The organism is Vibrio artabrorum, from assembly GCF_024347295.1.
GTDB classification, from domain to species: domain Bacteria; phylum Pseudomonadota; class Gammaproteobacteria; order Enterobacterales; family Vibrionaceae; genus Vibrio; species Vibrio artabrorum.
Map to the genome: position 1 here is coordinate 1,900,726 of NZ_AP025458.1, position 57,671 is coordinate 1,958,396.

A 57,671-nucleotide genomic window follows, 5' to 3' on the forward strand; every position below is an offset into this window, starting at 1 on the left:
AATGTTGGTCTAGTGGCGATCCTAGTAGGCTCAACAGTGGTGTTGATACCGGGTCTATTTGGTCAAACAACAGCATTCACTTTGATTGGCGGTGCCACCATTTACTTCTTGGGCGCTGGCATCTTATTCCCTGCGGCAACAACAGGAGCACTCTCACCGTTCCCATACCATGCCGGTACGGGGGGCGCAATCTTAGGGGGTATGCAGAACCTAGGGGCAGGTATCGCAACGCTATTGGCCTCGTTCTTCCCCGTTCAAGACCAACTGCCACTGGGTTGTTTGATGATTGTGATGTCTTTTATCGTTCTGCTTGGTTTGCGTTGGGTCAATCGTAAACATGACCACTCAAACGAAATGCCATTGGCTATCTAAAGTAAAACTCAAATCCTGCCTAAACAAAAAGAGGGACATGCTGAAAAGTGTGTCCCTCTTTTATTGTACGTTTTCTCTAGACTGACGTCTCACATCAATTTCATTAAACATTACTTTGATTTTTTGAAAACAATAACAGACACTTATGCTAAAAGTGCATGTCCGACATCTAACTATCAATACTGTCATTGGAACAACTCCAGCGTATCTAGGCTCTAATAAAAAAAGATACTGTAATCAAGGAATACCAACCATGAACCACTACGCTCAATCGCAACGCGTCGCTCAGCAAACCCAAGCTCCCGTTGCTAAGAAAGTCCCTCACGCAATGACGATTCATGGTGACACCCGAATCGATGATTACTACTGGATGCGCGATGACCAACGCCAAGATCCAGCGATCTTACAACACCTTGAACAAGAAAATCAGTACGCAGAAACCGTGCTAAAGCACACAGAAGCGTTGCAAGAACAGTTATTCGAAGAGATCAAAGGGCGAATCGCGAAAGATGACAATTCAGTACCCGTTCGTAAAGGTAACTACTACCATTCGAATAACGTCACAGGTGACAACGAATATCCCATTCACTTACGTGCAAAAGACTTTACAGGCACAGACAAGCAGATCATCTTGGATGTTAACGCGCTAGCAAAAGAACATGAATTTTTCAGTATTAGTGGCTTAGCGATCAGTCCAAACGAAAACTTGTTGGCTTATGGCGAAGATACGCTGAGCCGCCGTGTATACACCATCAAGATCAAAGACCTCACGACGGGGGAATACCTAAAAGATGAAATTGAAGGCGCTTCGAGTGCCATCGCGTGGCAAAACGACAATCAAGCCTTCTACTACATCAAAAAAGATCGACAAACATTACTGGGTTATCAAGTTTACCGCCACATTTTAGGCACAGATCAGGCAAGCGATGAATTAATTTACGAAGAAACCGACAGCGCTTACTACACCTCTTTGAGTAAGAGCAAAGATGGTGAGCTGGTCTACATTTGGCACTCGAGCACAGAAACCAGCGGTGTTTCAATCATCGACGCCAATAACCCAAAGGCGACTGCTGAGGCTTTCTACCCAAAAGAGACTGGCATAGAGTACGGCATCGCTAAGCTAGGTGATTGGTATTACATCTACACCAACTACCAAGCGGTCAACTTCCGTTTAATGAAAGTCACCACCGAAGAGATGCACGATCGCTCAAAATGGGTCGATGTCATCCCTGCGGACGATAATACTCAGCTTGTTGATTTCGAATTGTTTGCTGATCACCTTGTTTACGAGCAACGCGCGGATGGTTTGTCTACAGTGAAAGTTCGCCAACTCTCAACAGGCCACGAGTTCCCACTTGAATTTAACGACAGCGCTTTTGCCGCTTACCTAACGGGTAACTATGAATTAGATAACTCAAAAGTTCGTATCTATTACAGCAGCTTAACCACGCCAGGTACTTACTATGATTTTGACCTAAGTACCGGTAAATCTGAACTCATGAAGCAAACACCCGTATTAGGTGATTTCAAAGCGGATAACTACCAATCAGAGCGAATCATGGTTACGGCTCGCGATGGTCAGCAAGTTCCTGTGTCTTTAGTTTATCGCAAAAGTTTATTCAAGAAAGACGGCACTAACCCAATCTACCAATACGGCTACGGCTCTTACGGTTCCACCATTGAACCGACGTTTAGCTCAACTCGCCTTAGCCTACTGGATAGAGGTTTCGTTTATGCAATCGCACATATCCGCGGTTCAGAAATGCTTGGTCGCCCTTGGTATGAGGATGGTAAGAAACTGACTAAACAAAACACATTTAATGACTTTGTCGACGTCACTAAAGGTCTGGTTGAAGAAGGTTACGGCGCAAAAGATAAAGTGTTCGCCGTGGGTGGCTCTGCTGGCGGTCTATTGATGGGTGCAATCATCAACCAAGCACCAGAACAGTACCGTGGTATTGGTGCACATGTTCCGTTTGTCGACGTGGTAACCACCATGCTTGATGAATCGATTCCTCTCACTACCAACGAGTATGACGAATGGGGCAACCCAAACGATAAAGCCTACTACGATTACATGCTGGGCTACTCACCATACGACAACATTAAGTTACAAAACTACCCGAACATGTTGGTAACAACAGGTCTCCATGACTCACAAGTACAATACTTTGAGCCAATGAAATGGGTGGCGAAGTTGCGTGAGATGAAAACAGACAACAACGTGTTGCTGTTCAAAACCGATATGGAAGCCGGTCACGGTGGCGCTTCTGGCCGATTCAAGCGATTGAAAGAAGATGCACTTGAATACGCGTTCTTTTTAGATTTACTAAAGACTCAATAGATTCTGCGTAACTGTAACATTTAATGCCGCCATTTTGTCTCGACAAAGTGGCGACAGATATTATTAAGCATGGTTAAATACGATGAACCATGAAATCCACCCAATCAAAAACCTTTAAAGACAAGCAGTGACAAAGGTTTACGAGAGGTATAAAAACAAATGAAAGTAATTAGCTTCAACATCAACGGCCTTAGAGCTCGCCTTCATCAGCTGCAAGCGGTTATCGACAAACACCAACCCGACGTAATTGGTCTGCAAGAGATAAAAGTGCACGATGAAGCCTTCCCCATTGCTGATGTTGAAGCAATGGGCTACAAGGTTTACTTCCACGGCCAAAAAGCTCACTACGGTGTGGCAATGTTGTGTAAGCAAGCGCCGATCTCTGTGCAGAAGGGTTTCCCAACAGATAATGAAGACCATCAAAAGCGCATGATCATAGCGACGTTTGAAGATGAAAATGGTGAAAAGGTTACCGTGCTCAATGGCTACTTCCCTCAAGGGGATAACATCAAGCATGAAACAAAGTACCCGTACAAACGCCAGTTCTACAAAGACTTAATGACTTACCTAAACGACTATCACAACAAAGATGAGCAAGTGATTGTGATGGGCGACATTAATATCAGCCCTATCGACGCAGATATCGGTATCGGTGAACCTAACGCAAAGCGCTGGTTGAAAACGGGTAAGTGTTCATTCCAACCCGAAGAGCGTGAGTGGCTAAAAACATTGATGGATTGGGGCTTCGTAGACAGCTTCCGTTTGCTGCACCCTGAAGTGAACGATCAATACTCGTGGTTTGATTACCGATCAAAAGGTTTCGTGGACAACCGGGGCCTGCGTATTGATGTTGTCCTAGCAACTCAGAAACTTGCTGATAAGTGTACTGAAGCGGGCATCGATTACGAGCTACGCGGCATTGAAAAACCGTCAGATCACGCTCCGATCTGGTCGACGTTTAAGTAACGAGTTAAACGGCTTCTTTTAATAAAAACGGCGCTCAATGAGCGCCGTTTTTATTAACGAAGATTTGTCCAGATTGCGATTAGCTAAGGGGTCTTAGGTAAGCAAGGAAACGCTTCTCTGCGAATTTGAAAATCGCGATGATGATAAACGTCAACGCCATGTAGAACAGACCCGCCGTCAGGAAAGACTCGAATGGGGCATAGTAACGTGAGTTCACCAAACGAGCAGCTCCGGTTAGATCCATAATGGTTACGATACCTGCTACCGCAGAGCCGTGAAGCATGAAGATAACTTCGTTACTGTAAGCCGGTAATGCGCGACGTAGAGCACTTGGCAGAATGATGCGGCGGTAAGTCTTTGGTGTGCTCATACCGTACGCTTTTGCGGCTTCAACTTCACCTTTAGGTAAGCCGTTAATGGCACCGCGAATGATCTCTGCTGTATATGCTGATGTGTTAAGAATGAATGCCACCAGAGCACAGAACCATGCGTTTTCCCATAGTGTGTCTTTTACTGGGAAAAACTGGTCCATGCCGTAGTAAATCAAGTACAACTGTACCAACAAGGGTGTACCACGGAAGAAGTAGATGAACGACCAAGCCGGGACGTGAATCAAGATATTAGGACTGTTGCGAGCAATCGCGAGTGGTATCGCAACACATAAGCCAATGATCAAAGCGACGCAAACCATCCACGCCGTTGTCCATAGACCACTAAGGTAAATCGGCAGGCTTTCAATAATCAATGAAAAGTCCATAACTACCTCGTGTGGATACTGAATTTACGTTCAACCAACTTAAGCAAGCCTGTCGAAACACTGGTAAAGAATAGGAAGATAAGTGCCACTGTCATATAAAATGTGAACGGCATTTTAGTCGAACCCGCCGCCAATGTACTGACACGCACCATGTCTTCTAAGCCGATAATAGAAACCAACGCCGTGGTTTTCAGTAAAACTAACCAGTTGTTACCAAAACCAGGTAAGGCGTGACGGATCATTTGCGGTAATAAAATACGACGAAATGCTAAAACAGGCCCCATACCATAGGCCTTTGCCGCTTCCATTTCACCGCTATCAACCGCCATGATCGCACCACGGAAAGTTTCAGCCATATAAGCACCAAAGATGAAGCCGATGGTTAACACACCTGCAATAAATGGGCTGACATCAATATAATCAGGTAAGTAAGCGGTCCATTCATGGTTAGGATCACTTGAAGTGAACCACTCATTGAGCCACTCATTGATGGAATACAAACTGTTGTTTAAAAGGATTTGTCCACCAAAGAAAATTAACATCATCAAGACGAGATCTGGGATACCTCGAATGACGGTTGTGTAGAGAGTTGCAATAGCACGAGCCCAGCGATAAGGCGCGAGTTTTGCTAAGGCACCTAGCATACCTAGAACCATTGCTAAAATGAGCGACAGCAAGGCAACTTCGATTGTAAGTGCCGCCCCTTTCAGGATCGACGCTTCATATCCTAGTAAATCAAACATAATGAATTCCAACAGAACTGCGAAAAAGTTGGTAAGACAGGGAGAGGAGAGCCCCTCCCTTAACGAGTCGCACTAGAGATTACTCACCGTATACATCGTAGTTGAAGTACTTAGCCGCGATATCTTGGTAGATGCCTTTTTCACGTAGTGAAAGAATTGCAGCGTCTAATTGCTTGGTCAGATCTTTGTCTTGCTTACGTAGAGCAATACCAAAACCGTCACCGAACCACTTAGGATCAGTGAGTGATGGACCAACAAACTCGTAGTCTTCACCGCCGGCTTTGTTTAGTACGCCTTCTTCTAGAGCAGATGCATCGCCGAGTACAGCAGCAACACGACCGTTAGCGAGATCCAGATAAGCTTCGTCGAAAGAGCCGTAACGAACGATCTCTACGGTATCACCGTAGTTGTCTGTTAGGTACTTATCGTGAGTTGTAGCACGTTGAACGGCAATTTTTTGACCACTTAGATCATCAAAATTAAGACCAGCGCCTTTTTTTGCGATGAACTTGTTTGGGATAAGTGCGTATTTCCCCGTAAAGTCGATTTTTTTCTTACGTTCTTCCGTGATAGACATTGCCGCGATGATCGCATCATATTTACGAGCAAGTAGAGAAGGAATGATACCATCCCAATCTTGCGCAACGATCTTACACTTGACCTGCATTTCAGTACAAAGTGCGTTAGCCATATCAACATCGAAACCTTTCAGTGAACCGTCGGCTTCTGTCCAGCTAAATGGAGGATAAGCACCTTCAATACCGAAACGCACTGTTTTCCATTCCTTTGCTTGAGCTACGCCCATTGCTGCAGTTGCAGCAAGTGCCGCGACTAATAACCACTTTTTCATATCCCTACTCCTGTGATTTAGATTTTTATATTTTGCTATTGTGTTTGTTGTGACTAATTACATATTGGTTGTTTTTCATTGTTCACTGGCGCCATTTACCCTAGCAGCAGTATTTCAATTCTGTTTCGCCTTAAAAAGGTGTCCTTAAAGAGTGCGATTAATAGATCGATGAGATAAATTGTTGTAATCGTTCAGATTCAGGTTGTGTAAACAGTTTTGCTGGATCGCCCTGCTCTTCGACTAGACCTTGATGTAAAAACATCACATGATTTGATACATCACGAGCGAATGCCATTTCATGCGTGACCACCAGCATGGTTCTTCCTTCTTCCGCTAAGTCACGCATAACGCCAAGTACTTCCCCGACTAACTCTGGATCGAGTGCCGATGTGGGTTCATCAAACAACATCACTTCCGGGTCGACAGCTAAAGCACGAGCGATAGCAGCACGTTGTTGTTGCCCACCAGACAGATGTCCTGGGTAGTAATCTTTACGCTCATACAGGCCGACTTTCTTCAGGAGTAATTCTGCATTTTCAATCGCCTGTGCTTTAGGTACACCCAAAACATGAACAGGTGCTTCAATAACATTTTCGAGAACGGTGAGGTGAGACCATAGATTGAAACCCTGAAAAACCATCGCTAGACGAGAACGGATACGCTGTACTTGTTTTTCATTGGCAGGAACAGAAACACCTTGGCGGTTATTTTTCATTTGAATCAATTCGCCATTCACCCAAATTTCGCCAGCAGTAGGAGTCTCTAAAAGGTTGATACATCTAAGGAAAGTGCTTTTACCTGACCCCGAGGATCCGATAATCGATACTACATCGCCTTTATGCGCAGAAAGTGAAATTCCCTTTAAAACTTCATTTTGACCAAACGTTTTGTGTAAGTCCTTTATGTCCAGCGCCGGTACATCTGTCATGCGCTTTCTCTCCCAAGTCTGTGAAAATGCAAGGTACTCCGACCTTTTTCATGCAATACAAACTAGCACCACACCAACCAACATGCAACAAATTATTAACCTACCCAAACAGGAATAAGTAACACTTATCTTCGGTTTATTATGCGAAATATAGTATTTAAACCTCAACTTCGTGCATAATTTTCATTCTCAGGTCATAATTTTGACCATTACATTGTTTAAATAAAGTTAATTAAAATGAAATATTGGTCACTTGACACCTGATTAACAACACAAATTTGCTGAACAAATAAAGGACACGATCAAAGAATATGGCGTTCAAAAAACCACCCATACACGCAATTATTTTCCGTTTTTATCATGTAAGTGTTGTCTAAATTAAGGACGCAAGCGAGCAATCATCAAATCGCTCACTAAGATTGAGAAATTCACGCATAAATGGACGGTCAAAACTTAAATAACGTCAATTTGTGAAAACAAATTACACCTTTCATCAATAATACGTTAATGAATCGCTGCGTTTTGTAGCTTTCTTTCACATAAACTCATAAAATGATCAAGATCAATCACCCTAAAGGGTAAGCTTGTTACACTCCTGAACACAAAATAAGGCATAAAAATGCCAAATATTTCTTGTAGCTTTCTCGCATAAAGCACGCCAAATACGTGTAACATAATGTGGGTAAGTTATAACGAAGAAATAACGCAATTACGCGAACTTATAGAATTCAATTTTAGAATTACTAACATAAAAATATGAGGAATCTATGTCAGACGTTGTCAATAATGCGAACTCTGAAGTAGAAGAGAAAAGCTATAAAGAGCTACACCGCCCTGCTTCCGAATTTGAGAGCCGCTCAGATTATCTAGATCATGAGCTTCAAATTATGAAGCCACGCCGGTTTGGCCTAAATCTTCCAGGTCGAGATTTCCGATTCGAACTTGAAGATCTCGTTCCTGCTCTTGCTGGTACCATTGGTATTATCGCGATGTACTCTGCGGTAATGATGTCTTGGGCTGAAGGTCTGACTGCGGCATGGGACCACGTGCACTTGGGCAAAGATTTTGCTATCGAAGTTGCGCGTGTAGAAATGCTTATCCCTGCACTGCTTTTCTGTGTACTTGCTTCTGGTTTTATTAACCCTAAAGCCAACCTGGCCGGTAACCACGGTCCAATGATCCCTCTTATTGGTACCATCGCTCTTGCTGGTGCTCACCCTCTTGCGTTGGCCATTCTAATCGGTGTATTCGGTCTTCTGCTGAGTTTCCTAAAAGGTGGTTCCAAATTGGTGAACCTCACCTCGGAAGGTACAGCCGGGGGCTTGCTTATCTTCTTGGGTTTGACTGGTACCATGAGTCAGATTACTTCTATTCAAGAATGGGCAGTGGGTCTGCAATCTTCTTCGGTTGAAGCGGGCAGCATGGGTTATGTTGGTCTGATCGTACTGGCAGTCACTATCGCACTATATGCATTCCTTGCAAAAGTGAACAAGCGTTGGCTTGCTATTCCAGTATGTGCATTCACAGGTCTTGTCATCGCATTAGTACTAGGTGCCGGTTTCGATATTAAATTCGTCACTGAACCCGGTCTTCCTAACCTAAACCCAGTTTACTGGTGGGGTTCGACTTCTGAAGGTTGGATGCTAGGTCTTCCTAACATGGAACACTTCATCGCATCTCTACCATTTGCAATCCTTGCAGTAGCAATGTGGTCTCCTGACTTCCTAGGTCACCGTATCTTCCAAGAATTGAACTATCCTAAAAAGACTGAAAAAGTACTGATGGATGTAGATGACACAATGACGATGTGTTCTATCCGTCAGATGGTAGGTACAGCCGTGGGTGGTGGTAACATCACTTCATCTTGGGGTACTTACATGATTCCAGCAGCGATCGCAAAACGCCCTATCCCTGGCGGTGCTATCCTTCTAGGCCTTCTAGTGATGATCATCGCAATCCTTGGTTTCCCAATGGACATCGCGGTATGGCCACCAGTAATGCGTGTTGCTCTTCTTGTTGGTGTATCTCTACCTCTACTTGAAGCGGGTATGCAGATGGTTAAAGATTCGAAAGATTCTCAAGCGGCTGGTATCTGTATCTTCGGTTCAGCGGTTGTTAACCCTGTACTCGCATGGGCGATAACTATGCTACTTGACAACAATGGTCTGATTGGTGATAAAGAGCGTGCTAAGCGTCTATCATTTGTAGACAAGATTGTTATCCCAGTGGGTGTTTTAATTATCTGTCTAGTCGCAATGCTTGCTGTTGGTATGTTAGAAAGCCAATATGGTCTGAAAGCTTGGCTATAAGTGTCCTCACTATACAAAAGTAGTGTTGAAACTAAAAAAAAGTTTGGGTGGCAACCTTTGTCACTCAAATTTTTTCAATTTTATTCAACTTTTTTTGTATTTATTGATTTAGTTTAAGGTTTGCAGAAATTTTTTAGCGTAGTCTTGAATTCATAGAGTAAAGACCACATATAAAAAGTAGTGACAATATATATAACCATATGATGCGATTATGCTCATATATATTGTTATTAATAAGAGTGTACTACCCTTACGAGGGGCGCTGGTACAACAGTGTTAATGTACGTGTTTTTTCTACTAAAAAGGTAGGTATGTCATGGCAGAGCAATTTGCTAAAGCTTGGGAAGATTTTGCTGCAGGTGAGTGGCAAAACGAAGTAAACGTTCGTGATTTCATTCAAAAGAACTACACGCCGTATGAAGGCGACGAGTCTTTCCTAGTTTCTGAAGGTACTGAGGCTACTAATAAGCTTTGGGCTTCGGTAATGGAAGGTATCAAACAGGAAAACGCAACTAAAGCACCTGTAGATTTCGATACTTCTGTTATCTCTACCATCACTTCTCATGATGCGGGTTACATCGAAAAAGATCTTGAGACTATCGTTGGTCTTCAAACAGAGAAACCACTTAAACGTGCGATCATCCCTAACGGTGGTATTCGTATGGTTGAGGGTTCTTGTAAAGCATACGGTGAAACTCTTGATCCAACCGTTTCTAAAATTTACTCTGAGTACCGCAAAACACACAATGCTGGTGTTTTCGATATCTACACTCCTGATATCCTAAAATGTCGTAAGTCTGGTGTTCTAACGGGTCTTCCTGATGCTTACGGCCGTGGTCGTATCATCGGTGACTACCGTCGTGTTGCACTTTACGGTATCGACTTCCTAATGAAAGACAAGTACGCTCAGTTTACTTCTCTTCAAGAAAAATTCGAAAACGGCGAAGATCTTACAGCTACAATGCAATTGCGTGAAGAGATCTCTGAGCAACATCGTGCTCTAGGTCAAATCAAGCAAATGGCTGCGACATACGGTTTCGATATCTCTGAGCCTGCTCAAACAGCTCAAGAAGCTATCCAGTGGACTTACTTCGGCTACCTAGCTGCTGTTAAATCTCAAAACGGTGCTGCAATGTCTCTAGGTCGTACTTCGACTTTCCTAGACATCTACATCGAACGTGATATCGCTGCTGGCAAGATCACTGAAGTTGAAGCGCAAGAAATGATCGACCACTTCGTAATGAAGCTGCGTATGGTTCGTTTCCTACGTACTCCTGAGTACGATGAGCTGTTCTCTGGCGACCCAATCTGGGCAACAGAGTCTATGGGTGGTATGGGTGTTGACGGTCGTACACTAGTAACGCGTTCGAACTTCCGTTTCCTAAACTCTCTATACACAATGGGGCCTTCTCCAGAGCCAAACATTACTGTTCTTTGGTCTGAGCAACTGCCTGACGGCTTCAAACGTTTCTGTGCGAAGGTATCTATCGATACTTCTTCTATCCAGTACGAAAATGATGACCTAATGCGTCCTGATCTTAATTCAGATGATTACGCTATCGCTTGTTGTGTATCTCCAATGGTTGTTGGTAAGCAAATGCAGTTCTTCGGTGCTCGTGCTAACCTTGCGAAAACAATGCTTTACGCAATCAACGGCGGTGTAGACGAAAAACTTAAGTTGCAAGTTGGCCCTGTTGGCGACAAGATCACTGACGAAGTTCTTAACTACGACGACGTAATGGCTCGCCTAGACTCATTCATGGACTGGTTAGCGAAACAATACGTGACAGCTCTAAACAGCATTCACTACATGCACGACAAGTACAGCTACGAAGCGTCTCTAATGGCTCTTCATGACCGTGACGTTCGTCGTACAATGGCTTGTGGTATTGCTGGTCTATCTGTTGCTGCTGACTCACTGTCTGCAATTAAGTTCGCGACTGTTAAACCAATCCGCGACGAAGATGGCATCGCAACTGACTTCGAAATCGAAGGCGATTACCCTAAATACGGTAACAACGACCCTCGTGTAGATGACATTGCTTGTGAACTAGTTTCTACGTTCATGAACAAGATCCGTAAGCTTAAGACTTACCGCGACTCTATCCCTACACAGTCAGTTCTTACTATCACGTCTAACGTGGTATACGGTAAGAAAACAGGTAACACTCCAGACGGTCGTCGTGCTGGTGCTCCTTTCGCTCCTGGTGCTAACCCAATGCACGGTCGTGATGAGAAAGGCGCTGTAGCTTCACTAACGTCTGTAGGTAAACTACCGTTTGCTGACGCACAAGATGGTATCTCTTACACGTTCTCTATCGTACCTAACGCTCTTGGTAAAGATGTTGAAGGTCAGAAAGCGAACCTTGCAGGCCTAATGGATGGTTACTTCCACCACGAAGCTGGCATTGAAGGTGGTCAACACCTTAACGTTAACGTTCTTAACCGTGAAACTCTTGAAGACGCAGTTAAGCACCCTGAGAAATACCCTCAGCTAACAATCCGTGTATCGGGTTACGCTGTACGCTTTAACTCTCTAACAGCAGAGCAACAAGCTGACGTAATCGCACGTACATTTACTGAATCTCTATAAGCCTAGACGCTTAAACTGACCATTCAGTAATAATGAGCCTCGCCAATGTGCGAGGCTTTTTTTATATTTAAAACAAATAACGTTGATTTGACTTCTCTTTCAAAGGGTCAACTAAGTAAACACGTCTTCTATTGACTTTTTTTCACATATTCGAGCAAACTACGGTACTATCTACGTTCACATTTTTAGAGTAATTGAACCATGAAATACCTTCGTTGTTTACCCCTCATTCTTCTCTCTTTTGCATCAATGGCGTCTGAGCGGTCTACGTTTACTTTTGCACTAGACAACGATGGCATCTTTGGTGTCGATCAAGACTATACCAACGGCATATTTCTAAGCTACACATCATCAAGCATCACACCCTATAATTGGGTCAAACCATTAAGTCTTTCCTATTGGGGCGCAAGCTCTTTAGATAAATGGGAAGTCACCATCGGCCACAAAATGTATACCCCTTCAGATATAAAACTGGAAACGCCTTCAGCCAATGATCGTCCATATGCCGGTTATCTGCATACTGAATTCAACTACATCAGCCTGCACCCACAGCTAGTGCAACGTTTCAATATCACCTTGGGCACAACAGGTGAACGTGCACTTTCTGAAGACGCTCAAAAATTGGTTCACTCAATCACTAAATCGGGTGAGCCTATGGGTTGGGAATATCAGATAGATGATGAGTACGCGGGTAGCATTGGTTACTTAAGTCATTTCAACCTAATGCGTAACCAAGCTTTAGCGAATACTCATGTCGAGATCTCTAACGTATCTGAAGTCAATATTGGTAACTTTAGAAGCGATATTTCAACAGGCTTCATGTTCCGTTGGGGCACAGACTTAGGTGGTAACTTTGGCGCGGCCAATATCACCACAGAAAACCCTTTTAGACCAGGTATGATTGGCGCGTCAAACACGGGATGGTTTACCTATGCCGGCCTTGAAGGTCGTTACCGATTTAATGACTTAACTGTCGAAGGTGATCGTTCTGGTATTGATGAATACGCGAATAAAGTCGGTGATGATCCTGCATCCTACGATGTCACCTTAGAGAACCTTCAAGCAACAGCTGTGCTCGGTGTCGCTTGGTATAACCAATACGTTGGTGCCTCTTTCGCACTGACCGCTAAAACGCCTGATTACGAAGAAGCGCAAAAGTCGGCCTACACCACTGGTGGTATTACCCTGTTCGCTTTCTTCTAGTTCCGAGCAAAAACGCGCCTTTATTCTTAAATTGATTAAAGGCGCGACACTCATAGACGATTGCCTAATATTAAAAGGCTTCATTAACATTTGACCCTATTTTATGTACCGTTTTTGTAATAAAATAAGCGGCATAAATCCCTCTACGAGAATAGCTCATGTCTACAACTGGTCGTATTCATTCCTTCGAATCTTGTGGTACTGTCGATGGCCCTGGTATCCGCTTTATTGTGTTTCTTCAAGGCTGCTTAATGCGTTGTATGTACTGTCATAACCGTGATACATGGGATCTTCATGACGGAAAGGAAGTAACGGTCGAAGAGATCATCAACGAAGCAAAATCATACCGTCATTTCATGAAAGCATCAGGCGGTGGAATCACCTGCTCTGGTGGTGAAGCGATGCTACAACCTGAGTTTGTTCGTGACTTTTTCCGCGCCGCTCAAGCTGAAGGCATTCATACGTGTCTAGATACGAATGGCTACATTCGTAAGCACACCGAAGTAGTCGATGAAGTTCTCGAAGTCTCTGATCTAGTGATGCTCGATCTTAAGCACATGCGAGATGAGATTCACCACGATTTCATTGGTGTATCAAACCGACGTACTCTGGATTTTGCACGCTACCTGCACAAAATCGGTAAGACGACGTGGATTCGTTATGTGATTGTCCCTGGCTACACCGATACACCTGAAGATGCTCATCTTCTCGGTGAATTCATCAAAGATATGGATAACATCGAGAAAGTAGAACTGCTTCCATACCATAAGCTTGGTGCTCATAAGTGGGAAGCACTTGGTTTTGACTACCCTCTTGAAGGTACAAACCCACCAAGCAAAGAGAAAATGGACGAGATTGTTGCTGTACTAAGCCAGTATCATTCAAACGTAAAGTACTAAAACTGACTTTACCTTCAACCTAAACTTCAAACGCTTCAATTTCGATTGAGGCGTTTTTTCTTGCCCGAGTTTTATCCTTTCACTTCTCTTTACAACTTTTATTTATCAACAGCAAAATTTATATTAAATCCGTGTTGAGATCATGTTTCTACGCGTAGGAATGCTGTTACTCTTACTGCAACAAAAAAATATAATATTTCGTTTTTAGTGAGGCTCCTCCCATGGAAATGACCAATGCTCAGCGTCTGATTCTATCAAATCAATACTACCTTATGTCTCAAATGGATCCTGAGAATGCAACAAAATATCAACGTCTACAAACGATTGTAGAACGTGGTTATGAACTCCAAATGCGCGAACTTAATAAAGAATTTGGTTGTTTGACTGAAGTAGAATGTCGCGAAATTATCGACATCATGGAGATGTACCATGCCATGCAAGAGTCGAACAAAATGCTCGCAGAGCAAGAACAAGCGGAAGTAGATCAACGCCGCCTGCAGTTCTTAGGTTTTGATATCGCTTCTGAAGCTCAAATCGTACATTACGTGCGCTTCCTTGTTGATTCTGAAGGTCTGTACCCTCAATTCGATAAAGCGGATCACCACTTCAATAGCCAAATGCCAATGCTAGAAAAGTACCGTCGCATGCTCACAACATGGCGCAACTGCCCTCGTCAGTATCACCTATGTGCGACCGAGCTATCTCAAATCTTTAATGCTTAATGCTTAATGCTTAATGCTTAATGCTTAATGCTTAATGCTTAATGCTTAATGCTTAATGCTCTAGTAGAGCAAATTTAATTCCGTTTATACAAGGGCTATTCATGAAGAATCGCCCTTTTTTTATTTGCTTTTTCACAACTAAAAGTCGTCAATCTCCCTAAGGGACGACGTTCATATTCTGAGCGTACCTTTGTCATGATCACGATTTCAATATCAACGTCAAAAACGGCCGCTTTAACCTACGAATTCCCCCTGAATGTCTACCTATATATACATCGCTTTTTTATGGTGAAGCGCATAATAGGCGCTTTCATGGCCTCCCCCAACAAACGCAATCTTCATTCAATACGTATAAATCCAGCACGGGAATGAGAAAGCTTCTAAAAATCACAAAACAAACAGCTGTTCACCTCGAATACAAAATAATTTCCTCCTACTCACCTCAAGTTGCCTATTGCTTTCATAAGCTTATTCACACGCAAAATTGTAAATAAATACATAATTGTTAAGCAAAATTGTGGAAGCGGGTCTAATCTTAAAAGGTAGGGAGAGCCTATTTTCAATCGCTCGTCAGTTTTGACTGGTTAACAAGGGGAATGTGACTATGAGTATTTTTGACCACTATCAATCACGTTATGAAGCAGCCAAGGAAGAAGAGCTAACATTGCAAGAGTTCTTAGGGCTGTGTAAAGACGATAAAAGTGCTTACGCGAATGCTGCCGAGCGCTTATTACTTGCCATTGGCGAACCGGAGGTCATTGACACCGCTCAAGACCCTCAACTGAGTCGTATTTTCTCGAACCGTGTCATCTCACGCTATAGCGAATTTAAAGATTTCTACGGCATGGAAGATGCGATTGAACAGATTGTTTCTTACTTAAAACATGCTGCGCAAGGTTTAGAAGAACGTAAACAAATCCTTTACCTACTTGGCCCTGTGGGCGGTGGTAAATCTTCTCTCGCTGAAAAGCTCAAAGCCCTGATGCAGAAACTACCCATCTATGTATTGTCTGCTGACGGTGAACGAAGCCCAGTAAACGATCACCCATTCTGTCTATTCGATGTTAACGAAGACGGCGACTTATTGAAGAACGAATATGGCATTGAAAAACGCTATCTTCGCTCAATTATGTCTCCGTGGGCCGCGAAACGTCTGCACGATTTTGGCGGTGATATTTCCAAATTTAAAGTCATCAAACTGCGCCCTTCTATTCTCGATCAAGTTGCGATCGCGAAAACAGAGCCCGGTGATGAAAACAACCAAGATATCTCGTCTCTGGTTGGTAAAGTTGATATTCGTAAACTTGAACACTTCTCTCAAGATGATCCTGATGCCTACAGCTACTCTGGTGCGCTATGTAAAGCCAACCAAGGTGTGATGGAATTCGTGGAGATGTTCAAGGCTCCAATCAAAGTATTACACCCTCTACTAACGGCAACGCAAGAAGGTAACTTCAACGGTACCGAAGGACTTTCAGCACTGCCATTTGACGGTATGATTCTCGCTCACTCGAACGAATCCGAGTGGCAGACCTTCCGTAACAACAAAAACAACGAAGCCTTCCTCGACCGTGTGTACATTGTAAAAGTCCCTTACTGTCTGCGCGTCTCTGAAGAAGTTAAGATCTACAAGAAACTGCTTGAACACAGTGAGCTGTCCAAAGCCCCTTGTTCACCAAGCACACTCGATCTGCTATCGCAATTCAGCATCCTATCGAGACTGAAAGAGCCTGAAAACTCTTCTCTGTTCTCAAAAATGCGCGTTTACGATGGTGAGACACTAAAAGACACCGATCCAAAAGCGAAGAGCTACCAAGAGTACCGAGATTATGCTGGCGTTGACGAAGGCATGTCTGGGCTATCAACGCGTTTCGCCTTTAAGATCCTATCTCGTGTGTTTAACTTCGACCAAGCCGAAGTGGCCGCGAACCCAGTACACCTGTTCTACGTGATTGAACAACAAATCGAACGTGAGCAGTTCCCTCAAGAGACCGCCGAAAAGTATCTAGAGTTCTTGAAAGGATACCTAGTGCCACGTTACGTCGAGTTCATCGGTAAAGAGATTCAAACCGCTTACCTAGAGTCTTACTCTGAGTACGGTCAGAATATCTTCGACCGCTATGTCACCTATGCCGATTTCTGGATTCAAGACCAAGAGTACCGCGATCCAGAAACAGGCCAGCTATTTGACCGTGCTTCTCTGAACGGTGAACTAGAGAAAATCGAGAAAACGGCCGGGATCAGTAACCCTAAAGACTTCCGAAATGAGATTGTGAACTTTGTGCTTCGTGCCAAAGCCAACAATAACGGTCAAAATCCAGTTTGGACGAGCTACGAGAAACTGCGCACTGTGATTGAGAAGAAAATGTTCTCTAACACAGAAGAGCTACTTCCTGTTATTTCGTTCAATGCTAAGACCTCAACGGATGATCAGAAAAAACATGACGACTTCGTTGCTCGTATGATGGAAAAAGGCTACACCGAGAAACAAGTGAGACTTCTATCCGAGTGGTACCTAAGAGTTCGTAAATCTTCATAACTAAACGGTATTGAGCTGCTCAATTGGGCAGCTCGTACCAACCAATAACTTTATACCCTAACGAACGAATAGCTCTAATAAACCGAATACTCTTATACCCTAACAAAAAGTAGCATCGCGACATCAGCTGAGAGGGAGTTCTTATGGCACAATTTATCGATCGGAGGCTCAATGGCAAAAATAAGAGTGCTGTGAATAGACAGCGTTTCTTACGACGCCATAAAGAGCAAATCAAAGAATCTGTGGCCGATGCAGTTAACCGACGCTCAATCACCAATACTGAAACGGGTGAAGACGTTACGATTCCCCATAAAGACATCAAAGAGCCAAGCTTTCACCAAGGTCAAGGCGGCGTAAGAGAACGCGTTCACCCAGGTAATGACCAGTTCATCACGGGCGATAAAATTGAACGCCCTAAAGGTGGCGGTCAAGGTGGTGGAGCAGGCCAAGGCGACGCAAGTCCTGATGGCGAAGGCCAAGACGAGTTTACCTTCCAAATTTCAAAAGATGAGTATCTTGATATTCTCTTTGAAGATTTAGCGCTACCGAATCTGGAGAAAAATCAGGTCAACAAGATCACCGAATGGAAAACACACCGCTCTGGTTACCAAAGTGCAGGGATTCCATCCAACATTGCGATTGTTCGTTCACTCCAGCAATCTTTGGCTCGTAGAACGGCAATGACAGCAGGTAAAAAGCGCGAACTTAACCGACTGATGGAGCAGCTTGACCAAGTTAAAATGACGGAGCCGGCACAACCCTTTGAAGAAGGTCGCCTCAAAGAAGAGATTGCCGAGTTACGTAAAAAGATTGAAAGCGTGCCGTTTATTGACACCTTCGACTTACGTTTTAAAAACTACGAAAAGCGCCCTATTCCATCTAGCCAAGCCGTGATGTTCTGTTTAATGGATGTGTCGGGCTCAATGGATCAGGCCACAAAAGATATTGCGAAGCGCTTTTATGTCCTTCTATATCTGTTCTTAAACCGCACCTACGAAAACGTCGATGTGGTGTTTATTCGTCACCATACTCAGGCTAAAGAAGTCGATGAACATGAGTTTTTCTACTCACAAGAAACGGGTGGCACCATTGTTTCGAGTGCACTGAAACTGATGAAAGAAATTGTCGCAGACCGCTATCCTGCTAATGAGTGGAACATCTACGCAGCTCAAGCCTCTGATGGTGATAATTGGGCTGATGACTCTCCTCGTTGTAAAGAGCTACTGGTGAATACGCTTCTGCCGACTTGCCAATACTACTCTTACATCGAGATCACGCGCCGTTCACACCAAACACTTTGGCATGAATACGAGAAGTTAGAAGCGAGCTTCGACAACTTCGCTATGAAGAACATTAAAACCGTGGATGATATTTTTCCTGTGTTTAGAGAACTGTTCCAGAAAGAGACAGCGTAAGGGGGCTTGCTATGACAACAAAATCGAACGTTGCAAAGAAAAACAAAGCAGCACTGAAGAAAAACGACAAGATGCTGCCTGATGGTCCAGATTGGACATTCAATCTCTTAGAGCGATATCACGTAGAAATTAAACGTGTGGCGCAACATTATCGTTTAGATACGTACCCGAACCAGATTGAAGTGATTACCTCCGAGCAAATGATGGATGCTTACTCAAGTATTGGTATGCCGATCAATTACAACCACTGGTCTTTCGGTAAAAAATTCATCCAGACAGAGCAAAACTACAAACATGGTCAAATGGGCTTGGCGTACGAAATCGTGATCAATTCCAATCCTTGTATCGCTTACTTAATGGAAGAAAATACGGTCACCATGCAGGCGCTGGTCATGGCTCACGCTTGTTACGGCCATAACTCTTTCTTTAAAGGCAATTACCTGTTCCAAACTTGGACTGACGCCAGTTCCATCATCGATTACCTGTTGTTCGCGAAAAAGTATATCAGTGGTTGTGAAGAGAAATATGGCGTCGCTGAGGTCGAGCAACTGCTTGATTCTTGCCATGCATTAATGAATTACGGCGTAGACCGATACAAACGCCCAGAAAAGATTTCCATTGCAGAAGAAACAGCAAGACAAGAAGAACGTGAAGCTTATCTGCAATCGCAAGTGAATGAGCTTTGGCGAACCGTTCCTCAAAACAAAAGTAAGGAAGAAGCAACGAAAGTTCGTTTTCCAAGCGAACCTCAAGAGAACATTCTCTATTTTATCGAGAAGAACGCGCCACTGCTTGAACCTTGGCAACGTGAGTGTGTTCGCATTGTTCGCAAGGTAAGCCAATACTTCTACCCTCAGAAACAAACTCAAGTCATGAACGAAGGCTGGGCAACCTTCTGGCATTACACTATTCTGAACCACCTTTACGACGAAGGCTTAGTGAGTGATAAGTTCATCTTAGAATTCCTACACAGCCATACTAGCGTCGTCGCACAACCCGCCTACAACAGCCCTTATTTCAGTGGCATAAACCCTTATGCGCTTGGCTTTGCGATGTTTAAGGACATTCGACGTATCTGTGAAGAACCCACCGATGAAGACCGTGAGTGGTTCCCAGATCTGGCGGGAAGTGATTGGTTAGAAGCGGTGCACTTTGCGATGCACAACTTCAAAGATGAAAGCTTTATCAGCCAATACCTTTCTCCAAAGATCATTCGAGATTTTAAACTGTTCGCTGTGCTCGACGACGATCGCAAAAACACCATAGAGGTAAGTGCTATTCATGATGACCCGGGCTATCGCCTGATTCGTGAGAAGCTTGCCGCACAATACAATCTCAGTAATCTGGAACCGAATATTCAGGTGCTGAATGTCGATATTCGTGGTGATCGTTCAATGACGCTGCAATTTGTGCCTCATGACCGTATCCCGCTAGATAAAGGCTACGATGAAGTAATGAAACATCTCTATCGCTTATGGGGCTTTGATGTCATTTTAGAAGAGCTCAAAGATACGGGACATCGAGAAATTCTAACCACTTGCCCAAAACGTAATGACTATGGCTCTCAAATTTAAGACTAATTTCAGTAATATCAATCACCATAAGTGATTGGCAAAAGACTCCGCTCCCCCTACAACATAGTGGTCAACCCGCTCGGAAGTGGAGCAATAAAAAAGCGCATAAGTCTGATGACTTATGCGCTTTCTTTTTAAGGATCCAACGTCTTTAAATGAACGTGAGGCACTCAACCTAGAACTAGATACTAGAGCTAAAATTCAATAAGCTTAAACAATCGGCTTTTGGCCACGTTCAATCAGCTTCATCAGTACGCTGTCTGCCGATTTACCTGCCACGCCCGCGAGTTTGTCTGACAATTTTTTCTTCTGTACATAGTGAATCGCAAGAACCGTTTTGTCCTGACATGCCGCTACGACTAAATCATCCGAAGTGCTGATCTCATCCACCAGCCCAAGTTCCAGTGCTTGCGTACCAAACCAATGCTCACCCGTTGCTACTTTTTCAAGATCGAGTGCTGGACGATGGTCACGAATAAAATCTTTGAATAGACCATGCGTCTCTTCTAGCTCTTCTTTAAACTTCTCACGTGCTTTATCGCTGTTCTCACCAAACATAGTCAGTGTGCGCTTATACTCACCCGCCGTTAACTGTTCGAACTCAATATCATGCTTTTTAAGCAATTTATTGAAGTTTGGCAGTTGAGCGATAACACCAATAGAGCCAACAATAGCAAAAGGGGCAGAGACAATTTTGTCTGCGATACATGCCATCATGTAACCACCACTCGCGGCTACTTTGTCTACCGAGATAGTCAGAGGCAAACCTGCCGCTTTGATGCGATCAAGTTGAGAAGACGCTAAACCATAGCCGTGAACCATGCCACCGCCAGACTCCAGCTTAAGCAAGACTTCATCGCCTTCACGAGCCACAGCCAGAACCGCCGTTACCTCTTCACGTAGAGAGGCCACTTCTTTCGCATCAATACTGCCATTAAAGTCGAGAACGAATAAGTGTGGTTCACGCTTGCTATCAAGTTCCCCCTCTTTCACGGCTTTCTTCACTGCTTTACCGCGTGATTTTACTTTCTCTTTTTCCGCTTTCTTTTCTGCTTTATCACGGGCTTTGATGAAAGCATCATCATGTAGATGGTGCTCTAGTTGTTCAATCGTCTGTTTATGATGTTCAGATAGGTTCGTGATTTCTAGCTCACCTTTAATCGCGCTTGATTTCCCACCCACAGATTTAGCAATCACTAAAATTGCGATGATGGCGATTACAACGGTCGCAATCTTGGCTAAAAACAAGCCGTAGTCCAACAAAAATTCCAATGTCATATCCCCTATTGTATGAATTAGTGTATTGTAACCATCTTGTCACGATTACCAAGAATTTCTCATCATTCCTGCGGTTATCTGTGTGATTAAACATCAATGGAATGACGAACATAATAAAAGAAAGAAGGATAAGCACAGTGGATTACCCAATCTCTACAGATGCCCTCAAAGATAAAGTAATTTTGGTTACAGGTGCCGGTGCTGGCATTGGTCGCCAAGCAGCACTCAGCTTCGCTCAACATGGTGCAACTGTCATTCTGTTAGGCCGCAATGTTAAAAACCTTGAATTCATTTACGATGAAATCGAAAGCGCGGGTTACCCACAACCTGCGATTATCCCATTGGATTTAAAAGGTGCGACAAAGCAGAACTACGTTGATATGGCAGAAACCATTGAATCACAGTTCGGCCGTTTAGACGGTCTACTGCATAACGCCGGCGTTCTCGGTACTCTGAGTCCGTTTGAGCAGATCGATGAAGAAACCTTTGATGATGTTATGCAGATCAATGTGAAGTCTGAGTTCTTGATGACTCAAGCTCTGCTACCTGCACTTAAGAAAGCAGAAGCAGGTCGCATCGTATTTACCTCTTCAACGGTTGGTCACTCTGGCCGTGCATTCTGGGGCACTTACGCAATTTCTAAGTTTGCTACCGAAGGTATGATGCAAATCCTAGCGGACGAGCTTGAAGACACCAACATCCGTGTTAACGCAATCAATCCGGGCGGCACTCAAACACGCATGCGTGCAAAAGCGTACCCAGGGGAAGATGCGAATAAGCTAAAAACGCCACTCGACATCATCCCGCTGTACCTACACTTAATGAACCCAAGTGTGACTGACATTCATGGCCAATGTATCGATGCTCAACCTAAGTAACTGATATCATTAAATAACAGTAAAAAGTCGCTGCCATAGCGGCTTTTTTTGTATCTAAATCAATCAACTAACACTTACTTCCTCTGATTTTCATCATTTTGCTTTGCATCTTTTTTATTGTTAAATATACTGTATAAATAAACAGGTATTTAATTATGCATGAACTCATAAAAAACTTACAAGACCGCCAGCTAATCTGGAAAGGGTTACAATCGACAACTCAAGGAAATACCACTCCGACAGGCTATCCGCAACTGGATAAACAGCTTGATGGTGGCTTCCCGACGCACGGCGTTATTGAGGTTGAATCACAACAAGGGATCGGTGAACTTCGCCTACTTACGCCCTATTTAGCGCAACAAAACCCACAAAAATTGGCCATATTCATTAACCCACCAGGGAAAATCTGTGCCGAGTTTTTTAGCAGCCAGGGGGTTAAGTTAGAAAACATCCTCGTTATCCATCCTCAACGCGATCTCGATGCGTTGTGGGCAGCAGAGCAATGCCTTAAAAGCGGCGCTTGCCACTCTGTATTGCTATGGGGAGCCGATCTAGAAATACACCAAACCAAGCGCCTACAAGCAGCAAGTGACACTGGTAAATGCCTGCAGTTTCACTTTAAAGCCACCAGCCATAATCAGTTATCCCTACCCGTATCTTTAAGCATGAAACTGTCTTCTCACGCCCAAGGATTGAAGGTAGAGATAACAAAAAGAAAAGGCAGTTGGTCATATGGCAGTTTTATTCTAGACATGACACACAACTGGCCGTTACTCACAGAGAAAGTCGTTTATGAAGACAATTCAAACCGCACTTTGCCTGGTAACACTGTGCTGGCTTTTCCTATTGCGAAGCAAGGCTAGCGTATGTTATGGCTTTATCTGCACTTTCCATCTTTGCAGTTGGATACCTTGTTTAACTCTAATGAGTTGGGTTCGAACGAAGACTCACGCGAGCAATCTATTATCATCGTGGATGAAAAAGATCATCGTGTACTGCAAGCTAACCCAGCCGCGCTGCAATCGGGGATTTCGCTTGGTATGGGCTTAGGGTCTGCAGCGGCGCTGTGCCACAACTTACACGTTCACCCTTACAGTATTAAGCTGGAGAAAAGTAAGCTCAAAGAGATCGCTCAATGGGTGTATCTCGTCACTTCTGATATGGCGTTAGTGCCACCGAATGGTTTGTTGATTAAAGCCTCTAACATGCTGTCACTTTACGATGGGCTAGATAACTACTGGCATGCACTCAAAAGTCACTTAGAAACGCTCAATATCCAGTTCAGCTTCGCTACGGGTTATTCGCCGCTTGCTGCGATCTTGTTAGGTAGGCAAGCGATCAATCAAGTCACAAACAATGTTGAGCAGATGAAAGCTTGGGTCAATCAGCAAGCATTGAGCTCCAGTGAGCTACCGAGCAAACAAGTTGAACGCCTGAATCGTGTCGGTATCAATACCGTCGAAGACTTATTGAAACTGCCTTTGCAAGAGGTCGCACGCCGCTTTGATATCGACTTGGTGAATTATGTCGGTCGCCTTAACGGTCAGTTTAAGCACCCGATTGATTTCTATCACCCACCAGAGAATTTCCAGCAATATTTGGAGCTGTTGTTTGATATTGAAAACATCCTGTTCATCGAAAAGCCGTTACTGAAATTACTGAATCAACTCGAGTGTTTTTTGAAGCTACGCGACCGAGTGGCTTTCGAGTTAACGTTGACTTTACACCTAAGAGATAAAGACGATCACCCTATCTCTTTTTATTCGGCACAAGGGGATTACCTTGCTGGAAAATGGGCGAACCTGACCCATCTCACCTTAGAGTCACTCAAGCTCACAGCACCGGTTCAGGGCCTAACCCTCAGCTTGATTCGTCATGGAGAACCACAAATGGCCTACCATGATCTTTTTGATGGTCATACCGGAACACTTGCCGCATTAGATTTGCTTTCACTGTTGCAAGCAAAGCTTGGCCAAGCCTGTATTCAAACACCGAAAATACAGCACGACCCAAGGCCAGAAAAGGCCAATCAGTACTCGCTCCCAACACTGAGTAAATCTGTGGCAAAAAAGCAAGCGCCCCAACAAACCATAGCTCTCAGCGTCCATCAACAACGACTCAGGCCCAGTATTTTACTGCCAGAGCCCGAAGCCTTAGCCGAAAACGTCACTTTATCTCAAGGCCCTGAGCGCATTGTGTCTGGCTGGTGGGATGGAGAGAAGATCATTCGTGACTACTTTATTGCTCACAGTGAAAATGGTCGCTGGCTATGGATCTTTAGAACGCCAGATAAGCAGTGGTTTTTACACGGTTTATTTAGCTAAGCAATACCGGGACTTCGTGAAAGCATCCGCTTCATAGAGTCAAACTCAACACCCATGTTCAATCATCTTGACTCGTCATGGTTAAGTGAGATTATGTTATGTCTCAGCAATATTCAGAACTCTTCTGCCAAAGTAATTACTCCTTTCTTGAGGGAGCCTCACACGCAGAGGAGCTTGTTTTACAGGCCGACTTCTTACGTTACAAAGCACTCGCGGTGACTGATGAGTGTTCGGTGGCGGGCATCGTTAAGGTTCATTCGGCAATCAAGCAACATAAACTGTCGCTCAAGCAAATTGTTGGAAGCATGTTTTGGCTCAATGAAGAGTGCCAAGTAGTGTTGTTATGTCCGAATAGAACGGCCTATGCCGAGCTGTGCCGTATTATTACCAACGCGAGGCGTCGTAGCAGCAAAGGGCATTATCAGCTCTCTGAGTGGGATATCATGTCGGCTAAGCACTGCTTTATTCTTTGGCTTCCTCAACAGAAAAATGAAGACGCGCATTGGGGGCAATGGCTATCCCAGCATCACTCTGGTCGACTGTGGATCGGCTTACAACGACACCTAAAACAAACCGACCAGCAGTACACAGATTACTGCGTTAAGCTGTCACAACATCATCACCTGCCGATAACGGCTTGCGGCGGTGTATTGATGCACAACGCGAATCGCTTACCCTTGCAGCACTCACTCACCGCAATTAAATACCAAAAACCCATCACCGAAGTAGGCTGTCACTTACTCGCTAATGCAGAACGCTGTTTACGAAATATCAATAAGCTCTCTCATATCTTCAAAGCGGAGTGGCTAGAAGAGAGCAATCACATCGCTGAGCTGTGTGAATTTTATTTGGATAGTTTGCGCTACGAATACCCAAGCGAACTGATTCCTCAAGGTGAGACACCCATGAGTTATCTGCGCAGGTTAGTCGAAAAAGGAAAACGGGCTCGCTTTCCACAAGGTGTGCCTGGCGACATCCAACAAATCATAAATAAAGAATTGAGGCTAATTGGCGAGCTTGACTACCCTTTCTTTTTTCTCACCATTCACGACATCGTCATGTTTGCCAAAAGCCAAGGCATTCTTTACCAAGGACGAGGTTCCGCGGCTAATTCTGTGGTCTGTTACTGCCTAGAGATCACCTCTGTCGACCCAAGACAGATCTCAGTGCTGTTTGAGCGCTTCATCAGTAAAGAGCGTGATGAGCCGCCTGATATTGATGTCGATTTTGAACACGAACGCCGTGAAGAAGTTATTCAATACATCTACCAAAAATACGGTAGAGAGCGGGCTGCGCTTGCTGCAACGGTCATCTCTTATCGCTTTAAAAGTGCGGTTAGAGATGTCGGTAAAGCGTTGGGGCTACAAGAAACCCAGCTCGATTACTTCATCAAGAACACCAACCGCCGGGACAAAAGCTTAGGTTGGCAAGCTCAATTAACTCAATTAACTCAATTGGGGCTACAGCCTGATTCGTTGAAGGGACAACAATTTATCCACTTGGTTAATGAAATCATCGGCTTCCCACGTCACCTATCTCAACATATCGGCGGCTTTGTCATATCTTCAGGGCCTTTATATGAACTGGTTCCCGTCGAGAATGCCGCGATGCACGACCGAACCATTATTCAGTGGGATAAGGATGATCTAGAAACCTTAGGCTTACTGAAAGTCGATGTACTCGCATTGGGCATGCTCTCTGCGATTCGTAAATGTTTCGCTCTGATTAAACGCATTCATGGGCGTTCACTCACCATCGCGGAGATCACTCGCCTTAAGGACGATCCTCAGGTTTACGGCATGATTCAACAAGCGGACACAGTCGGAGTCTTCCAAATTGAGTCACGCGCGCAAATGAGCATGCTGCCAAGGCTTAAGCCGAAGACTTATTACGACTTGGTGATTCAAATCGCTATCGTCCGCCCAGGTCCTATTCAGGGTGATATGGTGCATCCATTTCTCAAGCGTCGAGATGGCATTGAGCCAATCAGTTATCCATCTAAAGATGTGGAATCGGTACTGTCGCGCACCTTGGGGGTTCCTATCTTCCAAGAGCAAGTGATTAAACTCGCGATGGTAGCCGCAGGGTTCACAGGTGGAGAAGCGGATCAGCTCAGACGCGCAATGGCCGCTTGGAAAAAAAATGGCAACGTCTTTAAGTTTAAAAACAAACTCATCGAGGGAATGCAAAAGCGCGGCTATGAGACTGAGTTTGCCGAACAGATCTTTAAACAGATATGTGGCTTTGGCGAGTACGGTTTTCCTGAAAGCCACTCGGCTTCGTTTGCGGTGTTAGCGTATTGTTCTGCTTGGTTGAAATGTTACTACCCAGAATGTTTCTACGCTTCTCTGTTAAATAGCCAACCTATGGGCTTTTATAGCCCCTCACAGTTGGTACAAGACGCACAACGGCACAATGTGGTGGTTCTTCCGGTATGTGTGAACGCTTCACAAGATAACCACGTCGTCGTTAAACATCAGAAGGGATTAGCGATTCGCTTAGGGCTGCGACAAATCAAAGGATTCAGCGAGCATGGTATCCAATGTGTGCTCGCCAATCGCCCACCATTCGGTTATCGCCACCCGAACCAAATAAAACAGTTATCGATGAATAAGAAAGATATCGAGCTACTGGCATCGGCCAATGCACTGCATAACGTCTCGGGAGACCGCTTCCAGACTCGCTGGGCGATCATGGACTCAGTGTCTGATTTACCGCTGTTTAGCCAAGCCTATGAGGATGTTGAGGATGATAAACAGGTGCTGAACAAGCCCAATGAGATGCAAGATTTACTCGAAGACTTCACCAGTATCGGCCTGTCATTGAACAAGCATCCAATCACTTTGCTAGAAGAAGCGAACCAACTTGGTCGATTCACCCATATGCAAGATTTAAAACAACAAAGGCATCAATCTATGGTCACCGTCGTGGGATTAGTCACCGGTAAACAATCACCCGGCACAGCGGCAGGTGTCACCTTTGTCACACTAGAGGATAACACGGGCAATATTAACGTTGTGGTATGGGGATCCACCGCACGCGCACAGCAGCAAGCTTATCTCACCGCCAAGGCATTAAAAGTACAAGGGATATTAGAAAAACAAGGCGAAGTCGTGCATGTTATTGCAGGGAAACTCATCGACATTACCGATAAAATTGTTGGCTTACACACCCAATCACGAGAGTTTCACTAGCTATTTGAATAACCGATGGCATGAACGTCTGAACAAAAATACAAGATATAAAAAAGGAGACCTAAGCCTCCTATTTATGGAATGGTTAAACTGGAAATCAGCGTCAGTTTCCGTATAGAAACATGAACTATAGAAGCTGACGCATTCGCTCTTGAGTCACTTCAACCAAGAGATCGGGTTGGAATTTAGAAATAAAGCGGTTACAGCCAACTTTCTCAACCATAGCTTCATTAAAACTGCCGCTCAATGAAGTATTGAGCGTGATGAATAGATCGTGCATTCTTGGGTCAGAACGCACTTCATGGGTCAATTTATAACCATCCATTTCAGGCATTTCAGCATCCGTGATCATCAGCAGTATTTCTTGATTGATATCTTTGCCTTCATCACACCAGCCTTTAAGCAAGTTCAGAGCTTCTAAACCGTCGTAACATTCAATAATGTTCAAACCGAGTTGTGACAAGGTGCCCTTAATCTGGTTGCGCGCTGTTGAGGAATCATCAACAATCAGAACGTTACGTCCAACCATTTGGTGGGCTAACTGTTCGTCTAAAACACCTTCTGAAATAGAAACATCGTAATCAATAATCTCAGCCAGCACTTTTTCAACGTCGATAATTTCAACAATTTTGTGCTGTTCTTCTTCTTGAATGTGTGTAATAGCGGTTAGGTAATTCGCACGCCCAGTCGTTTTAGGTGGCGGCTGAATTTCAGTCCAAGTGGTATTAACGATATTGCGAACTTGTCCAACCAAAAAGCCTTGTACGCTTCGATTGTATTCTGTAATGATCAAATTGCTCTCTTGAGAATCCATTCGAGATGGCGGAAAACCAATCGCACTACGCAAATCAATAACAGGAACAGATTCACCGCGTAAAGAAGCCACTCCGGTAATATGATGGTGAGAGCCCGGTAAGCGAGTGAGTACTGGTACTTTTAGAACTTCTTTGACTTTGAATACGTTAATCGCAAATAGTTGACGACTATTTAAGCTGAATAACAAGAGTTCTAGGCGGTTTTCACCTACCAGTTTGGTTCTCTGATCAACCGAATTTAAAACCCCAGACATACAACACCTTAGTGACAAATAATAACTGCTGCTACAATACCCCACTTCAATAGGTTAAAGCAAAGTACCAATGTACAGAATACGTAAGCTCAGTATCGAGAACAATGCTATAAACAGTCTAAATACATGGGAAATGTACGATAAAACTCAAGTACAAGTAAAAAATATTAACCTTCAATCACCTTCATCAATAGTTGACCATCAAACAAGGCCTGCTTGATAAGAGCAGCTCCTGGCATGGTTGCCTGCTTATAAAAGCGAGATTCCACCAGCTCTAAATCTTGATGGTAAACCGACAAACTCTGCTCTTCGATACACTGTTGAATCGCTGGGTATAACACACTCTTTGCTTGATTGATTACGCCGCCAACTAAGATTTTCTCTGGGTTGAAAAGGTTAATCACAATCGCAATCGCAGAGCCTAGGTAACGGCCTAGTTGTTCAATCACTTCGACAGCCAGCGGATCTCCATCAGCAGCGGCAGCGCAGATCTGTTCAATAGTGACATCTTCAAAGACCGCTAGTGTTGATTCTTCACCATTGTCCAGTCGCTCTTTGACTTGCTCACGGATTGCCTGAGAACTCGCGACCGTTTCTAAACAGCCTCGGTTACCACAGTGACAAAGTTTGCCCTGCCTATCGATCTGAATATGACCCAATTCACCGATGTTGCCGTGACGCCCTTGTAGAACACGACCATCAAGAATGATCCCGGCACCTAAACCATGGTGAATCGAGATAAGAACAGAGTTGTCGTTGTCTTGTGAGTTACCAAACAGCTTTTCTGCCAAGGCCCAAGCTCGGGTATCATTAGCAATAAAGACTGGCAAACCCGTTTCTTTGTAGATCTCCGGACCCAACGCTAAATTCTCCACGTTGTAATGCGGCATCTGCAACACAATCCCTTGCTCTGAATTGACAAGGCCAGGCAGTGTGATAGCGATGCTCGTCACCCGGTCAAGCTGCTCAGAATACGTTTGGAAAAACTCATCAATCTCATGAAGAAGACGCGCAAGCACATCATCTTGGTCACGTTCGTGAATGTCGATTTTGGTATCGATAAGCACATCGCCCCCCAATTCATGGAGTGCGATAGTCAAATATCCACGACCAAGACGCATAGAAAGAAACTGCCAACCTTCATTGTTAGTTTGTAAGCCGACAGCAGGACGCCCACGCGTCGTCACTTCTTGGACTGTCGTTTCGTGAATGAGGTGAGCTTCAATGAGTTCACGGGTAATTTTAGTAATACTCGCAGGAGCCAACTCACTTTGCTTGGACAAATCAATACGAGAAATAGGACCTTTAAGGTCAATTAGTTTATATACACGACCAGCATTGACCTGTTTGATATGATCAATATGGCCTGGTTGAGCCATGTACATTTTATGCTCCAGAAATCATCAACAGGGTAATTTTTTTACTTTGCGAAGTAATTGTGAAGTCACTTGGCATATCGCCGTGACCAGTATCACGTATATACATGAATCTTTGCGTATCTAGTCAAATAGTTAAAGGAAAATTAATAACCATATCGATAATTTGAGACTTAATTTTTATAAAAAAAGATCACATTTAATAAATAATGGCCGAAGATTCTCCCAAAAATAATCCTCATGGAGGTGCTGTAACGGCACGAGAGCTTGAGCAAAATGACAAACCATTTCCATTATAAATTTGACGCTAATATTCATCCACGAGTCACCCCATTTATTTCTATATTTACGGAATAAATGTAGGAATATCTTCCTAGCGCCCAATAAATGATTCATTAATGCATATACTTAATTCTGTCTAAACAAGATTTTCTACGTCTCAACTTCGGAGCATTCATGACAAAAGAGTTAAGAAAAACAAAAATCGTCGCCACTTTAGGACCCTCAACCGATAAAGGAAACGTGCTTGAAGAGATCATCAAAGCCGGGGTTAATATTGTCCGCATGAACTTCTCTCATGGCACCAGCGACGACCATATTCAACGCGCTAAAAAAGTTCGGGCAATCGCAAAAAAATTCGCTATTCAAATCGCAATACTTGGCGACTTACAAGGCCCTAAGATTCGTGTGTCGACATTCAAAGATGGCAAAATCCAACTTGCCGTCGGTGATCGGTTTACTCTCGACAGTAGCCTAGGTTTGGGCGAAGGCAACCAACAAGCCGTCGGCCTTGATTATAAAGAACTGCCTAACGACGTATCCGCCGGCGATATCCTGTTGCTGGATGATGGTCGTGTTCAACTGAAAGTAACCAAAGTGGAAGGCTGTCGCGTTCATACCGAAGTCATCATTGGAGGCCCGCTGTCGAATAACAAAGGGATTAACAAGAAAGGCGGTGGACTGTCTGCTGAGGCGCTCACAGACAAAGACAAGCAAGACATCATCACAGCCGCGCAAATTCAAGTCGACTATCTAGCTGTATCGTTCCCACGAAATAGTGAAGACATGCACTACGCTCGTCAGCTCGCACGAGATGCAGGTTTAGAAGCACATCTCGTGGCCAAAGTAGAGCGAGCAGAGACAGTCGCGACTGTTGAGAACATGGATGACATCATAATGGCCTCAGATGTGGTCATGGTGGCCCGTGGAGACCTCGGCGTGGAAATTGGCGACCCAGAGCTAGTCGGTGTACAAAAACAGCTTATACGCCGTGCTAGAGCACATAACCGAACGGTGATCACCGCGACTCAAATGATGGAATCGATGATTTCAGCACCCATGCCAACTCGTGCCGAAGTCATGGATGTGGCCAACGCTGTATTAGATGGCACCGATGCTGTGATGCTGTCAGGGGAAACTGCAGCAGGTGACTACCCAGTTGAAACCGTAAAATCAATGGCTGAAGTGTGTATTGGCGCAGAGAAAATGGCCGGTATTAACCATCAATCCAATTACCGTATTGACCGAACGTTTATTACCGCAGAAGAAACGGTCTCGATGGCGACGGTATACTCTGCGAACCATATGGAAGGCATCAAAGGTATTGTCGCCCTCACCGAGTCAGGGCGAACGGCACTAATGATGTCCCGCCTAAGCGCTGATATGCCTATCTACGCCTTGTCTCGTAACGAAGGGACTCTTAACCGTTGTACTCTGTACCGAGGCGTAACACCTATCTATTTTGAGACAGAGGCCAAAGATAGTTTTGATATAGCACTATCGACGCTCGCTTGTCTAAAAGAACAAGGGCACCTTAAATTTGGTGACCTCGTGATCATCACTCAAGGTGATATTATGGATGTTGCCGGTTCAACCAACTGCATGAGAATCTTACCTGTCACCTAATTTTTACCTTTAGACTCTCGCGACTAAATTCAGAGATGGCATAGAGAAAACAACAAAGGAGTATCGAACCCAGTTCCATACTCTTTTTTAATTTCAGAATATTGTTCGCGTTATCAACAATCAACAATCAACAATCAACAATCAACAACGAGTGTTATTTATCCGCTGCATTAGCCATCAACTGCGACATATATGAACTGCGAGCGTTCTCTGTTGAAGTGTAGGTTTCAACAAAGCGGTAACCCGCCTCTAACCCTAATTGGTAATCATGCAGCAAATCTTCTTTGTCACTCATTAATGAACTCGATTTAAGCGGTTGGCTAGGCGCAATCTGAACCACAAACGCATCATCGGGAGGAGAGTTCAGGAAATTCTGAGTGAGTGAGTAAGTTTGATAATGGACCATCAATATATCAGCCAAACCTGAGTCAAATTTATCACCAATCAAATGACTTAAGCGGTAAATATCATCGGCACCAAATAACCATCGTCCACCGTTTAACAGATCCAAATGCCCACGGTCACACTTCTGCTCTTTTGAGCGCATAATTTGTTGTTGAAAGAAAGAGGTCCAGTCGGTTTTCCACTGTTCCATTTTTTGTTGCCAATGACCTTGAACACTGTCGAAAGATTCGCGGAACCATTGCAGTTCTTCGGCAGATATCGGTTTAAGCGCTTTGACTGTAGATCCCTTGGTTGGTGCTTCAACCAAATGACCATTGCCTTCCTCAACCACAGGCTCAGTGCGAATCACCACAATAGAACGAGCTTGACGGCGCCACGCTTCTTGCACTGGAATAGCAGCCGAAACACCGCCGTCTACATAAGCACCATTACCAATCAAGATTTCGTCGTTATATAGACGAGGTATGGCGCACGTTGCAATCATCACCTTATACCAATCGTCACCGAGCAAAGGAAAATAATGATCTTGAAGATCTTTCGAGTCTGTTACCGCCGCAAAAAGTTGGCGATCCCCCAGCGTTTGCCTACCTAGGTCAAGATCAAGTTTGTATGGATACGCCATGATCTGTTCCAACGCCCATTCTAACCCTAAGTTCTTACGGTGTCGTATGTAAGAGAACAAGTTAAAGAATTCTGGGGCTGTGGTGAGGTCAAGCACAAAAGAACGACCTAAGCCTTTATCACGACACAGATAAGCGCACAAATTCAACGCGCCTGCGGAAGTACCAAAAAATTCGTCGAAGGGATCAAAATTAGAAAGAAGAAAGGCATCGAGCACTCCAGAAGTAAAAATACTTCTCTGTCCGCCACCTTGAGCGACCAGCGCTGTTTTTCCAGCAATAAACTTAGCGTAATAATCCAAGTCTATTGCTGTATCAATATTGGTTATAGTCCCACTATTCATGATTCCCTGAGTATAAAACCCAGCCTCGCAATAGATGATTGTTAACTACCAATCGCCATAAAGCCAAATGAAAGAATAATTACGTAGATAAACGCGGTTATTAGTAGGGCATTTTTCAGATTATGTTCCATAGACACCTCTGGCTTATTATTAATTCATCAAGTCTCTATTTAAGTACTATCAGGTGTGTGAAGTATCTTCAAGATTCGTCGAAATTAGTCGCACAATATTGATGTAACCATCACACTTAATAAGTGTATGGATAAGGATATACTCATGAATAACAAAGTAAATATGATGGCGCTAATGACACTTTTCTCTGTTTCAAGCGCAGATGCGGCACCGGAAATCATCATAACCCCTATGGTGGGTTACACTGGCGGTGGCAGTGTTGAAGACCAGGATGGTAAAACCTATCACATGAAAGCGTCGGAAAACTTCACCTTCTCGATTGAAACACCACTACAAAAAGGACGAGTTGGTCTTTTCTATTCCAATCAAAGCTCAGAGTTAAAAACGTTGAATCTTAGCTCTTCAATCCAATACCTGCACTTTCAAAGCAGCATCGCCTACCCCGCTTCGTCCGCATTGTCTGGTTATTTTGGATTAGGTATTGGAGCGTCTTACGTCGATGTGGATTGGGCAAAAGATAAATATGGCTTTTCAACGTCGATCTTTGGAGGGTTAGAATATAAGTTTAGCGACCGCTTAGCGATCAATACCCAAGTGCGTTGGTTAGGCACGGTGGTGGATAACGATACAACGGGGGTGTGTAACCTCCCCAGTAATGGTCAAGACTGTATTATTCGTTTTGATACCGACTGGATGAACCAATTCCAGGCGAATATCGGATTAAGTTTTACTTTCTAAATAAAGATACGCGCTGAAAACATAAAAAAGCCAACGGATTTGAACTGACCCCCAATTGCTGGCTTTTCTCTATGCCCTGTTTTTCAGTTCAACCTTAGAACTTATAGGTCACGCCTAGAGCACCACCTAGCTGTAGCTCAACACCTCTGTACATGTCGAGTTCAGGGTGGAACTGTGCGTAAGCATTCCACCCTTCATAGAAATTCACTTTCACACCTAACGGAACTCTTAGACCAAAATCATCATTCCACTCTGCCCATGCACCTGCGCCAACATACCAGCTCAAAGGCGCTTCTGTCTCAAACTGGCCACGCTTCCAGATGTAATCAAACGCAGCACCGTCATTACCAACGGTGACACGGTATTGTTGATCCAACTCAACAACGACACTCAGGTCTTGATCAACGGCGAGACCAACTTCTAACGCTGGAGCTTCAGAAGCATGAGCGAACGAGGTAAGGCCGCAGCACATAAGGCCAATCATGTAACGATGTTTCATAGTATTCTCAAACAGTTTCAAAAAGCGCTAGGTTAATTAAAAACCAACACTATTTGTCATCACAAAGTTAAAGATAATCGGCATCAGAATTTCATTGAACAACCATCAATATTTGAGCGAACGATAACAGATTAGGTTAGAAGGGAACAAACTTAAAAAACTTTCATCGTACAAAAACAAAAAAGGAGGCCTTTCGGCCTCCTTGGTATTCATTGAATCAGTGAATTAACCGTTATTACGGATCCACTCATCCATGTCTGTCTTAAGGTTGTCAGACTTAGTACCGAAGATAGCTTGCACACCACCAGCTACTGTTACGACACCAGCAGCACCGAGTTTCTTCAGCTTATCTTGGTCAACAATCGCGGTGTCAGCAACGGCGACACGTAGACGAGTGATACAAGCGTCAAGGCCTGTAATGTTCGCTTTGCCACCGAATGCAGCCACTAGCTCACCAGCCAGTTCTGTACCCGTTGCAACCATGTCATCTTCAGACTCATCTTCGCGACCAGGAGTTTTAAGGTCCATCGCTTTGATCACAGTGCGGAATACAATGTAGTAAATAGCAGCGTAACCAATACCACATACAATCATCAGACCCATTTTCTGAGCGTTGCCAGAAAGAACTAGGAAGTCGATAAGACCGTGTGAGAACGAAGTACCGTGAACAAAACCTAAAGTGTTCGCAAGAACGTATGCTGAACCCGCTAATAGAGCGTGGATTGCGTACAGTACTGGAGCAACGAATAGGAATGAGAACTCGATTGGTTCAGTAATACCCGTTAGGAATGAAGTCAACGCAGCAGAAGCCATGATGCCCATTACTTTAACGCGGTTTTCAGGCTTAGCTGAATGTGCAATTGCGATTGCAGCAGCAGGTAGACCGAACATCTTGAACATGTAACCGCCCGCTAGCTGACCGAAGCCATTACCCGCAGCACGAGATGCGTCATCAGCAACAAGGTAACAAGTCAAAACACCGTGTTGAGTTTCACCAGCAGCGTTAACACAAGTACCAGCTTCGAAGAAGAAAGGTACGTTCCAAACGTGATGAAGACCAAATGGAATCAGTGAACGTTCAACGACACCGTAGATACCAAATGCCACTTGTGGGTTTTGGTGAGCAGCCCAATCAGAGAACGCAGAAATAGCGCCGCCAATAGGTGGCCATACAACAGAAAGTAAGATAGCTAAACCAATCGCAGCAAAACCTGTGATGATTGGCACAGCACGCTTACCAGCGAAGAAGCCAAGGTATTCTGGTAGTTGAATACGGAAGAAACGGTTGAATGCCCAAGCAGCAACACCACCGACTAGGATACCACCTAGTACACCAGTATCGATTTTATCAACGCCCATGATACCTGCCATTACGCCAAGTGTCGCAGTCATGATGCCGTAACCAACGATAGCAGCTAGACCCGCTACACCGTCGTTGTTAGTAAAGCCAAGCGCTACACCTACTGCAAACAGTAGTGCCATTTGGCTGAATACTGAACCACCCGCTTGTTCCATTAGGTTCGAAACAATCTCTGGAATGAAACTTAGGTGGGCAGCACCAACACCTAGCAAAATACCCGCAACTGGTAAAACTGATACTGGTAGCATCAGTGATTTACCAACTTTTTGCAGGTTAGCAAAAAGGTTCTTAAACATGTTTATGCTCCTGATAAAGAAAAATAATTATATGGGTTCTAACGGCACACCCCCGTAGCCTATATGTTAGCACCCTGTGAAAATGTAACCATGTGTTGCATTATATTTTCTGCCGCTAAATATATATTGATGAGGAACTAACTTTCTAGTCACTTACGAAATTTTGTTTCAAAACACGTCTTGGATCACATGTCAAATATAGAAATGCAATGGTTTACACTATTTTAAGCCATTGATATATAAGTATAATTTAATGAATTCATATTATTTTACTGAGTAAATAAAATAGGCACCAATGTTATTTTTAGTAACAAAATTACAAATGTTGCAATTAGTGCTCTCAAGTTCAACATATTTGGTAAACATCAAAAAAAAATGCGATTTTGATGATCAAAAACACAAAAAGGGAGCGCAAGCCCCCTTTTAACTGTTTCATTAGTTTTTTATCGCAAAAAAAGTTTTTGATAGTTTTTGGTCGTTTGTTCAGCAACCTCTTTCATCGACAGACCTTTCAATTGCGCAATGTAGGCCGCCACTTCTACGACATATGCAGGTTGATTCTGTTTTCCGCGATATGGAATGGGAGCTAAGTATGGAGAATCCGTCTCGATCAATAACCGTTCTAACGGTAAAGTCTTAACAACCTCTTTAAGCTCTATGGCTTGTTTGAAGGTTACAATCCCCGATATTGAGATATAAAAACCTAATTCCATTGCAGCTTCAGCGAATGCTTGATCTTCGGTAAAGCAGTGAATCACACCACCACACTTCTCTGCTCCGCCATCACGTAAAATCGCTAATGTGTCTTCACGCGCGTTACGAGTATGGATGATCAAAGGCTTATTAAGATCGACAGCTAATGCGACATGCTGCGTAAATCGCAGTTGCTGCAACTCAGCCGTCTCCGGTTGGTAGTGATAATCTAAACCTGTTTCACCAATCGCCACTACTTTAGGGTGGCTCGCGTATTCACGCATTCTGTCTAAACAGAAATCACTTTCTACGTCGAGAGGGTGAACACCACAAGAAGCGTTAACGTTATCGAACGGCGAGATCATCTCAAGCATATTTTCGAATGAATCGAGTGTCACACCAACAGACAGCAATTGGTCTACGTTGGCTGCCTTGGCCTTATTAACCACGTCTTCTACGTTGGTGTGTAAACCTTGATAATCCAGTTTGTCTAAATGACAGTGGGAATCTACGAACATGTTTCCTCGCAAGCAGCAATCAGCCAATTTATTATGAGTAGCTCCGTATTGAGCCCTGGGTGTTGTTTTAACTGCTCAATCAATATCAGCAATTTTTTCGAGGCTACATAAGCACTTTGATAAGACATTACTTCAGAGAGCGCTTCCGCACTTGGTGTGATAGCACGATTAACCAAACCAAAATGCAACTTCTGCACATCAGAGAGCAAATGCCACAACCAACCAAGTTGAGTCAAAGGGTCTTTACTCAGCTCAGTAGAGAATTGCATCATATCCAGTTGAGTGCCTTTGATAACATTCAAAAAGCCATCGAGCACTTTAGTTGAGCCATCAACACCGCCTTGTTCAAACATAACTTTGGCTTTCAAAGGCGCGTTGTCATTGAGAGCTAAAATAAACGGCGGAATCGCTTTACCCACTTCTTTATCTAACCATGCAGAACCCAAATCTAACTGCGGACTGACCACTTTAAATTGCTGACAGCGGCTAAGGATCGTGGGCATTAAGCGATGGCTATTACGCGTCGAAAGAATAAAGATACAGTGACTCGCCGGCTCTTCCAGTGTTTTCAAAAGCGCATTCGATGCCGATTCATTCATCGCTTCAGCAGGATCAAGCAAAATAACACGTAAGCCACCTAACTGAGACGACTGTTGAGCCCAGCGGTTGCTAGCACGCACTTGATCGACCGTAATCGACTTACCTTCTTTCTCGGGTGAAAGTACATGAAAATCAGGATGACTGCCTGATTTCATCAATTCGCAACTGTGACAAAATCCACATGATTCACTTTCATAGTTCGTGCACATTAATGCAGCGGTAAGTTGACTAATCAGTGCATCAACACCAAGCCCTTCCGGCGCATTAACAATCACAGAATTAGGAAAACGCCCAGCATCAAGACTTTTTTTCCACTCACTCCATATCGGCGTGAGCCAAGAATACACTTCAGCCATACTACCTACTGTTTGTTGAGCCAAGTCGTCAGCGCTTGTTTAATATCAGCAGCCACTTGCTCTATCTCTTGTTGTGCGTTAATCACAAGAACCGTTGAATCTTGTCCTGCAATTTCAAGATAACGCTCACGTGTACGATCGAAGAATGAGATATCCATCCTTTCTATTCTATCGAGCTCACCACGACCTCGAGCACGCTCTAATCCAACTCTAGGGTCTAAGTCCAAGTATAGAGTGAGATCGGGCTTAAAATCGCCTAGTGTCGTCGCTTTAAGAGATTCCATTGTAGAGCGATCGATCTGACGGCCGCCGCCTTGATACGCCTGAGAAGACATATCGTGGCGGTCACCTAAGACCCACTGACCACTCTCTAAAGCCGGCTTAATGACATTCTCTACCAATTGAACTCGTGCTGCATACATCAGCAGTAGCTCAGTCATGTCTTGAAGCTTTTCGCCTTCGTGCTCTTCTTTGACCAATGAACGCATTTTTTCCGCCAAGACAGTACCACCGGGCTCACGAGTATTAACGATATCTTCAACACCCGCTGCTTTTAATGTCTCAACAATGGCATTGATTGCTGTGCTTTTCCCTGCACCTTCAAGGCCTTCAACAACGATAAATTTCGACTGATTCATAATGTGTTCTTTATTTGTTTTTTCTTAATTGTTTTAAATAAGCCCGTACTGCACGATTGTGCTCTGCCAAACTCTTTGAAAATACGTGACCACCGGTCCCACTCGCAACGAAATACAAGTAGTTACTCTTTTCCGGATTCAACGCCGCATGAATAGAGGCTCTACCAGCCATAGCAATAGGCGTGGGTGGTAAACCACGTATCGTGTATGTGTTATAAGGCGTTGGTGTGCGTAGATCTTGCTTTCGAATATTGCCTTTGTAACTGTCGCCCATACCATAAATAACCGTCGGGTCAGTTTGCAGACGCATCCGCTTATTCAAACGATTAACGAAGACTGATGAAACCCGCTCACGCTCTGAAGCCACTGCCGTTTCTTTTTCGATGATAGACGCAAGAATAAGAGCTTCATAAGGTGTTTTAAGTGTGTGCTTATCCGCTCTATTTTCCCACGTTTTATTGACCACATTCATGAGGTCTCGATGTGCGCGTTTCAGTAAATCTAAATCCGTTGTGCCGTAGGTATAGTGATACGTTTCAGCTAAGAAAAGACCTTCTAGCTTTTCATTTTCAATACCAAGTTTTTGAGCAATCTCTTTTTCCGAGACACCGTTTAGCGTTTGTTTGATGAATTCGTTATCTTTCATCTGCGCGAGCCACTCTTTGAATCGACTGCCTTCAACAAACGTAATAGTAAATTGATGTTCTTTTCCTTTCACGAGCACACGTAATGCTTGTTCTAAGGTTATACCCGGTTCAAGCAGAAATGTACCCGCTTTTACGTCTACAAGCTCTGGGTGCAATTTGCGAATAAGTTTCTCGTAAGGAGAAGCCTCAAACAGGCCCTCATGAATTAACTGCGCGAGAACACGATTAAAGCTACTACCGGAAGCAACCGTCACGACTTGTGGCTCTTCTAATTGAATAATTTGTTTCAGATTATCTTGTGCTTGATTGTAAACATAATAACCAGCAGCACCGGCTGCGATTAGGCACAAGAAAATGAAAATGAATAACTTTTTGATCACGAGTTTAATTGTCCTTGAAGGCTTCGAGTAACGGATCCAATGGTAAATTGGGTGTTACTAATACGGGTAACTGGGGCAACCCCTAAAATCGAGTTGGTAATGAAAACTTCATCAGCTTGCATGAGTTGAGATAAGCTGTAATCACCAATAGTAACGGAAAGTTCAGCTTGATTCAGTGCGGTTAACACTTGCTTACGCATCACCCCAGCAACGCCACTTTGTGTCAGTTGTGGGGTGTGAATAGTCTGCCCCTTTCGCCAAAACAAATTAGCCATAGTGGTTTCAATCACGTTACCTGAAATATCAAGCACAACACCATCCGTTTCACCAGCTTGGTCCATTTCATCTTTCATCAAGATCTGCTCAAGGCGATTATTATGCTTATGGCCAGCAAGCAACGGACTCAAGCCCAGCGCTTGTTGGCAGATGCCGAGTTCGATACCAGAGTCATGCCACTCTGAATAATGGTTAGGGAATTCAAACGTGCTAATGGTTATCGTAGGCTTAGCGATATTCTTCGTACTATAACCCCGACCACCAGCACCTCGGCTAACGTGAAGCTTTATCCCTGCTTTTTCATTTTGAGTCGTGTTTGGATGATGGGAATGATTGTGTTGGATATATTGAAGTGCACTATCGAGCCAGACATTAATCGTATCCCAATCAAGACCAGAAATACGCAATGCTATTAGAGCTTCATCGACGCGATGCTGATGATCGCGAAAATACTGAATTTGACCACCTCGAACAAGCATTGTCGTAAAACAGCCGTCTCCGTACTGAAACGAACGATCCAATATGTCGACTGTTTGCTGGCTTTCACCATTAACCCAAAACATGTTTTGCCCCATAAAAAGAAACGGCTCAATGCTAAAGCATCAAGCCGTTTAAAAACAAGTCTAATTGTGACTATCTACGAGTGTTTACGTCTTTAATAAGATAATTAAATCTTTTTGAAGATCAAACAGCCGTTTGTACCACCGAAACCGAATGAGTTACATGCAGCATATTCCATGTTGCTCACTTCACGCGCAGTGTGAGGTACTAAGTCAATATCTAAGCCTTCTTCTGGGTCATCGAGGTTGATTGTTGGTGGAACAATTTGGTCAACCAGAGACATTGCCGTAATGATAGCTTCAGCAGAACCTGCAGCACCTAGAAGGTGACCAGTCATAGATTTCGTAGAAGAAACCAATACTTGCTTGCTGCCGGCTTCGCCAAGAGCACGCTTAATGCCCTTAATTTCCGCGACATCACCCGCAGGAGTCGAAGTACCGTGTGCATTTACATAACCGATTTGTTCACCAGTAATGCCTGCATCACGCATCGCCGCTTCCATGGCTAGCGCACCACCAGAACCATCTTCACTTGGAGAAGTCATGTGGTAAGCGTCACCCGACATACCGAAGCCAACAAGCTCACAGTAAATCTTAGCGCCACGAGCTTTCGCATGTTCATACTCTTCAAGAACCATCATGCCAGCGCCATCACCAAGAACAAAGCCATCACGACCTTTGTCCCATGGACGAGAAGCTTTTTGAGGCTCATCGTTACGAGTAGACAGAGCTTTAGCTGCACCAAAACCGCCCATACCTAGTGGTGTGGAGGCTTTTTCAGCACCACCTGCTAGCATTGCGTCAGCATCGCCATACGCAATCATACGAGCCGCGTGACCAATGTTATGCAGGCCAGTCGTACATGCCGTAGAAATAGCGATGTTTGGACCGCGCAGACCACGCATAATCGACATGTGACCCGCAATCATATTCACGATCGTTGACGGTACAAAGAACGGGCTGATCTTACGAGGACCTTTTTCAGTTAGAGCTTGGTGACCGGCTTCGATCAAACCAAGACCACCGATACCAGAACCGATAGCAACACCCACACGTGGAGCGTTTTCTTCAGTAATAGTTAGGGATGAATCATCTAAAGCTTGAATACCTGCTGCGACGCCGTACTGGATGAATAAATCCATCTTACGAGCATCTTTTTTAGTCATATACTCTTCGCAGTTAAAGTTTTTAACTAAACCTGCAAAACGAGTTGAGAAATTGGTTGTATCAAAATGGTCGATATTCACGATACCACTTTGACCAGCTAGCAGGGCTTTCCAAGAAGATTCTACAGTGTTGCCTACCGGTGACAACAAACCCATGCCAGTGACAACTACACGACGCTTGGACACGATTTTACACTCCGGGAATTGAGGTGATTTAAGATGAGGAAGATGAGTTAGATAAAACACAGGCGGTCGAGGTGACCGCCTGGGAGAGATTATTACTGAGCGCTAGTTACGTAATCGATAGCTGCTTGAACAGTAGTAATTTTCTCAGCTTCGTCGTCTGGGATTTCAGTGTCGAATTCTTCTTCCAGAGCCATTACTAGCTCAACAGTGTCTAGAGAATCTGCACCTAGGTCATCAACGAAAGAAGCTTCGTTTTTAACTTCAGCTTCATCTACACCTAGCTGTTCAACAATGATTTTCTTTACGCGTTCTTCGAGGTTGCTCATTTTTTATTTTCCTTTACAGAGTTCGCTTTATGCGATGTTTTCCGTAGTTTATTCAATCTATTGAAAGTTGCAAGGTCAACTTTTCTGGTCAAACCACAATTTTCACGATTTTAACCGAAATTACGTATGATCTTAACTTAAATCATGCACAAATATTGCACATAATTTACACCATGTACATACCGCCATTGACGTGAAGTGTTTCACCTGTGATATAAGCTGCCGCAGGTGACGCCAAAAATACCACAGCTTCAGCGATTTCGCGAGGGTCACCTAGTCGACCTGCTGGTACATTCGCCAAAGTTGCTGCACGTTGCTCATCATTTAACGCTTTCGTCATGTCTGTTTCAATGAAACCAGGTGCCACAGTATTAACTGTAATGCCACGAGAAGCAACTTCACGAGCCATCGATTTCGTAAAGCCAATTACACCAGCTTTTGCCGCTGCATAGTTAGCTTGACCCGCATTACCCATGGTACCAACAACAGAACCAACGTTGACGATACGACCTTGACGTTTCTTCATCATGCCACGCAATACCGCTTTAGACATGCGGTAAATAGGCGTTAGGTTAGTATCGATGATGTCATTCCACTCGTCGTCTTTCATACGCATAAGTAGGTTATCACGAGTGATGCCTGCATTGTTAACTAGAATGTCAATCGCACCAAATTCATCGTTGATGGTTTTCAGTGTAGCAGCAATCGAGTCAACATCAGTGACATTTAGAGCAAGACCTTTACCATTCTCGCCAAGATACTCGCTGATTGCAGCAGCGCCGCCTTCAGAAGTAGCCGTACCGATAACTTTAGCACCACGCTCAACTAAAAGTTCAGCGATTGCACGACCGATACCACGGCTTGCGCCTGTAACTAGTGCAACTTTACCTTCTAAATTCATCATAACTTCTCTATGTAAGTGGTTATTTACTTAGCAGCGTCTAGTGATGCAGTATCATTAACTGCAGCAGCTGTCATCGTTTTTACAATTCGTTTTGTTAGACCAGTAAGCACTTTACCTGGACCTAATTCTAGTAACTTCTCAACGCCTTGCTCATTCATTGCGAGGACACCTTCAGTCCAACGAACCGGGCTGTACAGCTGACGAACCAGAGCATCTTTGATTTTTGCAGGGTCTGTTTCAGCAATAACATCAACGTTATTAATAACAGGCAGTGCTGGCGTGTTGAACTCTAGCGCTTCTAGAGCAACCGCTAGCTTGTCTGCTGCAGGCTTCATCAAGGCACAGTGAGATGGCACAGATACAGGTAAAGGAAGCGCACGCTTAGCCCCCGCTTCTTTACATAGTGCACCAGCACGCTCTACTGCCGCTTTGTTACCGGCGATAACAACTTGGCCAGGAGAGTTAAAGTTCACGGGAGACACCACTTCGTCTTGCGCTGCTTCTTCACACGCTTTAGCGATCGCTTCATCATCGAGACCGATGATTGCGTACATGGCACCAACGCCAGCCGGAACGGCTTCTTGCATCAATTGACCACGTAGCTCAACCAGCTTGATCGCTTCTTTAAAGTCGATAACACCCGCACACACGAGGGCAGAATATTCGCCTAGGCTGTGGCCAGCTAGGTTTGCCGGTTGCTCTAGACCAAGCTCTTGCCATACTCGCCAGATTGCGACAGACGCTGTTAATAGAGCCGGTTGTGTACGGAAAGTTTCATTTAGATTTTCTACTGGACCATCTTGAACCAATGCCCATAGATCGTAACCTAGAGCTTCTGAAGCTTCAGCAAATGTCTGTTTCACAACATCATACTGTTCGCCTAGGTCAGCAAGCATACCAATAGCTTGAGAGCCTTGGCCTGGGAATACGATAGCAAATTTGCTCATTGTAATTTTCCTTTAAGCAAAGCAAAAAATTGAATAAGGCACATAACTTATGTGCCTTGTTTGTTGATTATCGCTCGGGGTTAGAATTTAACTAACGCAGAACCCCAAGTGAAGCCGCCGCCAAAGGCTTCCAGTAGAAGCGTTTGACCACGTTGAATTCGCCCATCGCGGACTGCCTCATCAAGTGCAGTAGGTACGGTAGCTGCCGATGTATTACCGTGTTTATCCAGGGTAATGACCACTTGATCAAGCGACATTGCCAGCTTTTTAGCCGTTGCAGAGATAATACGGTAGTTCGCTTGGTGTGGCACTAACCAATCAAGCTCAGACTTATCCATATTATTCGCTGCCAATGTGTCTTTAACGAGTTTAGAAAGCTGAGTCACCGCCACTTTAAATACTTCGTTGCCCGCCATGTGCAACCATTTATCTGCATCTCCGCCACGCTCTGGAACTTCTAAGCTTAGAAGCTCACCGTATTTACCGTCAGAGTATATATGAGTAGACAAAATACCTGGCTCTTCGCTTGCGCCTACAACCACCGCGCCTGCTGCATCACCAAATAGGATGATAGTAGAGCGGTCAGTCGGATCACAGGTTTTTGACAGTGCATCAGCACCAATTACCAAAACGTTCTTACACATGCCAGTCTTAATGTGTTGATCAGCAACAGACAATGCATAGACAAAGCCTGAGCAAGCTGCCGCCAGATCAAACGCAGGGCAACCTTTTATACCGAGTTTACCTTGCACCTGACAGGCTGAAGACGGGAATGTATGGCTACTGCTGGTTGTTGCAACAATGATCAGATCAATATCTTCTTTGTCGATACCGGCCATTTCAATGGCATTTTCAGCCGCGTAAAACGCCATATCAGCAACCGTTTCATTTTCTGCTGAAATACGACGTTCTTTAATACCCGTTCTAGCAACGATCCACTCATCGCTAGTCTCTACCATTTTCTCTAAGTCTGCGTTAGTACGCACCTGAGATGGCAAGTAGCTGCCAGTACCTAAAATTTTGCTATACATGAAGACTAATAATGCCTCTCGAGTAAAACCGCTTCCAAACGATCGCTAATGCGGATAGGGACTTGTCGTTTGACCTCGTGTACTGCTTCACCAATCGCGTTGACAACTGCAGACACATCAGCACTTCCATGACTTTTAATGACAATGCCGCGCAATCCTAACAAACTTGCGCCGTTATACTGGTCGGGGTTCAAGGTTTTTAATTCAATAAATAGCTCAGAAAACAACTTTCTGGCAATCCAACCCTTTATTGTTGAAGCCATCATGCGCGTTTTTAACTTATCAATAAAGAGCTGAGCCGTACCTTCGCACGTTTTTAAGCAGATATTGCCCACAAAACCATCACATACAACCACATCAGCAGCATCTTGAAGTAATTGATTACCTTCAATATAGCCGATGAAGTTTACGGATTGAGTATTAGACAACATTTCAGCACAGCGTTTTACAAGGTCATTGCCTTTAATTTCTTCCGCACCAATGTTCAAAATAGCAACGCGTGGTACGCGGCTTAAATGCTGCTCTGCCAATGCACTACCCATCACAGCAAACTGAAACAATGAATCCGCATCACTAGAAACGTTCGCTCCTAAGTCAAGCATCCAAGTCCGATTACCGGAGGCCGTCGGTAGCGCAGAAACCAATGCTGGCCTATCAATACCGGGAAGGAGTTTAAGTCGGAAGCGAGATAAAGCCATCAGTGCACCGGTATTACCACCACTCACGCAAGCATCAGCCTGTGACTCGGCAACCAGATCGATCGCGACACGCATAGAGCTTCCTTGACTATTACGTAGTGCTAATGATGGTTTTTCAGAATTGGCAATAATTCGGTCACAATGCTGGATACTCAAACGAGAATCAGGCATTCGGCCTAATGAAGATAATTGAGATGTGATCGCATTTCGATCACCTATGAGAATGACTTTTAGCTCTGGGAAATACGACAGTGCCTGCACGGCGGCAGGCACTGTTACACGAGGACCGAAGTCCCCGCCCATTGCATCAAGCGCAACGGTTATATTTTGCAAAGGTCAACCTTACTTGTTGATAACCTTTTTGCCGCGGTAGAAACCTTCGGCAGTCACGTTGTGACGTAGGTGAGTTTCACCTGAAGTTGCGTCTACAGAAAGTGCAGCTGTAGTTAGCGCATCGTGTGAACGACGCATGCCACGCATTGAACGTGATTTCTTGCTCTTTTGTACGGCCATTGACCCTACTCCTATGTAAATTCTTAAAGAAGCAATTACTTCTTTAAGCTTTTTAAAACATCAAATGGATTCGGCTTTTTGTCTTCCTCAATTTCTTCAGGAAGTTCACCAAACACCAAGTTATTTGAGTTAACGCTACATGTCGCATCGTCGTGCATTGCTATTTGTGGCAATCCAAGGATGAACTCGTCTTCAACTAGTTGAATTAGGTCTAACTCACCGTACTCGTTAAGATCTACCAAATCGTACTCTTCCGGTGCTTCTTCTTCACTTTTCTCGCTGTAAACAGGAGTATAAGTAAATTGGACATCGCACTCATGTGCGAAAACCTCATTACAACGTTGACACTCTAAATCGACTTCGACGTTAGCTTTACCAGAGATAACGACTAATCGTTGTTCATCAAGCCCAAATGACATTGAAACTTGCGCATCACGTTTTACGCCTTCAGTTGCTTCGTTTAAACGCTTTAAAAGACTGACCTGAATGATACCATCCATATCAAGTCGTTTTTGAGCGGTTCTTGCCGGATCAACTGTACGCGGTATTTTTTCCTTTTGCATAGGGCGCGAATCTTATCTTCCAAATCATATTTAGTCAAAGGAAAAGGCAAAAAAAATAGACTTTCTTGCCTTTCCTATTCAGAGCATTATGAATAGCAGGACAAGTTACGTTATCCTGAGATCAATGCTTCCTTGAATTGTAAATTAAAATGAGAAATTACCAACTAGTTTTAGCCTCAACATCACCATTTAGGCAAGAGATCCTCAAAAAACTACAGTTAAGCTTCATTACAGCCAAGCCAGACTGCGATGAAACGCCACTTCCAGAAGAGACTCCTCAACAGTTAGTGATGCGCCTTGCCGAAACCAAAGCCAAGTCTTGTGCTCTAGAGCACCCTAGCTTAGTCATTGGTTCAGATCAGGTTTGCGTGGTTGACGGAGAGATCATAGGTAAGCCTCATACTCAAGAAAACGCAATCGAACAGTTATCTCGTCAAAGCGGTAAGAGCATTACTTTTTATACTGGGCTTTCGGTTTGGAACAACGAAACCAATGAAGCTGACACGCGTCTCGACACCTTTGTCGTGCATTTTCGCGATTTAACCAAGCAACAGATCATGAGTTATGTTGAGAAAGAACAACCTTATTACTGCGCGGGTAGCTTTATGTGTGAAGGGTTAGGCATCGCGTTGTTTAAACAGATGGAAGGCAAAGACCCGAATACTTTGATCGGCTTACCGCTGATCGATCTCGTCGATATGTTAGAAGCGCAAGGAATGAGAGTGCTGTAACAGATACGATCTCTTTGTTAGAGATTCCCTACCCCTTCCTTCGTCAGTCTAGGGAATGACGGAACACGCAATTTTATCTAACCAGCTAATGATATAGAACGTGATTTTAAAAAGTCGTCATCCTCAAGAGCGAGGAACGAGCGAGTTGGGGATCTTCTACAACCGATAAAACAAAAAAGGTTGACGATATTCGTCAACCTTTTCCATGTGATGCGTCTGCTACTCAATGCACGAAAAATCTCGTATCTCGTATCTCGTATCTCGTATCTCGTATCTCGTATCTTCTTAAAGCTTACGTAAACCCATGAGGGCTTTCTCGAGTCTTCTTTCCATTGGCGCAGAAATGTCCATCTTTTCTTCACTGCCCGGGTGCGTAAACTTAATGTTGGCGGCATGTAGGAACAGACGATCAAGCCCAACCTTGCCGGTGTAAGCATCAAAACGACGATCTCCATAGCGATCATCCCAAGCAATTGGGTGTCCTGTATACTGAGCATGCACACGAATTTGATGTGTACGGCCTGTAATTGGGCTAGCTTGAATCAACGTCGCCTCTCGGAATTTCTCTAGAACTTTAAAACGAGTTTCAGAGGCTTTACCATTTGGGTTCACGCGAACAATGCTATTCACTTCGTTTTTCAACAAAGGCGCATTCACAACTTTGCAGCTGTTTTTCCATTCGCCCATAACTAATGCAAAGTAGTATTTTTGAACCGTTTTTTCACGGAACTGTGCTTGAAGATGTCTTAGCGCTGAGCGCTTCTTAGCCACAAGCAAAATGCCAGACGTATCTCTGTCAATACGGTGCACTAATTCAAGAAAACGAGCATCAGGGCGCAGGGCGCGCAATGCTTCAATCGCACCAAACTTTAATCCACTACCACCATGGACAGCCGTTCCCGATGGTTTGTTGAGAATTAGCATGTGATCATCCTCATAGATAATGCACTGTTCTAATTCTGAAACCTTGTTGAGTTTCGTGCTTGGCACGTTCTCTTCCGTTTTCTCTTCAATGGTTACGGGAGGAATACGAACTAAATCGCCAGCTTTTAGTTTGTATTCAGCCTTGATGCGTTTTTTATTTACGCGGACTTCGCCTTTACGCACGATTCGGTAAATCATGCTTTTCGGGATGTTTTTTAATTGGTTGCGTAAGAAGTTATCAATACGCTGACCAGCCATATCTTCGTCAATGTCGACGAATTGGACTTGGGTTCTAATTTCACTCATACCGTTATTGTATCACTGTCACTTTTGATAATTGAGATTTTCTTAGCACTATTCCGCAGTAATTTTCGCTAAAGGCTGGTGCGCCCATCATAAAACAGACGTTTTTGTCCTATACTTCCTTAATTCTTCGAACAAAAAAGCATCTAGATTCCTGAAAATTAGACTATCAATTGATAAATTATTTATAGACAGTGAGTTAGAGCTATCAAAACACAAACAAAAACTGTTTTTTTTATCGCATTACAACAAAGCAGATTGCCGAGTTTCACGACCACTGCTATAGTTCACAGCTGCTATAAGTGGTTTGATTATTATTTAAACAGCTAACCATTTACCAGCAAGCAAATGAGTAGATAACTCAGATTCGACCGTGCTGCAATCGGCGTAAGACATAGTCAACTGAGCCCCTTATCGCCCTACTCACGTACACTCATGTTGAGTATTAACCGCCACATCGCGGATCATAGGTCAACTCCCTATGATGACTGACGTGCCCCAGAGCATCCCTCTCCAGCCGGGAGGCTGCACCGATAAAGCCATGGGATCTGGCACCATGAGAAACGAAATAAAGCGATAAGAAATGATGAAAATAAGAAAAGACAATGAGAATTTCTAAATGAAAAGAATGCTAATCAACGCAACTCAAAAAGAAGAGCTGCGTGTCGCTTTGGTTGATGGCCAGCGACTGTTCGATCTCGATATCGAAAGTCCAGGTCACGAGTCAAAAAAAGCGAATATCTACAAAGGACGTATTACCCGTATTGAACCAAGCCTAGAAGCGGCATTTGTCGATTACGGCGCAGAACGTCACGGTTTCCTCCCTCTTAAAGAAATTGCCCGCGAATACTTCCCTCAAGGTTATACTTACCAAGGCCGCCCTAGCATTAAAGAAGTGCTAAAAGAAGGCCAAGAAGTCATCGTACAAGTTGAGAAAGAAGAGCGAGGCAGCAAAGGCGCTGCCCTGACCACTTTCATCTCTTTGGCTGGTAGTTACTTAGTTCTTATGCCTAATAACCCTCGTGCTGGCGGTATTTCTCGTCGTATCGAAGGTGATGAACGCACACAACTGAAAGCCGCATTAAGCACTCTTGAGCTTCCTCAAGGTATGGGTTTAATCGTGCGTACAGCAGGTGTTGGCAAAAGTGCAGAAGAGCTAGAGTGGGACTTGAACGTTCTATTGAATCACTGGAGTGCTATCAAGCAAGCTTCTGATTCAAATGCAGCACCTTTCCTAATTCACCAAGAAAGTAACGTTATCGTTCGTGCGATTCGTGACTACCTACGTCGTGACATTGGCGAGATTCTAATTGACAGCAATACTATTTTTGAACGTGCACAAGCGCACATTCAATTAATACGCCCAGATTTCATGAATCGCGTTAAGAAATATGACGGTGAAGTACCACTATTCAGTCATTACCAGATTGAAAGCCAGATCGAATCTGCTTTCCAACGTGAAGTTCGTCTTCCATCTGGTGGTTCTATCGTAATCGACCCAACAGAAGCGCTGACTTCTATCGATATCAACTCTGCTCGTGCAACAAAGGGCGGTGATATTGAAGAAACAGCACTGAATACTAACCTAGAAGCTGCCGATGAAATTGCACGTCAATTACGTCTGCGTGACCTGGGTGGTCTTGTTGTTATCGACTTCATCGATATGACTCCGGTTCGTCACCAACGCGAAGTTGAAAGCCGTCTACGTGATGCCGTTCGTCTAGACCGTGCTCGTGTACAAATTGGCCGTATTTCTCGCTTTGGTCTTCTAGAGATGTCTCGTCAACGTTTGAGCCCATCACTCGCAGAAGCTAGCCACCACATTTGTCCTCGTTGTACAGGTACTGGTGTTGTTCGTGATAATGAATCGCTAGCACTGTCTGTGCTACGTTTGATTGAAGAAGAAGCTCTGAAAGACAACACAGCGCAAGTACTTGCTGTTGTGCCTGTTCCTATCGCTTCTTACCTTCTGAACGAAAAACGTCGCTCAGTAAACCACATCGAGAAGAACCAAGAAGTTAAGATCACGGTTGTTCCAAACTCAGACATGGAAACGCCCCATTTTGAGGTTATCCGAGTTCGTGAAGGTGAAGAATTCGATCTACTCTCTTACTTACTGCCTAGCAAGCTAGAAGCGCTAAAAGAAGCAGAAAGCAAAGAGCCCGCTGAACAGACTATTCGTCCTAAGAAGATCGAAGAACCTGCTCTTAAAGGCTTCGCTGCTCCTGCTCAATCAGCACCGACTCCGGCTCCAGCACCTAAAGCTGTAGAAGAGAAGAACGCTGCACCAGCAGCAACTCAAGAACCAGGCGTTATGGGTCGTTTCTTCAAAGCTATCGGTAGCTTCTTATTTGGCTCTTCAACTCAAGAAGAGAAAAAAGAAGAAGAGAAGAAAGAAGAAGAGACACCTAAAAACAATCGCAACCACGGCAACCGCCAACGCCGTGACCGCAATGACAACCGCCGTCGTAACCAACGTGGCGAGCGTGGCGAACAACGTAACGAACGTGGCGACAATCGTAACGAAAACCGTGACAACAAACGCCGTCGTAAACCTGTGCGTGATGAGAAGCCTGAAGAGCAAAAAGAAGCAGCTCCACAGCAAACTCGTCAGCCTCGTAAGCCTAAGCAAGATCGTCGCAATAAGCCACGTGATGAGCAGAAGCAACAAGAAGAGCAAGTACCATCTAAATTAGCAGAAGAAGGTCTACAGCTAGCGGCAGAAGCTCAAGCTGATAAACCAGAAGCGCCAAAGGCGAAGCCTGAAGCAAAAGCTGTGAAAATTAAAGAGCGTCGTCAACGTCGTAAGCTGAACAAACGAGTTCGAGTTAAAGACCAGCAAGCTCAAGCAGAAGCAGAAAACAATGCCGATAACGCTTCAAAAGAACTCTCTGTTTCGAAAGAACAATCAGTAGCTCAAGCGCAAAAAGTTGCAGAACAAGTAGAAGCAACTCAAGTAAATGCTGAGCAAACAGAACAGGAAGAGCCGAAGCAACGTCGTAACCGTCGTTCACCACGTCACTTACGTGCAAGTGGTCAACGTCGTCGTCGCGGTCGTGATCGTCGTCCTAACCCATTCCGCTTACGTAAAGGTGGTGTAGCCTCTCCTGAGATGGCTATGGGTAAAGTGATGCCTCGCTTCATTCCAAAACCTCACCATAAGCAGGCAAAACCTGAAGTGGCTGAAGTTCAAGTAGCAGCTGAAACATCTGTTCAAGAGCAGAATGTCACTCTAGAGACGACTCAACAAAACAACACAGCGATGGCTGGCGGCTTTGCTTGTCCAGAGCTTGCGATGGGTAAAGTTATCATCCGTCGTGAAGACGTGGTTATTGCTGAAGACGTGGCGACGGAACCTAAGGTTGAAGCTCCAGTAACTGAAGCTCCTACAGTCTTAGAAGAAGCACCAGTGGTCGTTGAAACTGCGAAAGCTGAAGCTTCAGCAATTGTTGAAGCGACGAAAGTTGAAGCGACGAAAGTTGAAGCGACGAAAGTTGAAGCGCCTGTTGTAGCGGAAGCTGTGCAAGTAGAAGCAACACCTGTTGTTGAAGCTGAAGTACCTAAAGCTGAAAGTGCAAAAGTTGAAGAAGCGCCTGTTGTAAAAGCAGAAGAAGCTCCTAAAGCGGCACCAAAGGCAGCCGTTGCCAAAAAGCAAGCCGGCTCACCAATGACGAAAGCTCCTGGTCCTCAAGAGATCAAAGAGATTCAAGTTGTTGCAGCTCCGTTCCGCACTGAGCGTTTTGTCTCGAAAGGTGCAGGCAGTCAGGCAGCGTCGAACAAAGCTGGTGCAGGAATGACTAAGCCAAACTTCTCGTGATTGCTAACAGATAATCACGCGTAAATAGAATCAAAGGCTGCTTATTAAAGCAGCCTTTTTCATGCCTACTAATCGAATAAAAATGAACGGATATATTACTCAAAGTTATGTTCAACCTTGAACTTCGTCACATTTTTGGGTAGCATTCGCGCACTTATCTTTTCGACACTTCGCTATTGCCGCTCTTTTCCATCACTGTTTGGCTACGCAATACCCCCGTGTCGGTAAATCCACTTTTAGCATAGCTGAGCAAATATGTTCGAATTCCCACAATTTTCAAAGCACTCTGTAAAGAATGAGGTGCTTTCAGGTCTTACAGTAGCCCTAGCATTAGTACCTGAAGCCGTAGCATTCGCCTTTGTTGCTGGCGTTGACCCAATGGTTGGTCTTTACGCAGCATTCATCGTAGGTTTAATCACTTCTGTATTCGGTGGTCGTCCAGGCATGATATCTGGTGCAACTGGCGCAATGGCCGTTGTAATGGTGAGCCTAGTCGCAACCCATGGCGTTCAATACCTATTTGCAGCCGTTATGCTGGCCGGCCTTCTGCAAATTGCAGCGGGTGTATTCAAGTTAGGTAAATTTATCCGTATCGTTCCACACCCAGTAATGATTGGTTTTGTGAACGGTCTGGCCATTGTTATCTTCCTGGCTCAGCTTGGTCAATTTAAAGCACCAGACGTAACAGGTGCATTAACTTGGTTACCAAGCGACCAAGTGACACTGATGTTAGGCCTCGTCGCCCTTACAATGGCAATCATCCACTTCCTACCTAAACTTACTACAGCAGTACCTTCTTCATTGGTTGCTATTGTAACGGTAACGGCTTTGGTTGTAGGCCTTGATCTCGAAACTCGTACTGTTGTCGACTTCCTACGTACTATGTCTGGTGACGAAGCCGCAACTCTGGCTGGCTCTCTACCAACCTTCTCTATTCCTGCTGTTCCGTTTTCTTTCGAGACACTTCAAATCGTCCTGCCATACGCGATTATACTTGCGGCTATCGGTTTGATTGAGTCTCTACTGACACTAACTGTACTTGATGAAATGACGAATACTCGTGGTCAATCTAATCGTGAATGTGTTGGTCAAGGTATGGCTAATATAACGTGCTCGGTATTCGGTGCGATGGGTGGTTGTGCGATGATCGGTCAATCTATGATCAACGTAAACTCAGGCGGTCGTGGTCGTCTTTCAGGTATCGCTGCGGCAGTGGCGCTACTTATGTTCATCCTGTTTGGTTCTTCGCTGATCGAAATGATTCCTCTTGCGGCACTTGTGGGCGTCATGTTCATGGTTGTTATCGGTACGTTTGAATGGGCAACCTTCAAACTTGCTCGTCGTGTTCCTAAGCAAGATTTCTTCGTTATCGTTCTTGTTACCGTGGTAACAGTACTGACTGACCTTGCTGTAGCAGTGGGCGTTGGTGTTGTAGCTTCTGCGCTGATGTTTGCTTGGCAACATGCTAAACACATCTACGCCGACACGTCTGTAAACGCTGAAGGCTCTAAAGAGTACAAAGTTAACGGTCCAATCTTCTTTGGTTCAACCGCTAACTTCCTTGAGTTGTTTGACGCATACAATGATCCACAAGATGTAATCATTGATTTTGTAAACTCACGCGTTACCGATCACTCTGCTATTGAAGCGATCGACACCATTGCTGACCGTTATGCTGCACTCGGAAAAACACTGCACCTTCGCCACCTAAGCCAAGACTGTGTTGCGATGCTGCACAAAGCGGGTAGCTTAGTGGAAGCGAACGTTGCAGAAGACCCGATTTACAAAGTGATGTCTAAGTAATCTTAGCGGTAACTTTAAGTTAAATTGAGAAAGGCCGACATTCGATGTCGGCCTTTTTTATACCTGTAGATAAGCGGCAAAGATTCCCCATACAAACGACGAGTATCGACTTCATCCCTAATCACCTGTTCTTCCGATGGTTTTTGCTATCGTAAAGTTAGGCTATGATAGGTGCGATCACCACTTAAAAGGATTTGTTATGTCGACTGAAGACAACAAAGAACAACGCCACAAAGCCAGACAACAGAAAGTAAAAGAGCAAGTCGATGCTCGCGTTGCTGCGGCACAGGAAGTAAAAGGCCTATTGCTGGTCATCACTGGTAACGGTAAAGGTAAATCAACATCAGGTTTTGGTACGATTACACGTGCAGTCGGTCATGGTAAGAAGTGTGCCGTTGCTCAGTTTGTAAAGGGGACTTGGGATAACGGCGAAAAGAACGTTCTTCAAAAGCTCAATGTCGAGTTTCAAGTGATGGGGACAGGCTTTACTTGGGAAACTCAAAACAAGGCTCAGGATATCGAAGCTGCACAGCGCGTTTGGAAAGAGTGTCAGCGCATGCTAGCCGATGAGTCGATTGATGTGGTTCTGTTTGATGAACTGACTTACATGGTGAGTTACGGCTACATTGAACTGGATGAAGTGGTAGAGGCTCTAAATAATCGTCCGAAAATGCAATCCGTGATCATTACGGGTCGGGGTGCACACCGCACTTTAACGGACATGGCCGATACCGTGTCTGAAGTTCGTAACGTAAAACACGCTTTCGAATCTGGTGTAAAGGCTCTGCAAGGCGTGGATTGGTAGTACCCTTCAATCAGAGATCCCCGACTCGGTCATTCTTCCCTCTCGAGGATAACGACTCTTCAGTGTTACTCCCTTAAATAAAGGACGAGCACCGAGCGTCATTCCCTAGAACGAGGAACAAGTCTCATAGGGAATCTCTTTGCTTACTATGCCCGGATAATAATCAGCACCCAAACAAAAGCGCCATTCCTAGAGTAGGAATGGCGCTTCTTTTATATACGAGTTAAAAACGTTTAGTTAAAGAAACCTTTCAACAAACTATCCACCGCTTCTTTGGTTTTCTCGTCTTTAATCTTATCCGTTAGCTTATTCACACCACGATCGATCTCTTTCTGCGCTTTTTGTTTCAACACATCATCAAAAACAAGCCCAAATTTTGGATCCGCCCACTGACCGGTTACTTTAATTGGGATCGTCACATCTTTCAGTTCATCGATACTCTTACCACCCTGACCTTCAAGCGAACCCACAATTGATGTGCGTACAAGGAAATCGACCGTTTCATTGATGAAGTTTGCTTTGCCTTGGCCTGTCACGCGCAGCAGTGGCGACTGTGCTGATAAGTCGTTGGTCGAAACCCAACCCTTATTCACTTTCAGTGTCGCTTTCATTGCACTGAAGTCCGTCTTTTGGGCCTCATCTTTACTCTCGACTTTCTCGCCTTTGATCTTAGCGTAGTTTTCTCGAATCAATTGAGCGACGTTGATACCATTCACCGCACCATCTTCAAAATTTATCGCGATAGTACCGACCAAGTTCTTCTTAATTCCGGTTGGAGTTAAGCTCTTACCTTTCACATTAACGTCAATATTACCGGTCCCTTCCAGCATATCGTTACCCGCAACATCAACCAATAGTGGTTGTACTTTCACGCCTTTAATTTTCTTCTTAGCTGTGTAAGTCGCAGGTGTTTTTCGCGCATCTAATCGTGCAGTCGCTGAAATAGAACCACTATAAAGATTTGATGTGAATGAAGTTAGCTCTGCGATGCCACGATTAACAGAGAATGCTGTTTTCACGTTCTGCATCTTCGCGTTGTTCGCCTTGAACTTATCAATCGTAATGTCACCTTTTACATCTAACGTTTTCAGAGCCGACAGATCAGGTTCCACTTCTTTAGCAGGAGCTGAACTGCCCGAATTGGGTGTTGAGCCACTCCCCTCCACTGAAGGCGCTGCGCTCACCGTTTCTGTTGTATTGCCTAAGCCCAAACCTAAGAATTCATCCAAATCAATATTCGGGCTATGAAGAGAGAAACGAACCTTGGGTATTTCAGATAGGGTTACGTCTGCTTTACCGTCTAATGCAATAGCGTTAGCTTGCAACTTCTCTAACACAAAGCTCAGGTGGCTCTTGTTAAGATCGAAGCTTAAGTCAGACAGCATGTCGACTTTCATTGGCGACTGAGGAAGCGTGTCGCCTTTGAATGTTGAGTCTAACGTTAATTTGTTCAGCGTTACTTTTGAAATCGCGCTATCAACCGTAAGTTCACCGCCACCTTTAAGATCAACATCAAGCCCCGATGCTTTACCAATCACAGCATAAGTCAGTGAATTTACCTTATCAAACTCAAACGTATTCAAGCCAATTTTTGCTGACTCAATCGACGTCGCTGGATCATTGAACTTAGCGTTTAAGTCGATATTACGAAGTG

General features: G+C 44.3%; 47 protein-coding genes (2 of these 47 only partly in view). 21 read left to right on the plus strand and 26 right to left on the minus strand.

Annotated features, from left to right (window positions below):
- The 3 genes from emrD to xthA form a co-directional block, all read left to right on the plus strand.
- Window positions 1-372, plus strand: the final stretch of a protein-coding gene (gene emrD / locus OCU36_RS08530) for a multidrug efflux MFS transporter EmrD (protein WP_261837612.1). It extends 834 nt beyond the left edge of the window; 372 of the gene's 1,206 nt are visible here — the last part of the coding sequence; its start codon lies beyond the left edge, outside the window; the stop codon is at window positions 370-372.
- 253 nt (window positions 373-625) lie between these two features.
- Window positions 626-2,716 (plus strand): S9 family peptidase, encoded by a 2,091-nt coding sequence (locus tag OCU36_RS08535; protein ID WP_261837613.1) that lies wholly within the window; start codon window positions 626-628, stop codon window positions 2,714-2,716.
- A 159-nt stretch (window positions 2,717-2,875) separates the two neighbouring features.
- On the plus strand, window positions 2,876-3,682 hold the full coding sequence (xthA, locus tag OCU36_RS08540) for an exodeoxyribonuclease III (RefSeq protein ID WP_261837614.1): 807 nt from the start codon (window positions 2,876-2,878) through the stop codon (window positions 3,680-3,682).
- 79 nt (window positions 3,683-3,761) lie between these two features.
- Here the strand turns inward: xthA and OCU36_RS08545 are convergent, their stop codons facing one another.
- The 4 genes from OCU36_RS08545 to OCU36_RS08560 all read right to left on the minus strand — a co-directional run bounded on the left by OCU36_RS08545 (window position 3,762) and on the right by OCU36_RS08560 (window position 6,960).
- Complete coding sequence (locus OCU36_RS08545; RefSeq protein WP_261837615.1) at window positions 3,762-4,439, minus strand: ABC transporter permease; 678 nt, start codon at window positions 4,437-4,439, stop codon at window positions 3,762-3,764.
- A 2-nt stretch (window positions 4,440-4,441) separates the two neighbouring features.
- Window positions 4,442-5,182, minus strand: a complete 741-nt coding sequence (locus OCU36_RS08550; RefSeq protein WP_261837616.1) for an ABC transporter permease — start codon at window positions 5,180-5,182, stop codon at window positions 4,442-4,444.
- A gap of 79 nt (window positions 5,183-5,261) precedes the next feature.
- Window positions 5,262-6,032 carry an ABC transporter substrate-binding protein gene (locus OCU36_RS08555; RefSeq protein ID WP_261837617.1) on the minus strand — a complete coding sequence of 257 codons (771 nt, stop codon included), beginning with the start codon at window positions 6,030-6,032 and terminating at the stop codon, window positions 5,262-5,264.
- Between the two features lie 157 nt (window positions 6,033-6,189).
- Window positions 6,190-6,960: an ABC transporter ATP-binding protein gene (locus OCU36_RS08560; protein WP_261837618.1), complete on the minus strand. Its 771-nt coding sequence runs from the start codon at window positions 6,958-6,960 to the stop codon at window positions 6,190-6,192.
- A 767-nt stretch (window positions 6,961-7,727) separates the two neighbouring features.
- Here OCU36_RS08560 and OCU36_RS08565 point away from each other — a divergent pair.
- The 8 genes from OCU36_RS08565 to OCU36_RS08600 all read left to right on the plus strand — a co-directional run bounded on the left by OCU36_RS08565 (window position 7,728) and on the right by OCU36_RS08600 (window position 20,214).
- On the plus strand, window positions 7,728-9,269 hold the full coding sequence (locus tag OCU36_RS08565) for a DUF3360 domain-containing protein (protein ID WP_261837619.1): 1,542 nt from the start codon (window positions 7,728-7,730) through the stop codon (window positions 9,267-9,269).
- Between the two features lie 316 nt (window positions 9,270-9,585).
- On the plus strand, window positions 9,586-11,862 hold the full coding sequence (gene pflB / locus OCU36_RS08570; RefSeq protein ID WP_261837620.1) for a formate C-acetyltransferase: 2,277 nt from the start codon (window positions 9,586-9,588) through the stop codon (window positions 11,860-11,862).
- 201 nt (window positions 11,863-12,063) lie between these two features.
- Window positions 12,064-13,065 (plus strand): lipid A deacylase LpxR family protein, encoded by a 1,002-nt coding sequence (locus OCU36_RS08575; protein WP_261837621.1) that lies wholly within the window; start codon window positions 12,064-12,066, stop codon window positions 13,063-13,065.
- A 158-nt stretch (window positions 13,066-13,223) separates the two neighbouring features.
- Window positions 13,224-13,964 carry a pyruvate formate lyase 1-activating protein gene (pflA, locus tag OCU36_RS08580; protein WP_261837622.1) on the plus strand — a complete coding sequence of 247 codons (741 nt, stop codon included), beginning with the start codon at window positions 13,224-13,226 and terminating at the stop codon, window positions 13,962-13,964.
- A 221-nt stretch (window positions 13,965-14,185) separates the two neighbouring features.
- Window positions 14,186-14,686 (plus strand): YfbU family protein, encoded by a 501-nt coding sequence (locus tag OCU36_RS08585; RefSeq protein WP_261837623.1) that lies wholly within the window; start codon window positions 14,186-14,188, stop codon window positions 14,684-14,686.
- A 604-nt stretch (window positions 14,687-15,290) separates the two neighbouring features.
- A complete protein-coding gene (locus OCU36_RS08590; protein ID WP_016788844.1) occupies window positions 15,291-17,225 on the plus strand; it encodes a PrkA family serine protein kinase in 1,935 nt (644 codons plus the stop codon).
- Window positions 17,226-17,368: 143 nt separating this feature from the next.
- The gene (locus OCU36_RS08595) at window positions 17,369-18,640 is read left to right on the plus strand and encodes a YeaH/YhbH family protein (RefSeq protein WP_261837624.1); all 1,272 of its coding nucleotides are present in this window, start codon (window positions 17,369-17,371) and stop codon (window positions 18,638-18,640) included.
- Window positions 18,641-18,651: 11 nt separating this feature from the next.
- The gene (locus OCU36_RS08600) at window positions 18,652-20,214 is read left to right on the plus strand and encodes a SpoVR family protein (protein WP_261837625.1); all 1,563 of its coding nucleotides are present in this window, start codon (window positions 18,652-18,654) and stop codon (window positions 20,212-20,214) included.
- A 210-nt stretch (window positions 20,215-20,424) separates the two neighbouring features.
- On the opposite strand, the gene sohB is transcribed toward OCU36_RS08600, so the two are convergent.
- Window positions 20,425-21,492 carry a protease SohB gene (gene sohB / locus OCU36_RS08605; RefSeq protein ID WP_261837626.1) on the minus strand — a complete coding sequence of 356 codons (1,068 nt, stop codon included), beginning with the start codon at window positions 21,490-21,492 and terminating at the stop codon, window positions 20,425-20,427.
- A 137-nt stretch (window positions 21,493-21,629) separates the two neighbouring features.
- Here sohB and OCU36_RS08610 point away from each other — a divergent pair, with 137 nt between their 5' ends.
- The 4 genes from OCU36_RS08610 (at window position 21,630) to OCU36_RS08625 (ending at window position 27,888) form a co-directional block, all read left to right on the plus strand.
- Window positions 21,630-22,370, plus strand: a complete 741-nt coding sequence (locus OCU36_RS08610; protein WP_261837627.1) for a YciK family oxidoreductase — start codon at window positions 21,630-21,632, stop codon at window positions 22,368-22,370.
- A 155-nt stretch (window positions 22,371-22,525) separates the two neighbouring features.
- Complete coding sequence (gene imuA / locus OCU36_RS08615) at window positions 22,526-23,233, plus strand: translesion DNA synthesis-associated protein ImuA (RefSeq protein ID WP_261837628.1); 708 nt, start codon at window positions 22,526-22,528, stop codon at window positions 23,231-23,233.
- A 3-nt stretch (window positions 23,234-23,236) separates the two neighbouring features.
- A complete protein-coding gene (locus OCU36_RS08620) occupies window positions 23,237-24,694 on the plus strand; it encodes a Y-family DNA polymerase (RefSeq protein ID WP_261837629.1) in 1,458 nt (485 codons plus the stop codon).
- Window positions 24,695-24,792: 98 nt separating this feature from the next.
- A complete protein-coding gene (locus tag OCU36_RS08625) occupies window positions 24,793-27,888 on the plus strand; it encodes an error-prone DNA polymerase (protein WP_261837630.1) in 3,096 nt (1,031 codons plus the stop codon).
- A 127-nt stretch (window positions 27,889-28,015) separates the two neighbouring features.
- On the opposite strand, the gene OCU36_RS08630 is transcribed toward OCU36_RS08625, so the two are convergent.
- Together OCU36_RS08630 and mlc are read right to left on the minus strand one after the other, a co-directional pair.
- The gene (locus OCU36_RS08630; protein WP_261837631.1) at window positions 28,016-28,957 is read right to left on the minus strand and encodes a chemotaxis protein CheV; all 942 of its coding nucleotides are present in this window, start codon (window positions 28,955-28,957) and stop codon (window positions 28,016-28,018) included.
- A 167-nt stretch (window positions 28,958-29,124) separates the two neighbouring features.
- Window positions 29,125-30,342: a sugar metabolism global transcriptional regulator Mlc gene (gene mlc, locus OCU36_RS08635; RefSeq protein WP_261837632.1), complete on the minus strand. Its 1,218-nt coding sequence runs from the start codon at window positions 30,340-30,342 to the stop codon at window positions 29,125-29,127.
- Window positions 30,343-30,789: 447 nt separating this feature from the next.
- Here mlc and pyk point away from each other — a divergent pair, with 447 nt between their 5' ends.
- Window positions 30,790-32,238 carry a pyruvate kinase gene (gene pyk / locus OCU36_RS08640; RefSeq protein WP_261837633.1) on the plus strand — a complete coding sequence of 483 codons (1,449 nt, stop codon included), beginning with the start codon at window positions 30,790-30,792 and terminating at the stop codon, window positions 32,236-32,238.
- 154 nt (window positions 32,239-32,392) lie between these two features.
- Here pyk and OCU36_RS08645 read toward each other — a convergent pair whose 3' ends face one another.
- The gene (locus OCU36_RS08645) at window positions 32,393-33,607 is read right to left on the minus strand and encodes a patatin-like phospholipase family protein (protein ID WP_261837634.1); all 1,215 of its coding nucleotides are present in this window, start codon (window positions 33,605-33,607) and stop codon (window positions 32,393-32,395) included.
- A 41-nt stretch (window positions 33,608-33,648) separates the two neighbouring features.
- Window positions 33,649-33,738 carry a cytochrome bd-I oxidase subunit CydH gene (gene cydH / locus OCU36_RS20075; protein WP_372040129.1) on the minus strand — a complete coding sequence of 30 codons (90 nt, stop codon included), beginning with the start codon at window positions 33,736-33,738 and terminating at the stop codon, window positions 33,649-33,651.
- A 145-nt stretch (window positions 33,739-33,883) separates the two neighbouring features.
- Between cydH and OCU36_RS08650 the strand changes: the two genes are divergently transcribed.
- Window positions 33,884-34,477, plus strand: a complete 594-nt coding sequence (locus tag OCU36_RS08650; protein WP_261837635.1) for an outer membrane protein — start codon at window positions 33,884-33,886, stop codon at window positions 34,475-34,477.
- A gap of 94 nt (window positions 34,478-34,571) precedes the next feature.
- On the opposite strand, the gene OCU36_RS08655 is transcribed toward OCU36_RS08650, so the two are convergent.
- The 15 genes from OCU36_RS08655 to yceD form a co-directional block, all read right to left on the minus strand.
- The gene (locus OCU36_RS08655) at window positions 34,572-34,976 is read right to left on the minus strand and encodes a hypothetical protein (RefSeq protein WP_261837636.1); all 405 of its coding nucleotides are present in this window, start codon (window positions 34,974-34,976) and stop codon (window positions 34,572-34,574) included.
- A gap of 225 nt (window positions 34,977-35,201) precedes the next feature.
- The gene (gene ptsG / locus OCU36_RS08660; protein ID WP_261837637.1) at window positions 35,202-36,632 is read right to left on the minus strand and encodes a PTS glucose transporter subunit IIBC; all 1,431 of its coding nucleotides are present in this window, start codon (window positions 36,630-36,632) and stop codon (window positions 35,202-35,204) included.
- 443 nt (window positions 36,633-37,075) lie between these two features.
- Complete coding sequence (locus OCU36_RS08665) at window positions 37,076-37,843, minus strand: TatD family hydrolase (RefSeq protein WP_261837638.1); 768 nt, start codon at window positions 37,841-37,843, stop codon at window positions 37,076-37,078.
- Window positions 37,834-38,799, minus strand: a complete 966-nt coding sequence (locus OCU36_RS08670) for a DNA polymerase III subunit delta' (protein WP_261837639.1) — start codon at window positions 38,797-38,799, stop codon at window positions 37,834-37,836. The genes OCU36_RS08665 and OCU36_RS08670 overlap by 10 nt, the downstream gene beginning before the upstream one ends.
- A gap of 5 nt (window positions 38,800-38,804) precedes the next feature.
- Window positions 38,805-39,437 (minus strand): dTMP kinase, encoded by a 633-nt coding sequence (gene tmk / locus OCU36_RS08675; protein WP_261837640.1) that lies wholly within the window; start codon window positions 39,435-39,437, stop codon window positions 38,805-38,807.
- 10 nt (window positions 39,438-39,447) lie between these two features.
- Window positions 39,448-40,464: an endolytic transglycosylase MltG gene (gene mltG / locus OCU36_RS08680; protein ID WP_261837641.1), complete on the minus strand. Its 1,017-nt coding sequence runs from the start codon at window positions 40,462-40,464 to the stop codon at window positions 39,448-39,450.
- On the minus strand, window positions 40,461-41,303 hold the full coding sequence (gene pabC / locus OCU36_RS08685; protein WP_261837642.1) for an aminodeoxychorismate lyase: 843 nt from the start codon (window positions 41,301-41,303) through the stop codon (window positions 40,461-40,463). Before pabC ends, mltG begins: the two co-directional genes overlap by 4 nt.
- A 104-nt stretch (window positions 41,304-41,407) precedes the next feature.
- Window positions 41,408-42,652, minus strand: coding sequence for a beta-ketoacyl-ACP synthase II (fabF, locus tag OCU36_RS08690; protein WP_261837643.1), 1,245 nt, complete (start codon window positions 42,650-42,652; stop codon window positions 41,408-41,410).
- Window positions 42,653-42,744: 92 nt separating this feature from the next.
- Window positions 42,745-42,978 (minus strand): acyl carrier protein, encoded by a 234-nt coding sequence (gene acpP / locus OCU36_RS08695; protein WP_012603569.1) that lies wholly within the window; start codon window positions 42,976-42,978, stop codon window positions 42,745-42,747.
- A 166-nt stretch (window positions 42,979-43,144) separates the two neighbouring features.
- Window positions 43,145-43,879, minus strand: a complete 735-nt coding sequence (fabG, locus tag OCU36_RS08700) for a 3-oxoacyl-ACP reductase FabG (RefSeq protein WP_261839716.1) — start codon at window positions 43,877-43,879, stop codon at window positions 43,145-43,147.
- A gap of 26 nt (window positions 43,880-43,905) precedes the next feature.
- Complete coding sequence (fabD, locus tag OCU36_RS08705) at window positions 43,906-44,829, minus strand: ACP S-malonyltransferase (protein WP_261837644.1); 924 nt, start codon at window positions 44,827-44,829, stop codon at window positions 43,906-43,908.
- An 80-nt stretch (window positions 44,830-44,909) separates the two neighbouring features.
- On the minus strand, window positions 44,910-45,860 hold the full coding sequence (locus OCU36_RS08710; RefSeq protein WP_261837645.1) for a beta-ketoacyl-ACP synthase III: 951 nt from the start codon (window positions 45,858-45,860) through the stop codon (window positions 44,910-44,912).
- Between the two features lie 5 nt (window positions 45,861-45,865).
- Window positions 45,866-46,891 (minus strand): phosphate acyltransferase PlsX, encoded by a 1,026-nt coding sequence (gene plsX / locus OCU36_RS08715; protein ID WP_261837646.1) that lies wholly within the window; start codon window positions 46,889-46,891, stop codon window positions 45,866-45,868.
- A 9-nt stretch (window positions 46,892-46,900) separates the two neighbouring features.
- Window positions 46,901-47,071, minus strand: coding sequence for a 50S ribosomal protein L32 (gene rpmF, locus OCU36_RS08720; protein ID WP_004737376.1), 171 nt, complete (start codon window positions 47,069-47,071; stop codon window positions 46,901-46,903).
- A gap of 35 nt (window positions 47,072-47,106) precedes the next feature.
- On the minus strand, window positions 47,107-47,634 hold the full coding sequence (yceD, locus tag OCU36_RS08725; RefSeq protein ID WP_261837647.1) for a 23S rRNA accumulation protein YceD: 528 nt from the start codon (window positions 47,632-47,634) through the stop codon (window positions 47,107-47,109).
- A gap of 149 nt (window positions 47,635-47,783) precedes the next feature.
- Here yceD and OCU36_RS08730 point away from each other — a divergent pair, with 149 nt between their 5' ends.
- Window positions 47,784-48,365, plus strand: a complete 582-nt coding sequence (locus OCU36_RS08730) for a Maf family protein (RefSeq protein ID WP_261837648.1) — start codon at window positions 47,784-47,786, stop codon at window positions 48,363-48,365.
- Between the two features lie 285 nt (window positions 48,366-48,650).
- Here the strand turns inward: OCU36_RS08730 and rluC are convergent, their stop codons facing one another.
- The gene (gene rluC, locus OCU36_RS08735) at window positions 48,651-49,595 is read right to left on the minus strand and encodes a 23S rRNA pseudouridine(955/2504/2580) synthase RluC (RefSeq protein ID WP_261837649.1); all 945 of its coding nucleotides are present in this window, start codon (window positions 49,593-49,595) and stop codon (window positions 48,651-48,653) included.
- A gap of 616 nt (window positions 49,596-50,211) precedes the next feature.
- Here rluC and rne point away from each other — a divergent pair.
- The 3 genes from rne to cobO all read left to right on the plus strand — a co-directional run bounded on the left by rne (window position 50,212) and on the right by cobO (window position 56,017).
- Window positions 50,212-53,409, plus strand: a complete 3,198-nt coding sequence (gene rne, locus OCU36_RS08740) for a ribonuclease E (RefSeq protein ID WP_261837650.1) — start codon at window positions 50,212-50,214, stop codon at window positions 53,407-53,409.
- 255 nt (window positions 53,410-53,664) lie between these two features.
- Entirely contained in the window at window positions 53,665-55,212 is a 1,548-nt protein-coding gene (locus OCU36_RS08745; RefSeq protein ID WP_261837651.1) for a SulP family inorganic anion transporter, read from the plus strand.
- A 199-nt stretch (window positions 55,213-55,411) separates the two neighbouring features.
- On the plus strand, window positions 55,412-56,017 hold the full coding sequence (gene cobO, locus OCU36_RS08750) for a cob(I)yrinic acid a,c-diamide adenosyltransferase (RefSeq protein WP_261837652.1): 606 nt from the start codon (window positions 55,412-55,414) through the stop codon (window positions 56,015-56,017).
- A 233-nt stretch (window positions 56,018-56,250) separates the two neighbouring features.
- On the opposite strand, the gene OCU36_RS08755 is transcribed toward cobO, so the two are convergent.
- Window positions 56,251-57,671 carry the 3' portion of an AsmA family protein gene (locus OCU36_RS08755; RefSeq protein ID WP_261837653.1) on the minus strand. Its footprint extends 706 nt past the window's final position, so only the last 1,421 of its 2,127 coding nucleotides appear in the window; its start codon lies beyond the right edge, outside the window; its stop codon occupies window positions 56,251-56,253.

Excerpts from the sequence above, each read along its gene's own strand:
- OCU36_RS08535 (WP_261837613.1), top strand. The coding sequence starts at position 626 with ATGAACCACTACGCTCAATCGCAACGCGTCGCTCAGCAAACCCAAGCT.
- xthA (WP_261837614.1), top strand. The coding sequence starts at position 2,876 with ATGAAAGTAATTAGCTTCAACATCAACGGCCTTAGAGCTCGCCTTCAT.
- OCU36_RS08545 (WP_261837615.1), bottom strand. The coding sequence starts at position 4,439 with ATGGACTTTTCATTGATTATTGAAAGCCTGCCGATTTACCTTAGTGGT.
- OCU36_RS08550 (WP_261837616.1), bottom strand. The coding sequence starts at position 5,182 with ATGTTTGATTTACTAGGATATGAAGCGTCGATCCTGAAAGGGGCGGCA.
- OCU36_RS08555 (WP_261837617.1), bottom strand. The coding sequence starts at position 6,032 with ATGAAAAAGTGGTTATTAGTCGCGGCACTTGCTGCAACTGCAGCAATG.
- OCU36_RS08560 (WP_261837618.1), bottom strand. The coding sequence starts at position 6,960 with ATGACAGATGTACCGGCGCTGGACATAAAGGACTTACACAAAACGTTT.
- OCU36_RS08565 (WP_261837619.1), top strand. The coding sequence starts at position 7,728 with ATGTCAGACGTTGTCAATAATGCGAACTCTGAAGTAGAAGAGAAAAGC.
- pflB (WP_261837620.1), top strand. The coding sequence starts at position 9,586 with ATGGCAGAGCAATTTGCTAAAGCTTGGGAAGATTTTGCTGCAGGTGAG.
- OCU36_RS08575 (WP_261837621.1), top strand. The coding sequence starts at position 12,064 with ATGAAATACCTTCGTTGTTTACCCCTCATTCTTCTCTCTTTTGCATCA.
- pflA (WP_261837622.1), top strand. The coding sequence starts at position 13,224 with ATGTCTACAACTGGTCGTATTCATTCCTTCGAATCTTGTGGTACTGTC.
- OCU36_RS08585 (WP_261837623.1), top strand. The coding sequence starts at position 14,186 with ATGGAAATGACCAATGCTCAGCGTCTGATTCTATCAAATCAATACTAC.
- OCU36_RS08590 (WP_016788844.1), top strand. The coding sequence starts at position 15,291 with ATGAGTATTTTTGACCACTATCAATCACGTTATGAAGCAGCCAAGGAA.
- OCU36_RS08595 (WP_261837624.1), top strand. The coding sequence starts at position 17,369 with ATGGCACAATTTATCGATCGGAGGCTCAATGGCAAAAATAAGAGTGCT.
- OCU36_RS08600 (WP_261837625.1), top strand. The coding sequence starts at position 18,652 with ATGACAACAAAATCGAACGTTGCAAAGAAAAACAAAGCAGCACTGAAG.
- sohB (WP_261837626.1), bottom strand. The coding sequence starts at position 21,492 with ATGACATTGGAATTTTTGTTGGACTACGGCTTGTTTTTAGCCAAGATT.
- imuA (WP_261837628.1), top strand. The coding sequence starts at position 22,526 with ATGCATGAACTCATAAAAAACTTACAAGACCGCCAGCTAATCTGGAAA.
- OCU36_RS08620 (WP_261837629.1), top strand. The coding sequence starts at position 23,237 with ATGTTATGGCTTTATCTGCACTTTCCATCTTTGCAGTTGGATACCTTG.
- OCU36_RS08625 (WP_261837630.1), top strand. The coding sequence starts at position 24,793 with ATGTCTCAGCAATATTCAGAACTCTTCTGCCAAAGTAATTACTCCTTT.
- OCU36_RS08630 (WP_261837631.1), bottom strand. The coding sequence starts at position 28,957 with ATGTCTGGGGTTTTAAATTCGGTTGATCAGAGAACCAAACTGGTAGGT.
- mlc (WP_261837632.1), bottom strand. The coding sequence starts at position 30,342 with ATGTACATGGCTCAACCAGGCCATATTGATCATATCAAACAGGTCAAT.
- pyk (WP_261837633.1), top strand. The coding sequence starts at position 30,790 with ATGACAAAAGAGTTAAGAAAAACAAAAATCGTCGCCACTTTAGGACCC.
- OCU36_RS08645 (WP_261837634.1), bottom strand. The coding sequence starts at position 33,607 with ATGAATAGTGGGACTATAACCAATATTGATACAGCAATAGACTTGGAT.
- cydH (WP_372040129.1), bottom strand. The coding sequence starts at position 33,738 with ATGGAACATAATCTGAAAAATGCCCTACTAATAACCGCGTTTATCTAC.
- OCU36_RS08650 (WP_261837635.1), top strand. The coding sequence starts at position 33,884 with ATGAATAACAAAGTAAATATGATGGCGCTAATGACACTTTTCTCTGTT.
- OCU36_RS08655 (WP_261837636.1), bottom strand. The coding sequence starts at position 34,976 with ATGAAACATCGTTACATGATTGGCCTTATGTGCTGCGGCCTTACCTCG.
- ptsG (WP_261837637.1), bottom strand. The coding sequence starts at position 36,632 with ATGTTTAAGAACCTTTTTGCTAACCTGCAAAAAGTTGGTAAATCACTG.
- OCU36_RS08665 (WP_261837638.1), bottom strand. The coding sequence starts at position 37,843 with ATGTTCGTAGATTCCCACTGTCATTTAGACAAACTGGATTATCAAGGT.
- OCU36_RS08670 (WP_261837639.1), bottom strand. The coding sequence starts at position 38,799 with ATGGCTGAAGTGTATTCTTGGCTCACGCCGATATGGAGTGAGTGGAAA.
- tmk (WP_261837640.1), bottom strand. The coding sequence starts at position 39,437 with ATGAATCAGTCGAAATTTATCGTTGTTGAAGGCCTTGAAGGTGCAGGG.
- pabC (WP_261837642.1), bottom strand. The coding sequence starts at position 41,303 with ATGTTTTGGGTTAATGGTGAAAGCCAGCAAACAGTCGACATATTGGAT.
- acpP (WP_012603569.1), bottom strand. The coding sequence starts at position 42,978 with ATGAGCAACCTCGAAGAACGCGTAAAGAAAATCATTGTTGAACAGCTA.
- fabG (WP_261839716.1), bottom strand. The coding sequence starts at position 43,879 with ATGAATTTAGAAGGTAAAGTTGCACTAGTTACAGGCGCAAGCCGTGGT.
- fabD (WP_261837644.1), bottom strand. The coding sequence starts at position 44,829 with ATGAGCAAATTTGCTATCGTATTCCCAGGCCAAGGCTCTCAAGCTATT.
- OCU36_RS08710 (WP_261837645.1), bottom strand. The coding sequence starts at position 45,860 with ATGTATAGCAAAATTTTAGGTACTGGCAGCTACTTGCCATCTCAGGTG.
- rpmF (WP_004737376.1), bottom strand. The coding sequence starts at position 47,071 with ATGGCCGTACAAAAGAGCAAGAAATCACGTTCAATGCGTGGCATGCGT.
- yceD (WP_261837647.1), bottom strand. The coding sequence starts at position 47,634 with ATGCAAAAGGAAAAAATACCGCGTACAGTTGATCCGGCAAGAACCGCT.
- OCU36_RS08730 (WP_261837648.1), top strand. The coding sequence starts at position 47,784 with ATGAGAAATTACCAACTAGTTTTAGCCTCAACATCACCATTTAGGCAA.
- rluC (WP_261837649.1), bottom strand. The coding sequence starts at position 49,595 with ATGAGTGAAATTAGAACCCAAGTCCAATTCGTCGACATTGACGAAGAT.
- rne (WP_261837650.1), top strand. The coding sequence starts at position 50,212 with ATGAAAAGAATGCTAATCAACGCAACTCAAAAAGAAGAGCTGCGTGTC.
- OCU36_RS08745 (WP_261837651.1), top strand. The coding sequence starts at position 53,665 with ATGTTCGAATTCCCACAATTTTCAAAGCACTCTGTAAAGAATGAGGTG.
- cobO (WP_261837652.1), top strand. The coding sequence starts at position 55,412 with ATGTCGACTGAAGACAACAAAGAACAACGCCACAAAGCCAGACAACAG.